Raw genomic sequence first — 57,051 nt, 5'->3', positions numbered from 1 at the left:
CGGCGTCCTGTTGAGCAACGTCGTCGGCGGCATCGGCTACGGCATCTTCGGTTCCGTCGACTCCGCCCTCATGACCGAGGTGCTGCCGACCAGGGCCGGTTACGGCAAGGACCTGGGTGTGATCAACCTGTCCTGGAGCCTGCCGCAGAGCGTCAGCCCCTTCGTCGCCGGCGCGCTGATCACCGCCACCGGCGGCTACACCGTGCTGTTCCCCCTCGGAGCCGTCCTCGCCGTGGCCGGCGGCGTGGCCGTGCTCTTCGTCAGGAAGGTCCGGTAGGAGACAGATGACTGCCGACGGCGACACCCTCGCACCCACGGCGCTGCCCCTCGCCGAGAAGGCCGCCCTCACCAGCGGCCGCAACGACTTCTCCACCAAGGAGGCCGCGGCCGCCGGTGTCCCCTCCCTCCTGATGGCCGACGGGCCCCACGGCCTGCGGCTGCCGGCGCCGGACGGCAGCCAGGCCGACCTGCGCAGCACCGGGCCCGCCACCTGCTTCCCGCCCGCCGTGGCGCTCGCCGCCGGCTGGGACCTGGACCTGGCGCGACGGGTCGGCGCGGCCATCGGCGCCGAGGCTGCCGCCCACGGCGTCCGGGTGGTGCTGGGACCCGGTGTCAACATCAAGCGTTCACCGCTGTGCGGCCGGAACTTCGAGTACTTCTCCGAGGACCCGCTGGTCTCCGCGGAGTTCGGCGGCGCCATGGTGCGCGGACTCCAGAGCGCGGGCGTCGGAGCCTGCCTGAAGCACTACGCCGTCAACAACCAGGAGACCGACCGGATGCGGGTCAGCGCCGACGTCGACGCACGCCCGCTGCGGGAGATCTACCTGCGCGCCTTCGAACGCATCGTGCGGCGGGAGCGGCCCTGGACCGTCATGGCCGCCTACAACGGGCTCAACGGCACCCCGGTGACCGAGCACAGGTGGCTGCTGACCGAGGTACTGCGCCGGGAGTGGGGTTTCGAGGGCGTCGTCCTCTCCGACTGGGGCGCCGTCGCCGACCGCGTCGCGGCCCTGCGCGCCGGCCTGGACCTGCAGATGCCCGGCGTGGGACCGCGTCCGGACGAGGAGGTCGCCGCGGCCGTGGCCGGCGGGCAGCTCGACGAGGCCACCCTGGACCGTGCGGTCGAGCGGCTCGCCCGGCTCGCCCGCAGGCCCGCCCCCTCGGCCACCACGGACCTGGCGAGCCTGCACCAGGCCCACCACCGCCTGGCCGGCGAGGCGGCGGAGCGGTGCGTCGTCCTGCTGAAGAACGAGGGCGACCTCCTCCCCCTGGACCGCACCACCGGCTCGGTGGCCGTCATCGGCGAACTCGCCCGCAACCCCCGTTACCAGGGCGGCGGCAGCTCCCAGGTCACCCCCACCCGGCTGGAGAGCGCCCTGGACGCCGTGCGGGAACTGGCCGCCGGCGTCCGGGTCGTCTTCGCCGCCGGCTACCCGCTGCCCGACGCCGCGGACACCTCGCCGGAGACGAGCGAGCAGCTGGCCGGGACGGCGGTGCGGGCGGCGGCGGAGGCGGACACGGCGGTCCTCTTCCTGGGGCTCCCGCTCCAGGAGGAGTCGGAGGGGTTCGACCGCGACCACCTGGACCTGCCCGACATCCAACTCCGCCTGCTGCGCCGGGTCCTGGAAGTCAACCGGCGCGTGGTGGTGGTGCTCTCCCACGGCGGGGTGGTCCGCACCAGCACCTGGGACGGCCCGGTGCCGGCCGTGCTCGACGGGTGGCTGCTGGGGCAGGCCGGCGGCGGGGCCCTCGCGCGTGTCCTGTTCGGCCAGGTCAACCCTTCCGGGAAGCTCACCGAGACGATCCCCCTGCGGCTGCAGGACTCCCCGAGCCACCTCTCCTTCCCCGGCGAGGAAGGCCACGTCCGCTACGGGGAGGGCGTCTTCGTGGGGTACCGCGGCTACGACGCCCGGGACACCGCCGTCGCCTACCCCTTCGGCCACGGCCTGTCGTACACCGTCTTCACCTACACCGACCTGCTCGTCGAACCGGGGGCCGGCACGGGCCTCACGGACACCGCGGCGACCGTCTCCCTCACCGTCACCAACACCGGCGCCCGCCCGGGGCGGGAGGTCGTGCAGATCTACACCGCCGGCCCCGCCGGCTCCCGGATCGCGCGCCCGGTCCGTGAACTGCGCGCCTTCGCAGGCTGCGCACTGGAACCCGGTGAGAGCACCAGGGTGGTCGTGCACCTGCGGCGCGAGGACCTCGCCCACCACAGCGTGGCAGCGGACCGGTGGTGCGTCGAGGGCGGCACCTACCACGTCGAGGCGGCGGCGTCCTCCCGCGACATCCGGCTCACAGCCCCGCTGGAGATCGTGGGCGACCTCCCCCACCCGCGACTCACCGGCCGTCACACCCTCGCCGAGTGGCTGGCCCACCCCACCGGCGGCCCCTTGCTCCTGGGGCGCCTGAAGGAGTCCGCAGGGGGCGGGGGAGAGGCCGGGAGGCTGCTGCGGGACCCCGCGGTCGGACGGTTCCTCGCCGGCATCCCGCTCGACGTCATAGCGGACTTCCCGGTGAGCCCCTTCAACCGCGAGGACGTGGCGGCCCTCGCCCGGCTCTCGCACGCGGGGAAGGACCCCGGCGAAGCGGAGTGAGGCGACGGCCGCGAAGGGCGTTGCTGCCCGGCCGCCGGCCGGGGGATTCGCGGTGCCCGCTCCGGGCCGACACCCCTGGGCCCGGTGGGCCGCGAGAACAGCCGGCAACTGGCCGAGTGCGCAGACCGTCCGGCCCCGAGCCGGCCCCCGGGCGGTCGCTCCGCGCCGATCCGGCCCTGCCCGGCCTTGTCGAGGGCTCCGGCCCCGGACATCTGCGGACGCTGCCGGACCAGGGCCGGTCCGCGGTGATCTGTATCACCGAGGTCCGCAACCGTCGGTCCTCTCCGCCACCCCGGCACCCCCACCGAAGACGCCCTCCACCTCCTCAGCACCTGGCCGCGCCCGGCACCGCACCGGCCCCTGCTGCGCCGCCAATGCGTGCGCGCGGGTTCAAGGTGCGCGGGCGGACTTGTAGGCTCTTCTGGGATGTCGGTGAATGTCGGAGAGGACACGGGTGCGTACCGGTCTGCGGATATGTGTGGTCGCTGGAGTCGTCGGGTTGGGCAGCCCGTCGGTCGCGTACGCCCGGGGTGGTGGCGGTAGCCACGGTTTCGGCGGCGGCAGCCACGGGTCCAGCGGCGGCGGTGGTTTCCACGGGTCGTTCGGCGGGGGTTTCGTCGGCGGCTCCGGTTCGAGCTCCGGCGGGGACGGCGGGATCTTCGGCGTGCTGCTGCTCGTGGCCGTGATCGTGCTGATCGTGTGGCTGGTCAAGCGGCGGCAGAAGTCCGGGCGGGGGAGCGGCCTGAACACCGGCTCGGACCGGGCGGCCCACCGCAGCGACGAGCAGGCACGCGATCGCGCCCGGCAGGTCGAGGCCCAGGTCGACCAACTCGCCCAGACGGACGCGACCTTCGACCTCGAACCGCTCAAGCAGCGGGCCGCCTGGCTGTACACCACCGCCCAGCGCGCCTGGACCGCGCACGACCACGTCACCTTGCAGCGGATCATGTCCCCGGCGCTCTACGGCAAATGGGTCGAGGAACTGAACGACTACGAGTCGCGCGGCGAGACCAACGTGGTGGAGATCGTCTCGGGCCCGGTGGTCGAACTGGTCGACCTCGCCAACCGCACCGGTGAGGTGAACGACACCGTCACCTTCCGCATCAGCGCGACGCTCAACGACTACGTGGTGCGCCACCGCGGCGCGAACTCCGAGCGCAAGGACGGCTCGACGCGACCCGTCGAGTACTGGACGCTGCGCAAGAGCCCGGCCGGCGAGTGGATCGTCTCCTCGGTGGAGCAGGCGGCCGAGGGTGCCCACCACCTGACCGGCGACATCGAGACGGACGGCTGGGACCAGAAGGCGGTCGCCCGGGAGGCCGTGCTGGAGGTGGCCGGGAAGACCTCGGTCCGGGGCGCGGGCGACATCCTCTCGCTCACCAACCTGTCGTGGAGCGGTGACGCCGACGCCGCGGCCGGCGACCTGAGCGTGCTCGACGGCCGGTTCGACAAGGCGGTCCTGGAGGTCGCCGTCGAGCAGTTCATCGAGGAGTGGGTGATGAACGACGGCAGCCTCGACTTCACGTCCGTCCGCACGGTCAACCGGACGGTGATGCGCGACGCCGACGTCACGTCGATCACGGTGGACTCGCTCGTGTCGCGGGAGCCGATCGTCTTCCGCGTCACGGTCCGCGCCGACGGCGTCTTCTACCAGGTCGACCGCCGCACCGAGCAGGTTCTCCAGGGCGACGCCCACCGCCGCCGCCCGCTCAGCTTCGCCTTCGACCTGCGCCTGGACGGCCCGGAGGCTGCTGGCTGGACCGTGGTCACCGCCGACGTCGACTAGCTTGGTCTTCAACCTGTGCGGCGCGGACGTGGGTTGACTTCTTCGTTCGTCGTTTCGCGGAGCCTGCCTTGCCGGCTGTGTGCACGTGTGGCGTGGGGTGGGCCGGGTGTTCCTGCTTCCCGGTGGCCGGCCGGGCCCGGGGCGGGAGGCCTTCGGTGCTCGTCGCAGGACGCGGTCCGAGCGTATGCGTCCCAGTACCTGCACCGGGAGATCGTTCAGAAGGAAGGCCAGGCGGGGAACGTCGTAGCCGGCATCCACCACGGTCAGGATCTCCGGATCGCTCTCCGTCCACTGCCCGGCTGCCTCCAGTCGCTGGGCGGGCTCACGCATCTGCCGAGCCGTGGCAGTGGCAGCGTCGTCACCCGGCGCCAGACGTAGTGCGTCCAGCGGCGCGGTCCAGGAACTGCGACCCGTCTCGGGTGCGCAGACCACCGAGTACGGCCGGCCGGGAACGGGAATGTGCTGCTCTTTGCCCTGTCCGTAGGCGTGGCACAGGATCCGCCGCGGCGAGGTGTGCGCGCTGGGCCGCAGCCAGCAGACGAGGTCGGCAGCGAGCACCAACCGGCCGTCCGCCACCCACGTCAGAGGCGTCGCGGCCACGGCCACGGCCCGCCGCAGGCCGGGCCACATCGACCCGGCCTGCGGCCAGGGCTTCGTAGAGCCCGCCGCGCCCCCGCCGGTGTCCACCGACCAGCGACAGCTCCACCAGCGACCGGACCGGGCCGTCCGTGCACAACACCGCGTCCGCGGGTTCGAACAGCGCGTCCACACGCCCGGCCGGACAGGAGCGAGGAAAGGGGACCTGTTGCGTGAGCCGCCCGGTGGGGTCGACACCGAGCCGGACGATCACGGGCTCGGACGTTCCCGTGGTGGCCTGACGACGAGGATCCACCTCGTGACCGGGCTGGGCAGAAGCCGCTGCCCCTGCTGGAACTGCGGGCCACCGTCACGACAGCCCGCAGTTCCAGCCCGTGCTCGCACGCATGCGATCCCGTGCGAACCGCTCCTACCTGCGCAGACGCAGGATCGGATGCGCCAGCCCGGAGAAGCCGGCCAAATACGCAACCGCAAGAAGCCCGGCTCCCGAGGCGGCCGGCCCTCGGCCTCCGACAAGGACGACTACAAGGAACGCCGCACCGTGGAGTGCGGGATCAACCGGCTGAAACAGAACCGCGCTGTGGCCACGGGACACGACAGACTCGCCGTCCGGACGAGGTGACCAGTGCCTTCGGGACCGACTCTAGCTGTGGAATGTGGTGGTTGCCGCCAGGTCCGCCCGGCCGGTCGCGATCCGGTTCACCGGCGCATTGTCGTCGGCGTAGCCGAAGGAGATACCCACAAGCAGTTTCCCCTCGTCCACTCCGAGTTGATCGCGGACGGTGTCGGCGTAGAAACTGAGCAAACCCTGCGGGCAACTGGCCACGCCGTAGCCGGTCATGGCCAGCAGCAGCGTCTGCAGGTAGGCGCCGGCGTCGGCGGCCAGCCGCGGCCCGCCGTCGCCGGTGACGAACAGGAACGCGGCATGGGGGGCCCCGTAGAAGCCCAGACTTTCCGCGTCGTAGGCCGCACGAGCCGGGTGGTCGTCGGGGCCTATGCCCAGCGCTCCGTACAGACCGGCACCGAACGCGGCCCGCCGTTGCTGGTGGACGGGGGCGTACATGTCCTCGGAGTACGGGTAGTCGGCCGTGACGCGTCCCTCGGCGTGGGCCGTTCGCAGGGCTTCGGCCAGACGGTCTCGCCGTGCGCCCCCGACCACCTCGACCCGCCACGGCTGCGCGTTGGAATTGGACGGCGCGGTGCCGGCCAGGGAGAAGACCTCGCGCAGAGTGTCCTCGGGTACCGGGTCGGGACGGAATGCGCGGGTCGCGCGGCGCCCGCGGATCAGCTGCTCGGCGTACTCCGACGTTCGCCGCCGGCCCGGCTGTGTCCCGTCTGTGGGCGCCTCGCTCGTACGTGTCGGGGTGAAGACCGGTCCGCTCATGGAACTCTCCTCAGGATCGCCAAGGTAAACGCGATCGTTTACCTGAAGTGGCACTATAACCAGCCGTCCCCTCCGAAGTAAACGAGAACGTATACTCAGGTCATGACCACGACGGCGACGGCGTCTCGGCGGCCGGGGCGCGGAGGGCGGGAGCGCATCCTGGCCGCCGCGGCCGGACTGTTCGCGGCCCAGGGGATCAACGCGACCGGCATGGAGCAGATCGCGGAGCGGGCGCCGGTGTCCAAGCGCACCCTCTACGCCCACTTCAGGACCAAGGACGAACTGGTCCTCGCTCACCTCAAGGACCTCTCCTCGAGGGGACACACCCTGGAGGGCGTGCTGGCACGCGAGGACATCCCTGCCAGGGAGCGCATCCTCGCACTGTTCGACCCGCCCCCGACCGGCACGGATCCCGTGCGCGGGTGCCCGTTCATCGACGCCGCCGCGGAGTTCCCCGACCCGCGGAACGCGGTCCACTCCTACGCCCGTGAACAGAAACTGCTGATGGTGCGGCTGGTGACCGACCTGGTAGCGGAACTGGGCTGCCGCGAGCCCGCCGTCCTTGCCGAGCAACTCGTGACCCTCGCGGACGGCGCCGCCAGCCGAGCCATGGTGCTGGGCGAGTCGGACTACGGCCGGTACGCACGGTCAGCTGCGGAGACCCTCCTGGAAAACGCGCTGCCGACCACGATCTGACAGGCCCCACTGGGTTGCTCGGTATGCCCAGTGCCCGATGCGAAGGACCCGCCGCTCGACCGAGAGGAAGGCGGGACTACTGCAACAGCTCCTGGACAGTGTCCTCGAAGTCCCGCCTGTCCGGCGGCGCCTGGCTTGCACGCTCGCCGCGCTGCCGGTCGTCGGCGCAGCCCGCCGGGCTCTCCTCCCTCCGCCCTGCGATCGCACGCACCAGACACCGCCGGGCCCGCCCTTCGGGCGAACGACGCCACGGTGAAGACACTGCCTGGTACTCCGCCGGAAGTTCTCCGTGTGTGCTGCTCAGCTGCCGTGGGCCGGGCCACCGGTAGCAGAGCCCGGGGCCCGGCGGCCGGAACCGGCTCGATGACCTGCGGCCCGCTCTACCCGTCGCCGGCGCGCAGCAGGGTGAGGAGGTCGTCGAAGGGCTGCTCCATGTCGACCGTACGGTCGATGAGCCACTGGAGCTGGATGCCGTCGATCACCGCGATCAGCAGGTTGGCGACCCGCTCCGGCGGAACGGCTCTCACGTAGCGGCCCTCGTCCATCGCCTGCTGCACCACCGCTGTGGCGCGTTCGCGCAGCAGCGGGTAGCGCTCGGCGAAGTGGGCGTGGGCGGGGTGGGCGGGGTCGCTCGCCGCGGCGGCCATGGAGACGAACAGCTCCACCAGGCCCGGTGTCTTCACGGCCTCCTGGATGACCTCGTGGACCTGCCCGGCGTCGCCCTCTCCGACCTGCCGCAGCCGGGCGGTCTCGTCTCTCATCCGCAGGACCTGGGTCAGCAGGTCCTCCTTGGAGGCGAAGTAGTGCATCAGCCCTGGCAGGCTCAGGTCGCAGGCGGCGGCCACCTTCCGCAGGGAGGTGCCCCGGTAGCCCTCTGCGGCGAAGATCTCCAATGCGACACGGAGGATCTCGGCGCGCTTGGCCTCGCCCTTCTCGTAGGGACCTCTCTTCGGCATGCCGATCACCCTACCGCCGCGTCAGGGGGCGGCCGGGGCCCCGGTCGCCCCCGCCAGGCCCTCGTGACGGCCGGGAATGCGGCCGGCCCGGGCCAGCCGTCCCAGCCACCGGGCGGACTCCCTGGGGGTGCGCGCGAAGGTGTCGAAGTCGACGCCGATCAGGCCGAACCGTGGACGGTAGGAGCCCCACTCGTAGTTGTCCAGGGCGCTCCAGTGCAGGTAGCCCCGGACGTCCACCCCGTCCCGCATGGCCGCCGCGAGTCCGGCCAGCGCGCTGCGCGTGTAGTCCACCCGCTGCCGGTCGTCGTCGGTGGCGATGCCGTTCTCGGTCACCAGGATCGGCACACAGCCCCCCACCACCTGCGCCGTGTGTCGCACGGCCTGCTCCAGCGCCTGCGGGTAGAACTCCCAGCCCGTCTGCGTCCGCACGGCGTCCTGCGGAACCGGCAGCGGGCCGTCGGCGCCGACGAGGTTGCGGGTGTAGGCCTGTACCCCGACCCAGTCGTCGTCGCGTGCCGCCGCCAGGAAGAGGTCCTCCCGCGGCCAGGCGTGCGCCGCGGCCCGGCTCTCGGCACCCGGCAGCGCCTGGTAGACCTGGTTGGCGACGGTCCACCCCACCTGACAGGCCGGATCAGCCGCCTTGAGGACCGCGGAGGCTGCCCGGTGGGCGCGGAGGAGGATGTCGGTCACCTGCGGATCAGGGGCGGCCAGGCGGACGTCGGCCACCGCGCCGGCCGCACTCTCGCCCGAGCCCGAGCCCGAGCCCGAGCCCGAGCCCGAGCCGGCCGCCTTGCCGTCCGCCCCGGTCCGCCCTCGCAGCAGGGTGTAGAGCAGGGCCAGCATGTTGGGCTCGTTGACGGTGGCGACATGGCGGACACCTTCGGCAAGCACCTCGCAGGCGGTACCGGTGTAGCCGGCGAACAGGTCCACCGCCTCGGCGGATGCCCAGCCGCCGAGCTCGCTGAACCAGCGGGGCGAGGTGAAGTGGTGGAGCGTCACCACCGGCGTCAGGCCACGGCTCAGCGCCCCGCGCACCATCTCCCGGTAGTGGGCCACGGCGGCCCGGGAGACCTGTCCGCGCTCCGGCTCGATCCGCGCCCACTCGATGCTGAACCGGTAGGCGTTGAACCCGAGTTCGGCCAACAGATCCATGTCCTGCGGCCACCGGTGGTAGCTGTCGGCCGCGTCGCCGCTGCGTTCGGCCACGGGGCTGTCCGGGCGGTTCTCCAGGGCCCACCAGTCGCTGGCGAGGTTGTTGCCCTCGACCTGGTGGGCCGAGGTCGAGGCTCCCAGCAGGAACCCCGGCGGAGTCGCGAAGTCGGGGCCGGTCGCGGTGGTCATGGAGACTCCTTCCCTGCGGTGCGCCACCGGGGAAGCGGTGCGCCAAGAAAAAGCGTTCATTGATCGGTTTTGGTGTAGCGTACAGGCTGCGCCACCCGGTGTGCCCCCGGAGCCGGCGACCCCCCCGGGCGAACCGGGCCGGTCCAGCCGCCGACGTGGCCGGGCCCACCGCCGATCCGGCCCACGCCGCGCGGGAGCCGCCGAGGAGACGCACCCGGACCGTGCCCCGCGACCGCCTGGTGGAGGAAACCGATGGACTCCGTCCTGCCCCGCCCCCGGTGTCACGCCGCCGCACCCGGCGGCGGACGCACCCGCACCGCCGGCCGTCGCTGGCGGCTGGTCGCCCTCACCCCGGCAGCCGAGCCCGTCGCCCGTACCCTGCTTGCCCTGCTGGCGCCGCACCTGGGTGAGCGCCTCCTCCCCGCGACCGCCACCGACGACGCCCTCCTTCTCACCCTCGGCCTCCACGCGTCCGGCGAGGGGGTGGACGCGCCTCGCGAGCCGATCGGCCTGGACCCGCACGGCGGCGAGAAGCCGGTGGACGAAACCCACCAGGTCGTGGTCGACGACAGCGGGGTGCACTGCCGGGCCGCCACCCCGGAAGGGCTGTTCCGCGCCGCCACCACCGCTGCCCAACTGCTGCTGACCCGGGGCGAAGCGCCCGAGGGCATCGGCCACCAGCGGCTGCGCGACGCGCCCCGTGTCGCCTGGCGCGGGCTCCTGGTCGATCCGGCACGCGGTTACCTGACACCGGACGAACTGCGCCGCCTCATCGACCTGATGGCCCTCTACAAGCTCAACGTGCTCCACCTGCACCTCACGGACAACGAGGGATGGCGCCTGCAACTGGAGGCCCTTCCCGCCACCGGCACCTCCGGCGACGGGCGGACCGGAGGGCGGGAGGCCCGCTACACCGCCACCGAGTACCGGGAACTCCAGGCGTACGCGGCCGACCGCTTCGTCACGCTCGTCCCCGAGATCAACCTGCCGGGACACTGCGCCGCACTCCGCTCGGCCCTGCCGCACCTGCCGCCGGCCCCCGCGCCCGGGGGCCTGGCCGACCGCTTCCCCTTCGTCCCGCCGCTGGACCTCGCCGACACCGCGACGCGGGAGACCGTCGCCGCCCTCCTCGCCGAGGTCTGCGCGTTGACCGAGGGGCCGTTCGTCCACATCGGAGGCGACGAGGCGGTGGGTATGACAGCCGACAGCTTCCACACCGCCGTGCGCGAACTCCGCGCTCTGGCGCGGGCCGCGGGCAAGCGGCCGATCGGCTGGCAGGAGACGTCACGGGCCGGAGTCGAGCCCGAGGACATCGCCCAGTTCTGGGTCGACGTCCCCATGATGGAGCTGCCGGAGACCGAGGAGGAGCTGCGGGCCCGCCCCGAACTGCTGGCCGCCGGGCACACCATGGCGGTGGTCGGAGCGCTGCGGAGCTTCTTCGGCCCCACCGACCACGACCTGCGGCGCATCCTCGACGGTGGTGGACGGGTCCTGCTCTCGCCGCAGTCGCATCTCTACCTGGACCGCCGCTACGACAGCGCGGTGGTGCCCGCCGAGCAGCGCGCGGACGCGGCCCGCCTCGGGTTCCCCGCCTACCGCCCGCGCGGTGTGCGGCACGTGGCCGACTGGGACCCCGCCGCACACGCGGTACCGGACGACCGTCTGGCCGGGATCGAGATGACGCTCTTCGGCGAGACGGTCACCGGCCTCGACGACGTCGCCACCCTCCTCCTGCCGCGACTCCCCGTCCTCGCCGACACCGCCTGGAACGCAACCCCCGCCCCCTGGCCCGACACCGCCGGCCGGCTGCCGCACCACGCACCGCTGTGGCGGAACCTGGGCCTGCCCCATCTGGCGTCCACCGAGGTCGCCTGGGGACCGGAGGCGGGGGAGGGACGGGTCACTGGTTGACGGGCGGCTCGGGCGGCCGGTTGCGGACGGGCGGGCCGGCGCGGCCCAGGGCCTTTCTGCCGGATCTTGCCGGGCTCGCAACTCCCCCAGCCTCCGGCCGGGGGCACCGGGGGCACCGGGGGCACCGGGGGCACCGGGGGCCCCACCTCCGCCCTGCGATGCAGGGCACCAGACGCCGTTCCCTGATCCGGCCTGGCCCAGAAGAAGAACCTCGTCGCTACGCGGTCCCCGGGCCGTCGAGGAAGCGCAGCAGCACCGCGGCCTCCGCCCGCAGCCGCTCGGCCCGGTCGGCGTGCGCGGGGGACGTCAACTGCGCTGCGGCAGCGCTGCGTTCGGCGGCCTCGGCCGCGCACGATGTCCGTCACGCCCTGCTCGGTCAGCTCGACGCGTGCCACCTCGGTGGCCCCTGCCCCGACCGGCGACTGCTCCAGGGCCGAGGCGTGCGGGGCTGCTTCCGCCCAGGGCGCCGCCTCCGCGTTGTCCAGCGCCGCCAGCGTCGCGCGCAGTGCGCTGACCGCGACCTTGTCGCGGGCGCGCATCGCTTCCGGCAGGGCCTGACGCATCCGAAGACGTAGGGACATGCTGGTGACCCTATGGCCGTCCCCGAGGCGCCACAACCCGATATCCCCAGGAACGCGCGCAGCCCTGACCGATCCCGCGGCGACCGTGACGCCAGGCGGCCTCCGCGCCGGACGACGCTTCCCGGAGGCGTTGTCCCGGGCCGACCGGGAACCGCTGCCGACCGGAGACCGCCGACCTCCTGTGCCTGCACCCGTTCGGTGCTCTCATGCCTGCCGGCCCGTTCCCGTGCCGGCCTCGTCACCTGACCCGCTCGGCCCGGCCGGCGGGGACATCAGACCGTTCGCGCACATGTGCCCATACAGGCGGAAAAGCGTTCTGTCCTATAGTTGCGCACTGTCTGCCCTCTTGTAAGGGCGGTTGCCCGGCAGTTCACAGTGCGGTTCGGTGTCGAGGAGGCCGCTCATGGCCAGCGCGTTCCAGGAGCGCAAGCTCGCAGGGGTGTTCGCCGCCTTCGATGCGGACGGTGACGGCTACCTCCGCGAGGAGGACTTCAGGGCGCTCGTCACCCGCTGGAGCCGGCTCCCTGCAGTGGGGCCCGGGACGGAACTGCGCGCGCGGGTGGAGACGCTGCTGATGGGCTGGTGGACGGCGCTGCGGGAAGTCGGCGACGCCAACGGGGACGGCACGGTCGACATGGCCGAACTCCTCACGCTCGTCGACCGGTTGCCCGCCATGGTCACGTACGTCACCGCGACCGCCGACACCGTCTTCGACGCCGTGGACACCGACGGCGACGGACGTATCTCCCCCGACGAACACCGCAGGCTCGTCGAGACCTGGAACGGGCAGCCCGCGGACCTCACGGGCGTCTTCGAGGAGCTGGACCTGAACGGGGACGGCTACCTCAGCCGTACGGAGTTCGCCGCACTGTGGCGCCAGTTCTGGATCAGCGACGACCCGGCGGAACCGGGCAACCTGCTCTGCGGCCGGTTCGCCGACTAGGAGCTGCCCGGCGATCGCTGCCGCCACCGCGAGGTGGCGGCAGGCGCCCCCCGTCGACCTCGGCCGCCGGGGCGCGGCGCCGCGACCCGGTCCGCTCACGCGCCCTGGCCCGCGCATGCGACCCGGTCCGGCGAACCGCCCGCCTCCCGGCTCCCGGCCGGCTCACCTTACCGGCCGACGCGAGATCCTGAGCGGGACCCGGCCGGGACCCTCAGCGCTCCCCGGCCGTCTGCTCCTCGACGCACGCCAGCAAGCCGGCGTGGGTCTCCTCGTCGGCCGCGGCGATCAGTCCGCCGACACCGGTGTGCGGCGGCCGGCCGCGGAGATCCGTCACCACGCAGCCCGCCGCCTGGCACAGAGCCGCCCGGCCCGCTCTCCTCACCCGTGACGGCGTCGCCGGGACGCGCGGTCCGCAGGAGGTCGAGGATCACCTTCTCCGCTGCGAGGTCCGCCGCCGTGGCGAAGTCCCCCGCGCCCTTGCCGAACCGTTCCAGCGGCCCCCCGTACAGCTCGCGAATCACCGCCGCCCCCGCCTGCGCCGCCGTCACGGCCAGTTCCGCGTCGCTCCCGTCCCGTCTGCTCGTCATGTCTGGAGGGTAGCGAGGCCACCGGGCCGCAGGCCGCGCGCAGCGGTCTGCGGCCCGGTGGCGGGCGGCCCGTGAGAGGTTCAGCCGAACAGGTCCCGCAGGAACCGCAGCGAGTGGTCGAACACCTTCGCCACCTGCTCCTCCGGTATCCCGTGCCAGACGTGGTCGGCGCCGCCCACGGTGAGCAGCTCCACCGGCACGTCCGCCTCCCGCAACCGCGCCGCCAGCTCCTCGCTGTGGGAGTGGGGGACCATGCTGTCCCGGTCGCCGTGCGCGAGCAGGAAGGCCGGTGCTCCGGGGCGCACCTGGAAGGCCGGGCTGGCCGCCCGGGCGAGGTCGGGCAGGGCGGAGGCCGCGGCGCCCAGCAGCATCGCCTCCGGCGTGGCCGGGTTCGCCGGATCGTAAGCGCCACGCGGCGTGGCCAGGTCGCTCGGCCCGTACCAGACGACGGCACCCACCGGCGCCGGGTCCTCGGCGGTCAGGGCGAGCAGCGAGGCCAGGTGACCGCCGGCGGACTCACCCCAGACCGCGGTCCTGCCGGTGTCGATCCCCAGCTCCGCCGAGCGCACGCCGAGCCAGCGCAGCGCGGCCCGCAGGTCCTCCAGCGGGGCGGGGAAGACGGCCTCCCCGCTGAGCCGGTAGTCGGCGGCGGCGACCGCGATGCCCGCCGCCGCGATCCGGGCGAACGGTCCGGGCTGCCAGGAACGCAGCCGGTAACCCATGTCGTCACGCCGTCCCCGGCGCCACGCCCCGCCGTGGACGAACAGCACCGCCGGCACGGGACCGCCGGTGGACTCGGGCAGCCACAGGTCGAGTTCGAGGGGGCGGCCCCCCTCCGGCACGCTGTAGGGCACACCGCGCAGCAGGCGCACGCCGGAGTCCAGCGGTGCGGCCGGCGGCAGCGGCGCGAGGTCGGGGTGCGGGGCGCCGATCAGGCGCAGCAGTGTCGGGTCGGGGCCGGTCACCGGGTCTCCCACCGGTGCTGGGGCAGGAAGCGGACGTCGAAGTCCCGTTGCGCCGCCGCGAAGTCCTCCCGCTGTGGGACGACCGGCTCCACGGGCATGCCCATGCGCTCCGAGGGGGCCCCGAGGTTCTCGAAGAAGCGCTCGAAGGTTCCTCCCGGTCCCGCGGCGACACCCACGATCTGCGTGTGGTGGCGCTCCATCCGGTAGGCGTGCGGGCAGTTCTTCGGCACGAAGCCGAAGTCCCCGGAGGTCAGCAGCTTCTCCTGCTGCACACCCTCGGTGTCCTCCACGAACAGCCGGACGGCGCCGCCCGTGACGTAGAAGACCTCGTAGGTGTCAGGGTGCACGTGCGCCGGGATGATGTCGCCCTTGGGCCCCTCGCAGGTGAAGAAGTTGAAGGTGTTCTCGGTCTGCTCGGCACCGGCGTAGACGGTGATGAGGTCACCGAAGAGATGCGCGCGGTCGCCCTCGCCCTTCTCGACGAAGTACGGCTTGCCCGGTTCCGCCGGTATGCGCGAGGCGCTCCGGTAGCGCGTGGCGTACTCGAACGTCATGGTTCCTCCTGACGATATCTATGTCAGGCTACCTGACATAGGAGGGCGGGAGGCCAGGCGCATCCCGATTAACGTGGTGCCGTACGCCACCTGAGAGGCAGGTATGACCGCTATCGGACGGGATCTCGCCCAGCTCCTGGGAGAGGCGCGGCGCTGGTTCGAGGCAGCGCTGCTGACGCGGCTGGAGGAACTCGGCGAGCCCTCCCTCACCTCGACGCACCTGCGCCTCTTCGCGGTCCTCGACGAGCAGGGGACCACGGTCTCCGAACTGGCGCGCCGCATGGGCGTCACCCGCCAGAGCGCGCACCAGGCAGTGCGCGGCCTGGTCGAGCAGGGCCTGCTGCAGCAGTGCCCCGACCCCTCCTCCGGCCGGCGGCAGCTGATCCGGCGTACCGAGAGCGGCGCACGCTCCCACCGGCTGGCCGGTGGCGTCCTGGCTGCGCTGGAGGAGGAACTCGCCACGCGCATCGGGCGGGGGCGGGTCGACGCGCTCCGCGCCGCGCTCGAGGAGCCCTGGGGACCGCCGCCCTCGGGACCGGGCCCCGGCAGGCGCGGGGGCGGCTGACCGCTGCGTGGGGGAGCCGGTGCGGCGCCCCGGGCGGTGCCGACATCGCCGCGGCCCACGGCGGGGGAGGGGCGCCCGGGAGCGGGAACGGGGCGGGGTGGGTGCGGAGCCGCGCCCGCCGGGGCGCCGTCTCAGAGCTCCGGCGCGAGCCCGGGCCCCATGTAGCGCTCCAGGAAGGCCCGCGCGTAGGCCGGGTCGTCGCGCAGCCGGAACAGCCGGGCCCGCCGCAGCCCCTCCAGGTACCCCGCGTCCGGGGTGCCCGGCCGCGGGCCGTGCTGGAGGTGGAGCATGAAGTGGCTGAACTCCTGCACCTGCCACACGTCGGCGAGACGGCGACGCGAGTAGGCCGCCAGCACCTCGCCGACGTCCTGGGCGGCACCCTCGGCGAAGTGCCGGCCCAGGGCGGTCGCGAGATCGGCCGCGTCGGCCATGGCCAGGTTCATCCCCTTGCCGCCGGAGGGCGGCACGATGTGCGCCGCATCCCCCAGCAGCGCCACCCGGCCGAGGTGCATGGGCTCCACCACCCGGGTCCGCATCTCCACCAGGGAACGTTCCAGCACCGGCCCTCGCCGCAGCGTGCCCGGCGGTAGCGCCAGCCGCTCGTCCAGCTCCCGCCACACGCGGTCCTCGGGCCAGTCCGCCGGGGTCTCGCCCTCGGCGGCCTCCAGATACAGGCGCGTGACCTCGGAAGAACGCAGCATCTGCCCCGCGAACCCGGCGCTGTGCTGGCCGTAGACGGTGTGCGGCGCGAAGGGCGGGGTCTGCGCCAGGACGCCGAGGAGCCGCACGCCGTGCTGGACGTCGTACTCGGTGAAGGCCCCGGCAGGCAGCGCGGCACGCACCGGACCGTACTGACCGGCCGCCTCCGCCACCACCTCGGCACGCACCACCGTGCCGTCGGCGCACCGCACCAACGGCAGTCCCCGCTCGGTGCCGAGGCCGACGACCGGGCGGCCCGCCAGCAGGGCGCCGCCCGCCGACTCGTACCCGTCCAGCAGGTCGGCCACCACCTCCTGCTGGGGGTAGACGAAGCTCGGGGTGTCGCCGCACAGCTCCGCGTAGTCCAGCCGCACGACCTCGCCCTCGCACCGGAACTCGCACGCGGTGTGCGGCAGGCCCTCGGTGCGCAGCCGCTTCGAGAGCCCGAGGCGGTCCATGAGCTGCACGGTGCGGCGCTCCAGGAAACCGGCGCGGGCCCTGGCCAGCAACTGGTCGCGGTCGAACTTGTCGATCACCACGCAGTCGACGCCCCGCTCCCGCAGCAGCGTCGCCAGTGTCAGCCCGGCGGGCCCGGCGCCGACGACCGCCACCTGGGTCTCCATGGTCCCCACCACAGTGCTCCTTCGCTCGTACTCGGCAAAAGGGTAGGGAACCGCCGCAGAGCGGATCACGGGCGGGGTGACCGGAGCACCGTCCGCGCTCGGCCCGGTGCCCACGGTGGCGGCGCACGGGTGCCGGCCCTGGCCCCCGGGTGCGCAGGGCGGGCCTCGGCCTGCCGTCCGCCCCGCACCCCGGCAGGGCCCCCGCCCTCACCGGTTGCGTCCCGGAGGCCGTGGCGCGCCTCGTCGAGGAGGGACTGCGGGCCCGCAGAGCCGGCTACCCCGCCTCGGTCGGCATCTTCAGCGAGGGCCACACCGCCTTCTTCCTCGACGGCGCGTGGGAGGCGAGCTCCTTCCCGGCCGTGTCCACCGCTGCGCGGACGGCGCGACCCGCAGCGCCCGGGGCCGGGGACTCAGCGGGCGAGGAGCCGCATCGGGAGGGAGCGGGGGGCGAGGACGGACCGGGCTGCGGGACCGGCCTGCGTACCGGGAACGGCGGTCGGCCGCCACCGGGCGAGGACCGAGGCGAGCGTGAGGACGGCCTCGGTGAGGGCGAAGGCCTCACCGACACAGCGGTGGGCGCCCAGCCCGAACGGCACGAACTCGCCCGCCACGGTCCTGGCCGCCACCTCCCGCTCGTGCGCTTCCCGGTCGGCGGCCCACCGGTCGGGGGCGAACGCCAGCGGCTCGGCGTAGAGATCGGCGCGCCGGTGCACCACGTACGGGCTGAAGACCAGCGTGCTGCCCGCCGGCAGATGGCGCCCGGCAAGCGTCGTCTCCCGGGTGGTGGTCCGGGGGATCACCCAGGCCGGGGGACAGAGCCGCAAGGTCTCGGTGACGACCTGCCGGGTGAACGGCAGCCGGGGCAGGTCCTCGGGGCCCGCGGTGCGCTCGCCCAGCACGGAACGGGCCTCCGCGTGCAACCGGGCGTCGATCCCGGGGTGGCCGGCGACGAGGTGGAACGCCCAGCCCAGGGCGGCGGCGGTGGTCTCCGCCCCGGCCAGGACCAGGGTGGTGGCCTGCTCGTGGATCTCCGCGTCCGCCAGGGGAGAGCCGTCCGCCGAGCGTGCCGTCAGCAGATGGTCCAACGCGTTGTGGGCGGCCCCCGGGGAACCGTCGCCGGCCAGCTGCTGGACCACGGCCCGGCGGTCGCGCAGCAGACGGTCGGCGTGCTCCCGCCACCGCGTGATCGCCGCGGCGTAACGGCGGTTGCCGCCGGTGGGAAGGCGGGCCGCCCACGGCAGCAGCGCACGCCAGTACACCCCCCGCAGGAAGACGTCGAGGCAGTGCTGCAGTTCCCGCTGGTCCGACGGGTCCAGCCCGGCTCCGAAGAGCGCGCGGACCGTCGTAGTGGCGGACAGTGCGAAGAGCGACGCCATGAGGTCCACCGTGCCGCCGGACTGCCAGCTGTGCGTCGCCTCGCCGATGGTCCGGCGCATCGCCGCCGCGTACCGCTCCATGTGGTCGGCGCGGAAGGCGGGTTGCAGCAGCCGGCGCTGCCGCCGGTGGTCGGCGTACGGGCAGGTCGCCAGCCCGTTCCCCAGTGCCGCCCGGGACCGTTCGTAGAGCGGACCGTCGCGGTCGAAGAGGCGGTCGTCGGTGAGGACCGCGCGCACCAGTCGCGGATGGCACACGAGGTGGACGGGGCGGCGGCCCAGCCGGATCTCGACCAGGTCCCCGTGCCGGGCCGCCTCGCCCAGCAGTTGCAGTGGACGCCGCGCCATCACCGGCAGATGACCGACCCCCGGCAGGCTTCCCGGCGCGCGACCAAAACGCAGGGGGACCGCAGCGCTGCCGCCTGCCTGACCGAGTGTCACCACTGCCTCCCGGAGCACGCCCTCGACGCGGGACTCCACTGTAGGGGCCGCCCCCTGGAGCGCGGGCGCGGTGCACGGAGACGGAGGGGCAGCTGCGGCTCGGACAGACCGCAGGCCGCCGCCGGTCCGGCAGGGCTGAGCTCCGGACGGGCGGCGGCCTGCGGGGCTGCCTGGTCGCGCCGGCCCGGGGCGGCACGGCGGATGAGTCGCCGTCCTGCCGTGCCGGGCCGGCCGCGGCCACGACGTGCTGCGTCAGTCGGCGCTGCAGTGGTTGCCGATCGCCGGGTTGAGCGCAGCGATGATGTCGATCGTGTTGCCGCACACGTTGATGGGCACGTGGATCGGAACCTGGATGACGTTGCCCGAGAGGACACCGGGTGACTTCGCGGCGACGCCCTGAGCGCCGGCGTCCGCGAAGACGGGGGCCGCTGCGGCAAGAAGTGCTGTCGCCGACAGGCATGCGGCGCTGACAAGGACGCGAGGACGCATGGTTGCTCCTGTTCGTAGGGGTCGATCTGCCGACGCCATCGAAACAGCGGGGCCCGGCGGCAGGCCGGATTCACCCGCTCGTGGGCGTCGCCGCACGCCGGCCCGCCCGTCGGCGCCGGGCCTCCGGTCAGGTGATCCGCCGCGGACGGGCTGCGCGGCCCCGGCCCGCCCTGCCCGACCGCCCGCGCCCTTGCACGAGGTTCCTCCGCCACGCGGGTGCTCTCTCGGGACGTGCTCCGCGCCACCGGTCCCGGGTTGCCGGCGGTGACCGACAATGCGGGCCGGGCGCGCGGCACCCGCAGCGCCGACACCTGGTCCGCCCTCGCCGCCCGGGCCCCAGCCGACCTGCGGACCGTCGAACCGCCGGCCGACGCGCGGCCGGCGCAGTCCCACCGGACCATCTCGCAACGCTCGGGAGACCACGTGCGCATCCTGTTGATCGCCGACAGCTTCAACAGCCTCACCCAACGGGTCCAGGCCGAACTGCGGCAGGGCTCTCACACCACCGCCTTCGCCCGCGTCACCGACGAGGAGTCGGTCCGGGCGGCCGTGCGCCACCACCGACCGGAGTTGGTGGTGGCGCCCATGCTCACCCGCCGGGTGCCGCAGGACGTCTGGTCCGCCCACACCGTGCTCATCGTCCACCCAGGACCGCCCGGCGACCGCGGGCCCTCCTCACTGGACCGTGCCGTCCAGGCCGGCCGCACCGAGTGGGGGGTGACGGTGCTCCAGGCCGACGCGGAGATGGACGCCGGACCGGTCTGGGCCGACGTCCGCTTCCCCGTCCCACCGGTGGGCAAGAGCGACCTGTACCGCGGCGAGGTCGCCGACGCTGCGGTGGAGGCGGTGCTGCTCGCCGTGGCACGGTTCGCCTCCGCCACCTGGACCCCCCGCTCCCAGCAGGACCTGGAACCCGTCGTGGCCCCCCTGCTGCGGCAGTCCGAACGCCGCATCGACTGGCACCGCGATCCCACCGCGACCGTCCTGCGCAAGCTCCGCGCCGCCGACTCCCAACCCGGCGTCCTGGACACCTGGCTGGGGGCGGAGTGGCACCTGCACGGCGGTCACCCCGAGGACCGCCTCCGGGGCGAACCGGGGGCCCTTGTGGCGACCCGGTGCCAGGCGGTCTGCCGGGCCACGGCCGACGGCGCCGTCTGGATCCCGCAACTCCGCCCCCGGCGCCGTCCGGGCGGCCCCACGACCTACACCCTCCCCGCCACCCTCGCCCTGGCGGACCGGCTGCCCACCGTCCCCGAGGTACCGGCACCGCCCGCCACCGAGGACGGCGCGCACACCTACCGCGATGTCCACTACCGCGAGAGCGGCGGGGCGGGCTTCCTGCACTTCACCTTCCCCGGCGGTGCGATGAGCACCGAGCAGTGCGAGCGGCTGCTGGCCGCCTACCGGTACGCGTGCACCCGCCCCACCCGCGTCCTGGTCCTGGGCGGCCCGCGCGACTTCTTCTCCAACGGCATCCATCTCAACGTCATCGAGGCTGCCGCCCACCCGGCGCGCGAGGCCTGGCGCAACATCCAGGCCATCGACGACCTGGTGGAGGCCGTACTCACCACCACCGACCGGCTGGTGGTCGCCGCACTCGCCGGGAACGCGGCGGCCGGCGGAGTGATGCTCGCCGCAGCCGCCGACGAGGTGTGGTGCCGCGACGGCGCCGTCCTCAACCCCCACTACCGCCTCATGGGCCTGCCGGGCTCCGAGTACTGGACGTACTCCCTGCCTCGCCGGGTCGGTGCCGAGACCGCGCACACGCTGCTCGGCGCCGCGGAGCCCGTCACCGCCGGTGCGGCCCGGGACCTCGGACTCGTCGACCGCGTCGTGGCCTCCCCCGTCGGCGACTTCGCCGAAGAGGTCCGGGCCATGGCGGTGGAGCTGGCCGAGGACGCCTCGCTCGGCCGGCGTCTCACCGAGAAGAAGGTGCGCCGCGCGGCAGAGGAGTCCCGGCGCCCGCTGCGCGCCTACCGGGACGAGGAACTCGCCGCGATGCGGGCCGTCTTCGACGACCCGTCGGCCGCGTTCCACACCCTGCGCTCGGCGTTCGTGCACAAGACGCCGGCAACGTGACGGGGTGGCGGCCCCACGGCGGCCGTGCCCGCGTACCGTTGACCGGTGCAGGCCCCGGCGCCTCCGCGGCAGGCGAGGGCGCCGCTTCGCCCGGCCTGCGCCCGACACCCGGCCGGCGCCCCGGCGCTGTCCGCCGACCCGGCAAGGGGGCACCGTGCCGTACGTCCGCGTCGAGAGTCCGCTGCTGCGCCTCGCGTCCCCGCCGGGCACCCGCGTGCTGGTCGACCGCAGCCTCCCCCTGCCCCTTCGCGCCCGGGGGGCCGCGCCGCCGCTGTGGTTGCCCTCGCTGGCACCTCCTGCGGCGCTGGCCCGGTGGTACCTGGAGACCTCCGCCCCGTTCGCCTCCTTCCGCGAACGCTATGCAGCGGGCCTGCAACAGGAGCCCGGACTCGGCGCGCTGCGGCGGCTGCGGGTCCTGGCGATGTCCTCGCCACTCGTCCTGCTGACCTCCGCGGTCCCGACGCACCTCAGCCACGCCGCCGTCCTGGCCGACCTGCTCCGGCCCCGGTCCTCCGAGCAGGACCGGCAGGAGGGCGGCGACCCCTCCTGCTGGCTGCACCGGGTCTGCCCCGAGTGCGGACGGGTGGCCGAGGGCGCCGGCCCCGGCTCGTGCGCCCACCACCGAAGTGGAGGAGGCGGTGGCGGCCTGGGGCGAGCGCCGGACGGGGCGGGCACCGCACCTTCGGGCGAGGCCGCTGCCGGGTTCTGAGCAGGCCCCCGGGCAGCAGGCGACGCACGACGCAGAGCGCGCTGCGCCCCGCTCTCCTCAGCTACCGGACAGGCGCGTCAACCAGTCGTCGAGCAGGGCCGTCTGGCGCTCGGGCGGGAACTCCTCCGGCGCCAGCAGCGCCTGCACCACCAGCCCCAGCACGAACGCCTGGGTCTCGGCCGCGATCTCCTCGACCGGGCCGGACCTGGACAGTTCGCCGCGTTCCCGGGCGGCTGCGAGGTGCCCGGCCAGCCTCTCGCTCGAGGCGCGGTACCGCGCGGCGTGGTCGGCCGTGAGGCGGGGGTCGGCCAGGGCCACGCCCCAGGAGGCGACCCAGACGCGGTTGTCCGCGGTGCTCCGCCGGTCCAGGGGCAGCATGTCCAGCAGTGCCGCCCGCAGGGACGGCAGCCCCTCGGCTGCGCCCTGCCGCCGCGGGCGGTCGCGGCTGTGCGCGTCCAGCAGCCGCAGGGCGTGGTCCAGAAGGTCGCGCTTGGCGGGGAAGTAGTGCGTGAGCAACCCCGTGGTGGCCCCCATCTCCGCCGCCACGGCCCGCAACGTCAGCCCCTCGAAGCCCCGTTCGGCCAGCACGCGCCACACGGCCCGGGACACGTCGCGCCTTCGGGCCTCGTGGTCTCCTCGCGCCGGTGTCATTCGGTTAAGGTACCAAACACTTGTTATGTACCCGTCGGAGGGCCCATGTTCGCCATACCGCTCACGACCACCGAGCCCGCCGCCGAGCTCCGGCCGCTGGAACCCTGGCAGGCCCCGGAGTTCCTCGCCCACATGGACCGCGCCAGGGAACACCTGGGCCCCTGGATCCCGTGGGCCACCCGCTCCACCGATCTCGCCTCCGCCCACGCCACCCTCCAGCTCTACGCTGACAAACAGGCGGCCGACACCGGCCGGATCTACGGCATCTGGCGGGAGGGAACGCTCGTCGGCGGTGCCATGTTCGTCGACTTCGACGCCGGGCTCGGCAACTGCGAGGTGGGGGTGTGGACCGAGCCGGCGGGGGAGGGGCACGGCCTCGTCACCGGTGCGGTGCGTTACCTGATCGAGTACGCCCTGGTGGAGCGCGGCATGCAGCGCGTGGCGTGGCACACCAGCCCGCTCAACGTCCGCAGCCGCCGGGTCGCGGAACGCCTCGGCATGCAGTGCGAGGGCGTCCTGCGCTCCTGCTTCCCCCACGACGGGGTGCGGCTGGACAAGGAGGTCTGGTCGCTGCTGGCCGCGGAGTGGGCGGGCTCACCGCTGCGGCCCTGAGGAGCGGTCCCCCGCTGTGGGCCGGTCAACTGCTCACGCGCGCCGGGGCGTACGGGGTGCGCGAGAGCGCTCGCGCACCCTCACACCGCGGCAGCAGCACTGGTCGTGGCAGCCTCGGCCAGGCGGTGCAGGGCGCGGGCCGCAGCGCCGCCCGGCGCCGGGGCGAAGACGTGCACCACGAGCCCGGTCTCGCCCGGGGCCGCGGGGACGTGCAAGGTCTCGTAGTCCAGGGAGAGGACGCCGACTGCCGGATGGCGCAGCCGCTTCCGGCCCGCGGTGCACATCACCACCCCGGCAGCGTCCCAGAACTCCCGGAAACGGGCGCTGCGCTCCGCGAGTTCGGTGACCAGCCCGGTCAGCCGAAGGTCCTGCGGGTAGCGTCCGGCCGCCACCCGCAGCTGCCCGACGGCCTCCGCCGCCCGCTCCTCCCACTCCGGGAAGACCTCGTGGGAGGCCGGGTCGAGGAAGAGGAACCGGGCGTTGTTCCGGTCGCGGCGGCGGGGGTCGGCCAGGCCGCCGAGAAGTTCGGAGCCCAGAGCGTTCCAGGCCACCACGTCCAGACGGTGGTTGCCGGCGTAGGCGGGCATCCCCGCCAGGCCGTCCAGGATGCGCTGGAGTACCGGGCCCACCCGGGAAGTGGGCCCCGGGCCGCGCCGTGCCTCGGCGAGCGTGGCCAGGTGCCGGCGCTCGGCCGCGTCCAGACCGAGCGCTGTGGCCAGCGCGTCGAGCACCTCGGGCGAGGGCTGCGTCGACCGCCCCTGTTCCAGGCGCACGTAGTAGTCCACGCTGATGCCCGCGAGCTGGGCGAGCTCCTCCCGGCGCAACCCGTGCACCCGCCTGCGCCGCCCACCGGACAGCCCGACGTCCGCCGGGGAGACACGTCCCCGGCGGGCGCGCAGGAACGCGCCGAGAGCCCGCCGGGCGTCCCCCACCCCGTCCACCGCGACCGCTGCCGTGCCGCCGAAGTCGGCAGCGCGGCGGGCGCCTGCCGCAGGCCCGGCCGTCCTCACCTCGTCCATGCGTCCCAGTATGCGTGGTCCTCCCGTTACCAGGAACGCCGTACCACCGGTGAGACGGGGCGCTGGCTACCGTCCGGGGGCAGGACCACAGTGGCGGCATGAGCCACACCACCTCTCCGCAGCAGAAGAAGATCCTCCTCGTCACCGCCCATCCGGAACCCCGCTCGCTCAATGGCGCCCTCAGCTCCTTCGCTCTCGCGCACCTGCGCGCGGCGGGCCACGCCGTCCAGGTCTCCGACCTCTACGCGATGAAGTGGAAGGCCGCCGTGGACGCCGACGACTACCCCGGACGGCCGGAAGGCCGGTTGTGGGTGATGGCCGACTCCGAGCACGCCACCCTCGCCGGCAGCCTGTCCCCGGACGTCGCCGCCGAGCAGGAGAAGGTGCGCTGGGCGGACGCGGTGGTCCTCCAGTTCCCGCTGTGGTGGTTCTCGGTGCCCGCCGTCCTCAAGGGCTGGATCGACCGCGTGTTCACCAGCGGCTTCGCCTACGGTCCTGCGGTGCCCCCGCCCTATGGCGAGGGCGCTCTGGGTGGACGGCGCGCCCTGCTCGCGGTGACCGCCGGCGCACGGGAGACGGCCTTCTCCGACCGGGGCATCCACGGCCGGCTCGCCGACGTCCTCCACCCCGTGCAGCACGGGCTGTTCTGGTTCACCGGCATGGCCCCGCTCGAACCGTTCGCCGTGTACGGCTCGAACGAGGTGTCGCCGGAGCAGTTCGCGGCGGCGAAGGAGAGGTACGGCAGGCGCCTGGACGGCCTGTTCACCGACGCCCCGGTGCCCTTCCGGCCGCTGGCCGGCGGCGACTACGACCACGACATGCGGCTGCTGCCCGGAGTGGAGCGACCGGGCACGGACGGCCTGGATCTGCACGTCCGGCGGCGGGACTGAACCAGGACGGCACCGCCCGCACGGGTGGTCATGCAAGGGGGGTATCACAGGCTACAAAATTCGACATGGACGGGAATGAGGAGCGGCCCTACGGTCGACAACCAGCCACCGGCGCCTGTGGCTTGGACCACATGCGGCAACGCAGCCGCCACCCTCACGGCCCAGGGAGACTGACCTCATGCCCGCTCTCGACAGGCAGGGCGAGACGGCGACCGCCGCCCCCGCCAGGACCACGGCAGGACGACTCAGGTACCTGATCCTGGCCATGTTGTTCGTCGTCACCACGATCAACTACGCCGACCGGGCCACCCTGTCCATCGCCGGTGACCCCATGCAGAAGGACCTGCACATCAGCTCGGGCGAGCTGGGCCTGCTCTTCTCGGCCTTCTCGTGGTCCTACCTCGTCGCCCAGCTTCCCGGCGGGTGGCTGCTGGACCGCTACGGGTCGAAGAAGGTCTACGGGACGGCCGTCCTCCTGTGGTCCCTGCTCACCATGGCGCAGGGAGCCATCGGTTTCTTCGCCGGTGCGGCAGCCGTCCTGCTGTTCGTCCTGCGCTTCCTCGTCGGCTTCGCCGAGGCCCCGTCCTTCCCCGGCAACTCCCGTATCGTCGCGGCCTGGTTCCCGGGCCGGGAGCGCGGATTCGCCTCGGCGCTGTTCAACTCCGCCCAGTACTTCGCCACGGTCGCCTTCGCGCCCCTGATGGGGTGGCTGGTGGTCTCGGTCGGCTGGGAGCACGTCTTCACCGTCATCGGCGGCCTCGGGGTGATCCTCGCGCTGATCTGGACCAGGGTCATCCATGCCCCGCGCAGCCACCCCCGGATGACACCGGGCGAACTCGACCACATCGCCGCCGGCGGCGCCCTGGTCGACATGGACGCACCCACCGCCGAGGAGGACGCCCGGGCCAAGGCGGCCACCAGCGGCAGGCAGAACCTGCGGCACATCAAGGCCATGCTGAAGAACCGCACCATGCTCGGCGTCTTCGTCGGCCAGTACTTCATCAACACCATCACGTGGTTCTTCCTGACCTGGTTCCCCGTCTACCTGGTGCAGGAGCGCGGCATGACGATCCTGGAGGCGGGCGTCGTCGCCTCCCTGCCGGCGCTGTGCGGTTTCGTCGGCGGAGTCCTCGGCGGTTTCCTGTCCGACCTGCTGGCCCGCCGCGGGCTGAGCCTGACGGCCGCCCGCAAGATCCCCATCGTCGTCGGCCTGCTGCTGTCGACCAGCATCATGGTCTGCAACTACGTCTCGGCGTCCTGGCTCGTGGTCCTCATCATGTCGCTGGCCTTCTTCGGCAAGGGGCTGGGCGCCCTGGGCTGGGCGGTCATGGCGGACGTGTCCCCCCGGCAGATCGCCGGCCTGGCGGGCGGCCTCTTCAACGCCTTCGGAGCGGTCGCCGGCATCGTCACCCCGCTCGTCGTCGGCTACCTGATCGACGCCACCGGCGGCTTCGCCCTGGCCCTCGTCTTCGTCGGCGTCTGTGCGGCCCTCGCGGTCGTCGGCTACCTCGTCATCGTCCGCGACATCCGGCGGCTGGACCTCTCCGAGCTCGAAGGCCCCGCGGCCACCCCGGCCCGCTGAACGCCGTTCCCGCGCGGGGACAGGGCGGCTCCTGGGCGGGCCGGGCAGCGCACTCGGGGGCGCGGCCCGGCCCGCCCGCCGTGGCGAGGGGCGCTCAGGGCCGGCCGGGCAGCGAGGAGCAGGTGGAGCCGGCGGTCTTGCCGCGGAGGCGGTCGGTCAGCCAGGAGATGGCGTCGCCCTGGTCGGTGAGGAGCGGGACGATGTGGTTGGTGAGGAGCTTGTCACCCAGGTCGGGCAGCCTGACGGGCACATAGGTGACGTCACCGCCGAGGCTGCACCAGTCGGAGGCGAGCCGGCGGGCCTGGGCGTGCGGCACGATGTCGTCCTCGACCCCGGTCGCCAGCCGGATCGCCCCGGACGGCTTCGACCGGCCGATGCGCTGGGCGTCGAGGAAGTTGCGGATCTCCGGCTCAGCGTCGACCAGGGAACTCAACGACCGGCCGTCCTTGGTCCACTTCGTGCTCCTGGTGAAGCCGTAGGAGAAGATCGCGTCCCCCACGCACATCGTCGAGGCGTCGGCCAGGGCGGCCTTGCCGGCGGCGTTGAGGTGGGCGTCGACGATCTTCTGCAACGCGGGGTCGCTCTGCACCGCGCCGTTGACCGACCAGGCCAGCGCGCCGGCCAGCGCACTTCCGTCTATCCCCTTGATCACCTCGGTGAGGTCCGCCGGCGGGGCGCCCACGTAGGTCCCGGCGAGGGTGAGTTCGGGCGCGTAGGAGGACTGGAGTTCGGCCGCGGCGGCACTGGCCCCACCACCCTGGCTGTACCCGTACAGGCCCAGCGGCGAGGACTTGGTCAGTGAGGTCCCGGGGAGGGCGTGCGCGGCGCGGACCGCGTCCAGCAGGGCGTGACCCTCGTCGACCCGGTTGACGTAGGTGTGGAGACGGTCGGTGGCGCCGAGCCCGGCGTAGTCGGTGACGACCACGGCGACCCCGGCTGCCAGGAGCCGGTAGACGGAGACGTCCTCGTACCCGACCGTGACCGTCTCGGAGTTGATCGTGAGCGGGTGCTCCAGGGCGAGGGACGCCGCACACTGGTCCCCCTGACCGAGGGTTCCCGGCGCGAGGGCCACCAGCGGGCGGGGGCCGGCACCCTTCCAGGCGGCGCTCGGCTCGATGTAGGCGCCGGTCACCGCGACCGGCCGGCCGCCGGAGTCCGTGGACTTGTACATCAGGCGTGTGGCCCTGCCCGGCAGGGGGCCGTGGAGGCCGGGCAGGCTCAGCGCCAGTGGGAGTGGTTCGGTGCTGACCAGGGCGCCGTTCGCGGCGGGCAGTCTGGCCGGCGGGGTGTAGAAGTCCGGGATGGTGACGCCCCGGGAGACGACACCGCCCGAGGCCTGGGCGGGGGAGGCGGGCAACACGGCCACCCCCAGGCCCAGGGCCGCCGCGAACGCCGAGGCCAGAACCCGCCGGGCGGGACGGAAGGGGGATGCGGGGAGGGGCCACCGCCCCGGTTGCCGGCCGGGTGGACCGGACGGGGCTGCGGGGGGCCGGGGGACGGGTGCCGTACGGGACCGCAAGGTGGGACGGAGAGGTTTCACGGCTCACTCCTCGCTCTGCTCCGCTGCAAAGTGAGGAAAGTGAAGCACCGCCCCCTTACCCGAGGTAACCCGTCAGTAAGTTACGGACCGGTAACCATTGGTCGGGCCCTCCCGGCGGTGGGACGGACCGTCCGCCCGGCCCGCTCCGCCCTGCAGACCGATGCGCGCGGCCCTCCACCGGACGTTCCCGGTGCCGGCGGTGGGCTCCTCGTGCACTCGGCCCGCAACCGCGGGCCCGGCTCGGACGGCGCCCTCCGGCCGGGGCGACGAGGGCGTGCTCAGCGGCCGAGGGCCCTGCGGAGCTGGTCCTTGGACATGGTCGAGCGGCCCTCGACGTTCTTCTTCCTCGCCTCGGCGTAGAGCTGGTCCTTCGTCGGCCCCTGGGGCCCGCCGCCCGAACGCTCGCCACCGCGCTGGGAGGCGGACTTGCTGTCCCGCAGGGAGGTCGTCCCGGCGCTGCGGGACTCGCCCGAGCGGGCCCGTTCCTTGTTGACGGTGCGCGCGGCGATCTCCTCGGCGCGCCCTTCGGAGGTACCACGGCTGCGGGCGCCCTCCTTGATGTGCTCGTACTGCCGTTCCCTCTTGGCGTTGGATCCAGCGGGCATGTGGTGCTCCTGTAGGTTGTCGCCACTTCCTTCTTCGGCCGGCAGCCGGGTGCTGAGAGGTACCACCGGCTGCTCGGCGGGCCGGGCCCGGCAGGGCGAAGGCCGAGCGGCGGTCCGTAGCCGCCCGGCCCGCACCGCCGCTCGCGGGTCCCTGCCGTGTGAGGCGCTACCGCCCTCCTAACCGCCCACCGCCGCCCCACACGTCCCACCCGGAGGACCGCCCTCACCGCCCCCGCCCGGGCGACGCCTGCCGGGGCGGTGCCACCCCCGGCTCCACCGCGCTACGGGCCGTCCGAAGCGCCGGCCACGGTGAGGTGGCTCGTCCCCGACGACGTCACGACGACCCGGTCGCCGGCAGCCCAGCGCACCACGCGCTCGCCGAGGCCGCGCCCGTCCACGTGGTGCAGGAAGTCCGCCAGGGGAGAGTGGAAGGCGGCGTAGTCGTCGTAGTGGACCGGCAGCACGGCTCGGGGCCCGGTCCGCGAGACCAGCTCGGCCCCCTGCGCGCCGTCCATGGTCACCACCAGGCCGCCGGGCAGGGTCGTACCGCCCAGGTGTACCACGGCGCAGTCGGTGTCCGGGAAGCGCCGGGCGATCTCGCGCAGACCCTCGAAGACGAGGGTGTCCCCGGTGATGTACAGCCGAAGCCGCGCGGGGCCGCCCACCTCGCCGAACTCCAGGACGCTGCCCATCACCGGGGGCAGCAGACGGGCGGCCGGCCCGAGTGCGTGCCGACCGGGCACCGCGTGGACGCGCACCAGCCGGCCCTCGCGGCTGAGCGCGTGCTGCTGCCAGGGGTGCAGGCCGATGGTGTCGCGGCAGCCGTGGAAGCGGCTCAGGCGGCGGGCGGCCTGCGGTGTGGTGATGATCGGCAGGGTCCGGTCCAGGTGTCTGCGGGTCACCCGGTCCCAGTGGTCGCCGTGCAGGTGGGAGAGGACGACCCCGTCCAGGTCCGGCGGGATCCGGGAGGCGTCCAGCGCCGGTTCGGTCAGTCGCCGGGTCGCCAGCCCGTGCCCGAGGTACGCGTACTGGCCCTGATGCAGGAAATTGGGGTCCGTCAGGAGCGTCAGCGGACCGTAGCGGATCAGCAACGTGGCGTTGCCCACGAAGAGGATCTCCAGCGCCTCGTCGGTTCCGTGCTCCATGGGCTCCGCACCTCCGCGTCCTTGGGGGCTGGAGGGCCCGGGTATCCGCTCGTCGACGGGCTGATGCGCGCGAGGCCGCGAGGCTTCCGGCGACCGGGTCCGCCGCGGTTGCGGAGGTGGGGGTCCGGACCTTCGGAACGGGTGCTGCGGGGCTCAGGACGGCCGGCCCGCACCAGGCTCCGCCCGCGTGCCGTCACCGCTCGGCCTCCGGGGCGCCGGTCGCCGCCAGTATGCGCCGGGCACGCTCCTGCACCCGCCTGTCGACCATCCGGCCCTCGACCACCGACACCGAGTCCCCGGCGGCCAGGACGGTGCGCGCCCACCGAAGTTCGTCCTCGGTGGGAGCGAACCCGGCGGCGACCTCCTGGAGTTGGCGGGGATGGACGCAGAGCTTGCCGGTGAAGCCGAGGCGCCCGGCGTGCGCGACGTCGGCGGCGAGCGCGGTCGCGTCACGGGAGGCCCGCGTCACGGGAGGCCCGGTCACGGGAGGCCCGCGTCACGGGAGGCCGAGGCGGGCCGGCGGGTGGACATGGAGGCGGGGAGGGCCAAACTGTTCGCCTCCGAGACCGCCATGCATACCGTGCTGAACACACTGCGCATCCACGGCGGTCACAGGTACTCCACCGAGTTCGACGTGGAACGCTACTTCCGCAACGCCCCCTTGATGATCGTCGGCGAGGGCACCAACGAGATCCAGCGGAACGTGATCGCGAGCCAACTGGTCCAACGCGGCGGACTGGACTGAACCACGCCTCCCGGTGCCGTACCGGACAACGCGTTGCGGTGACGGCGCAGAAGGTACGTTCCGGGACGGCCCCGCGGACAGGGACGGGAAGGGGCCGCAACACCACCGGGGAGCCGCCGGGTCGTTCCGGGCCCCCGGAGGACCGCCGGGGCGGTCCGGGGTTAACCTGACGGCGGATCACCGAGTCGCCTGGAGGGCCCATGAAAGAAACCGAGTGGATGGTCTCCGCGCCGAGCCGCCCCGTGGACCTCCGGCAGGACCAGCCGCACGCCGCACGGGTCTACGACGTCCTGCTGGGCGGCAAGACGAACTACGCCGCGGACCGGGCCCAGGCCGAGAAGATCATGGCCAACATCCCGCAGGCGGTGGCCAGTGCCCGCTCCAACCGGGCCTTCGTCCTGCGCGCGGCCCGTTTCCTCGCCGACTCCGGAATCCGGCAGTTCCTCGACATCGGCACCGGCATACCGACCTCGCCCAACCTCCACGAGGTCGCCCAGAGCATCACACCCTCCTCCCGCGTGGTCTACGCCGACAACGACCCGATCGTCCTGGCGCACTCGCGCGCCCTGCACGACAGCCACCCCGAGGGGCGGACCGCGTACCTCGAGGCGGACGCCTGCGACGTGGACGCCATCCTCACCTCGCCGGAGGTGCGGGAGACCCTGGACCTCGACGAGCCGGTGGCGCTCACCCTGTGCCTGCTCCTGCACTGGCTGCCCAAGAACGTCGACCCCTACCCCCTGGTCCGGCGTTTCCTCGCGGCCCTGCCCGCCGGCAGCTACCTCGTACTGAGCCACCTGGGGAGCGACTTCACCGAGGCCACGAACCAGGTCGAGAAGGACTTCGAGGAGGCCGGTTCGAACGTGCGGGGACGCACCAGGGAAGAGGTGCTGCGGTTCTTCGACGGGCTGGAGCTGGTCTCGCCCGGCGTGGTCGTGCCGCAGATGTGGCGACCCGACCCGATCGACGTCGGCAGCGCCGCGGGGGAGCGGGACGTGCCCATCTGGGCCGGGGTGGCCCGCAAGGACAGCTGACCGGGCGGGGCCGGCCGGCTCTCCCGGTCGTGTGCCGACACCCACCGGACGGCCTGCCGCAGCCCGAGCGGGCCGCGGCCCGCCCGCCGCGGTGTGACGACCGGCCGGGGCACACATGGGCCGTCGGCCCGCTGGGTAGAACCGGGGTGGCGCGTGGCCGCCGGCCCGCCCGACCACCGAGCCCCTTCACCGTCCGGCGTGACGCGCTGCCCCGGCCTCCGCCACCTCGCGAGGACCGGCTCCGCCCGCAACCGGGGCCGGCCGTGCCTTCCGGCATCCGCGGTCGCCGCCACGCCAGGGAGGACGCCATGCCCGACATCGGCATCGTCGGCGCCGGAGTCGCCGGCCTCCACCTCGGCCTGCTGCTGCGCCGGCACGACCTCCCCGTCACCCTCTACAGCGACCGAAGCCCCCGGCAACTGGCCGCGGGCCGGCTGACGGCCACGATCGCCCACCACGCGCCGACCCTGCGGCGCGAGGAGTCCCTCGGTGTCGACTTCTGGCCGGCGGACGAGTTCGGCTACACCTGTCACCACCACTACGTCGGCGGACCGCAACCCCTGCGCTTCCGGGGCGACTTCACCCGCCCTTCGTCCGCGGTCGACTACCGCCTGTACCTGCCGGCCCTCGCCGACGCCTACCAGGAGCGGGGCGGTGAGCTGCGCGTGGGGCGCCTTGCGGCGGACGACCTCACCGTCCTCGCGGACCGGCACGACCTGCTGGTGGTGGCCGCCGGCCGGGGAGCCTTCACCTCGCTCTTCCCGCGCCGCGAGGCCGACAGCCCCTACCGTGAACCGCAACGGAGGCTCTGCGCCGGTCTGTACCACGGCGTCGCCCCGGCCGAACCGAAGGGCGTCACCCTCAGCATCTCGCCGGGCCACGGCGAACTCGTCGAAATTCCGATCCTCTCCCACGCGGGACACGTCACCGCCCTGCTCTTCGAGAGCGTGCCCGGCGGTGACCTGGACGTCCTCAGCGATCTGTCCCACGACGCCGACCCCGCGCTCTTCCTGCGGACGGTGCTGGACAGGCTCGCCACCCACCATCCGGACGTCTTCGCCCGCATCGATCCCGCCGGGTTCCGGCTCACGGGCCCCCTGGACCTGCTGCAGGGCTCCGTCGTACCCACGGTGCGCGCCGACCACGCACGCCTGCCGAACGGCCGGTACGCCCTGGCTGTCGGGGACGCCCACACGGTGGTCGATCCGATCGTCGGTCAGGGCGCCAACTCGGCCTCCCACTCCGCCTGGGTGGTAGGTGAGGCGATCCGTGACGGGCTGGCGCTGGACGAACTGTTCTGCCGGGAGGTCGCACAGCGCCGCGCCGACGTCGTCCTGGGGGCCGCCCGCTGGTCCAACCTGATGGTGCAGCCGCCCCCCGAGCACCTGCTGCAGCTGCTGGCGGCGATGGCCGGCAACCAGGCGGCGGCCGACGAGTTCACCGACAACTTCGGCCACCCCGACCGGCAGTGGCGCATCCTGGCAACCCCTGAGCGGACCCACGCCTTCCTGGCCCGCCACGACGCGGGACCTGCGCCGCGCGACCCCGACGCCGCGGCTCGGGAACCCCGGTAGGCGCTGGACCCGGGTCGCCCCCCACCTCCGGCGGCTGAGCGCTGCCGGTGCCGCCGACTGTTCCCCCCGGGCGCCGGTCGGACGGGGCCCGAAGCGGCGCGTGCCCGCCTCACCCCCTCCTGGCACCCCGAGGGCCCGGCCCGTGTGCCTGCGAAGTCCCGGGTGGACGGGAGTGCGGTGGCGGCAGGCAACCCCCCGAGCCCGGGTTGCGTCTCCAAGATCGGTGAAGGGCGCCGGGGACGGTGCCCACGCCGCCGCCCCGATGGGTGGAGACGGAGAACGCGGGAGACGCCGAACCGGCTATACGCCTCGTGTATACACTGAGGGTATAGTGAGCGTCCGCTCGTGATGCTGCGGAGCCGACGGGCGCAGGTCCGCCATGGTGCCCGCGCGTCCTGAGGCACCGCCGTTCGCCGAGTCCACCGGAGGGCGGGTGCGGCCGTGGCGGGTGCCGCAGCCGCACCCGGGCGCACAGTCCGCGGCATCCGACCCGTGACGGAGAAAGGCAACGCATGTACGGCAAGGCATTCGCCCCCGAGTACCAGGGCGCTCTCGGCTCGCTCTCGGTCAACTCCCCCCTCCCCGAGGTGCTGGCCGAAGGGGTCCGGCAGTTGGAGGCCGCACGGCGTAGGGGAGCCGCGGATGAGGTCGCCCGGTGCGGACTGGCCGTCGCCGAGGCGCACCGGCGCCTGGGCAACGTCGACGAGGCGGAGCAGGCGTGGCGGGACAGCTATCGCACGGCCCGTTCCGCAGGGGATGTGGGGGCGATGGCGTGGGCGGTGTGGAGCGGTGGCACCCTCGCCCGTCAACGCGGCAGACTCGCGCTCTCCCGACGACTGCTGGCGATCGCCGCCGAGTTGGGTGAGCGCGGACAGGACGTCGTCGCCCGCGGCTACTCCCTCGCCGGCCTGGCGGAGACCGGCCGCATCCAGGGTGACTACGAGGGCGTCCGCGTCCTGCACGAGAAGCTGCTGGCCGAGGCGCGAGCCCGCGGTGAGGCCCGGCACACGGTCTGGGCGCTGGAGGGCATAGCCCAGATCCACCGCCAGACCGGTGACTGGGACACCGCGCTGGAGATGTTCGAGGAGGCGGCGCTCATCTCCCGCGAGGCGGACGACCGGCGCGGCCACGCCTGGGCGCTGCGCGGCATAGCCGACATCCTCTCCGCCCGCGGCGACGCCCCGGAACGCGCCCTGGAACTGCTCTCCGAGGCCGAGGTCACCTGCCGCACGATGGGGCTTACCAGCGCGCTCGCCTACAACCACAAGATGCGCGCCAACGTGTTCTACCGTGCGGGCCGGTACGAGGAGGCGCGCGTCTTCTACGCGGGCGCCCTCGAACAGTTCCGCGACATGCGGGAGCTGCGCGGTGAGGCCCTCGCGCGCCTGGGGCTGGTCAAGACGCTCGCCCGGCTGGGCCGGGACCGCGCGGCCACCGGAGCCGAACTGGACGCACTGGCCGGACAACTGGACCGCGTCGGGCTGCAACACGCCCGCCGGATGGTCGACGAGGCGCGCCGTGAACTCGGGCTCACCGCGGACACGCAGGTGAGAGGGGACGAGGCTGAGCACAGGGAGGCCGCCGGGCGCCTCACCGCCGGTGTGGGGGGCCGTCGATGAGCGTCTCCTCCCCGGCCCAGCCCGTCACGGCCCGGCAGGGCGCCGACACCGCCGAGACCTTGCAGCGCTGTCGCGCGCTGGTGCGGCCGGGGCTGGTCGCCGCGGTCGAACGGCTGCACCCGTGGACCGGGGAGATGGCCGCGTACTCGCTGGGCTCCGGCACCGCCTCGGGCCCCGGTGTGCAGTTCGGCGGCAAGGGGGTGCGGCAGGCGCTCGCCGTGCTCGGCGCCGAGGCGGCGGGGGCGCCCGGCGCGGTGGCGGTTCCCGGTGCGGTGGCGGTCGAACTCGTCCACACCTTCTCGCTGCTGCACGACGACATCATGGACGGGGACGAGACCAGGCGGCAGCGTGCCGCGGCCTGGCGGGCCTACGGCACCGGCCCCGCCGTCCTGGCGGGTGACGCGCTCTTCGCGCTCGCCGTGGAGGTTCTCGCCGACGCCCGTACCCCGCACTGCGCCGCAGCGGTGCGCCACCTCTCCCGGACGCTGGCCGACCTGGTGCACGGCCAGGCCGACGACCTCCTCTTCGAGTCGCGTCCGTGGGTCGGCCCCGGGGCGGTGGAAGTGGCGGAGTACCGCGGCATGGCGGGCAACAAGACCGGTGCCCTGCTGGGCTGTTCCCTCGCCCTCGGCGCGGTCCTCGCCGGCGCCCGCGAGGACACCGCCGAGGCGATGGCCAGGGCAGGCCGGCACGCGGGAATCGCCTTCCAGGCGGCGGACGACCTGCTCGGCATCTGGGGCGCACCGGAGCGTACCGGCAAGCCGGCCTACAGCGACCTGCGCCGGGGCAAGAAGACCCTTCCCGTGCTCACGGCGCTCGCCGGGGCCGGCCCGGCGGAGCGTGCTCACCTCGGCGCGTCGCTGGCCGCCGTCGGGGCGGCGGACGGGGCGGTCGGGGAGAGCGGGCTGCGCGACCTGGCCCTGCTGATCGAGGAGGCGGGCGGCCGTGCGGCGACCCTGGCGGAGGCCCGCACCCACCTGGCCCTGGCCCGCACCGCCCTGCTCTCCGTGCCGCTGGCCACCGCGGCGAGGGAGGACCTCCTCCTGCTCCTGGACACCCTCGTCGACCGAGACGGCTGAGGGGTCCTTGCCATATGCCCGCCCGGGCCGCGCGGTCTGGCACCGCACCTCGCGGCGTTGCCGAAAAGCCCTGGTAGCTCCGCTACGAGGACTCTCCGGCGCCTTGCGATGCACGGCACCAGCCCACGCGACCTCATCGGACGGCTCATATTGCAAGGACCCCTGAGGAGGGCGGCCCACCGCCGGCCCGCAGCTGAGCACTTGGGCAGCGCGTGGCGGAGCGGCACGGCAGGTGTGGGCGCGGGGCGCTGGAGGGGCGGTCCGCGTGGGCGTCCGTCCCGGCTGGGAGCCGGCGTGGCGGGAGACCGGTGGAGCAGTCACCACACTGGCGAGTGGAGGTGTACGGATGGGGGTGGTGAGGGAGGGGTGCCGGCCCCGTGGCCCTCGTCGAAGCGGGGATGTAACAGAATGGAACACCGAGAAACACTGTCGCGACGAGGAAACCGCCGGTGGCGGCAAGTGTCAAGCGGGGGCGCGCAGTTGTTTCCCCGGCCTGGGCGGCCTCGGTACGGTGGCATGGTGGAACATGACGGCGCGACGCGCGTGGCCAGGGCAGCGGGCGGTCCCGTGACGGTACGGGCGATAGCCGCAGAGGCGGGGGTGTCCATCGCCACCGTCTCGCGGGCCATGAACGGGGCCGCCGGCGTGACGCCCCGCACCCGCGAGCTGGTGCGTCAGGCGGTGGAACGCCTCGGCGGCGAGGTCACCCCCTCCGCGCCGCGACGCGACTCGCCCCTCACGGTCCACGTGCGCTGCCCCTACGTACTCACCGACTACTTCGGGCTCGTGGTCTCCTCCGTGGCCGAGACGCTCGAACTGCACGGGGTGAGGATGCTGCTCGACGCAGGGGAGGCCGCCCAGCAGACGCGGGCCCTGGCCGCCCTGCCGCGGACGCCGGGCGTCGACGGGGCCCTGCTGATCCTGCCGCCCGAGCCGGCGTCGGAGCTGACGGCGCTGCGTGCGGCCGGCCCCCCGTTCGTCGTGGTGGACCCGCGGCTCCCGCCACCCCGCGACCTCGCCTCCGTCTCCGCGGCCCACTTCGCGGGGGCGCGTGCGGTGACGGCGCATCTGGTCTCGCTCGGACACCGCCGGATAGGCGTGATCAGCGGTCCGCCGGACTGGCTCGCCTCCGACGCGCGGCTCGCCGGCCACACCGCTGCCCTCGCCGAAGCCGGGGTCCTGCCCTCACCCCGGCTGACCGAGGACGGGCACGAACCCACTATCGGGTGGGGGGAGAGCGCCGGTGGCCGCCTGCTGGACCTGGCCGAACGCCCGACCGCACTGGTCGCCTTCAACGACAAGGTGGCTGCCGGCGCCCTGCTGGCCGCCCGCCGCAGGGGGCTGCGCGTCCCCGAGGACCTCTCGATCACCGGCTTCGACGACATCGACGTCAGCCGCGTGACCCACCCGCAGCTCACCACCGTCCGCCAGCCCCTCCAGGAGATGGGCCGCATGGCAGTCTCCCTGCTCATGCGCCTCGTCCGGAGGCACACGGTGGAGGCCCTGCACGTCGAACTCGCCACGGAGCTGACGATCCGGGGATCGACAGGCCCGGCACCGCAAAGCTGAGCGACCCCTCCCGCCTCCGGGCAGGGGCGGACGGGATTCTTCGGCACGAGACAGCGGTTACCGGGTTCGGTCCGCCACTTCGTTGATCCTCTGTAACCACTATTGACGTGTACGCGTCCCTGGCTTACGGTCACGTCTGGTCTGCGCGGGACGCAGGGCGGTTCCCCGCCCTCCCGTCACGTGCACCGCGATGCAGCTCAGCGCCCTGCCGGGGGAGTGTGAGCCGCAAGGCCGGCCCTCTTCACCTCGGACGGTGACACCTGTCGCCCCGTCGAAGCCAGGTACGGCCCCGAGAATGCGCTGTCCTCCATCGTTCACACAGTGAAGAGGCCGGCCGGAACCCACCGCGCCGCCTCCTCCCGCCAGGAGGACCCGGCGCGATGCTGCCAGCCGACCGCGACGACCCGCGCGAGCGCACAGGCTCACCCCTTCCCGACCGTGACCGCACGACCGCGCCCCCCACGCCCCCCGCCGCGCCGCCCTCTTCCGCCCCGGCCCCGCCCCGCGCCGGGGCACCCTCGGCGCTCCCGTTCCTCGCCGCCGCGGCACGGGCCTGCCGGGGGCCGCCCCGAGCCGGCGGCCCCGGCCGCGCGTCCCGCCCCCGTCGCGACGTCGAGAGGAAGACCGTGTTCCCCCACCGCCCCCACCGCCGCGGGTCCGCCCGCGGTGTGCCGCGCCGCCCCCTGTCCGCGGTCCGCACCGGCATCGCCGTTGCGGCCACCACCTGTCTCGCGCTGGCGGGCCTCGTCGGGGCCGGCCCGACACCGGCCCAGGCCGCCGCCGAACCCGTCGCCGTGTGGCTGACCACCACCAGCGACGCGGGCGGCCGCAACGTCACCCGCGGCCTGGAGCAGCAGGCGCCCACCGCGTTCAGCGCCGGGTCCGGCAACACCGGCCAGGTCGTCAGCGTCGACGAGAAGACCCGCTACCAGCAGTTCACCGGCGGCGGCGCCTCGTTCACCGACACCGCCGCCTGGCTGATGAACAGCAGCGGCGCCCTCACCCCCACCACCCGTGACGCCGTGATGAAGAAGCTCTTCGACCCCGGCAGCGGTATCGGGCTGAGCTTCCTGCGCAACCCGATGGGCGCCTCCGACCTGGCCCGCAACAGCTACACCTTCGACGACGTGCCGGCCGGCCAGACCGACACCGGCCTGGCGAAGTTCTCCATCGCCCACGACCTGGCCGACGTCCTGCCCCTGACCAAGCAGGCCCGGCAGCTCAACCCGTCGCTGAAGGTGCTCGCCTCCCCGTGGACGGCGCCGCCCTGGATGAAGGACAACGACTCCTACGACCAGGGGTGGCTGGAGGCGCAGTACTACGGCACCTACGCCCAGTACTTCGTGAAGTACCTCCAGGCGTACAAGGACCAGGGCGTGCCCGTCGACTACGTCACGGCGCAGAACGAGCCGACCTGCTGCTCCGGTTACCCCTCGATGCAGTGGAACGGCTCCGGCCTGCACTACTTCATCGGTACCGACCTGCTGCCGGCCCTGCACGCGGCAGGGTTGTCCACCAAGGTGCTCGCGCTGGACTGGAACTGGGACTCCTACGACTCCTACGCCGCGCCCACGCTCGACGACGCCGCCATCCGCAACGACCCGCTCTTCGGCGGCATGGCCTGGCACGGGTACGGCGGCAACGTCTCGGAGCAGAGCACCGTCCACGACAAGTACCCGGGCGTGGACGCCTTCGACACCGAGCACTCCGGCGGCACCTGGGTCACCGACCAGCAGTCCGAGGACATGAACAACATCATCGACTACACCCGCAACTGGGGCAGGTCGGTGACCAAGTGGTCCCTGGCGGTCGACCAGAACATGGGCCCGCACAACGGAGGCTGCGGCACCTGCACGGGCCTGGTCACCGTCCACAACGGCGACAGCCGCAGCGGGCAGGTCGACTACACCGTCGAGTACTACGACATGGGTCACCTCACCAAGTTCGTCCACCCGGGCGCCTACCGGATCGCCTCCACCGCCAACTCCGCGATCCCCAACGTGGCCTGGACGAACCCGGACGGCTCCAAGGCGCTCATCGCCTACAACGGCTCAGCCTCCGCCCAGAACCTCACCGTGAACTGGGGAGGCGAGCACTTCACCTACTCCCTGCCCGGACGGACCTCGGCCACCTTCACCTGGAGCGGCACGCAGAGTGCGCGCGGCGCCGAGTGCGCCGCGACGAAGGGCGCGGGCTCGTCCCAGGGCAGCCCGCTCGGTGCCGCGCAGTGCACCGGCATCACCCACCAGAAGCGGACGGCTCTCACCGGCTGAGTTCCTGGGGAACGCCGACCTCGGCGGCGGCCCACCACATCCGCTCGCCGTCCGGCTCCCCCCACCGCCCTTCCCGCCCCGGCCCGGCAGCCACCGGGCCGGGGCGGAAGGCGGCCCCGCCACCACGCCCGGCGACCCGGTACCCGGGCGGTACCCTCCCCCCGCGTCCGGCACGCCGCAACCGATCGGCAGGTGTCCGCCGGCCCGGTCGCCGACCGGGCCCGAAGCCCCCCGCCCAGGTGGCCGCCCCGGTGCCCCCGCCGAGGCCGCTGACGCGTTTGGGGCCGCCGCCCGCGGACACTCTCCGGCCACAGGGGTGAGCGCCCGCACCCGCGGCCCGCCCGCAACAGCGAGCCAGGAGGTGAGGACGGTGGAGTTCGCGTCGGCCGGCGCCACGGCGAGCAGCTTTCCGCCACGTCCGCTACGGGAGTACGCACTGCTCGCGGACGGTGAGCGCGGTGCCCTCGTGGGCCCCGACGGCGAGCTCGCCTGGATGTGTGCCCCCCGATGGGACTCCGACGCGTTCCTCTCCACCCTCGTCGGCGGCGACGGGGTCTACGCCGTGACGCCGCGTGACCGTTCCGTGTGGGCCGGCCACCACGAGCCGGGCACCCTCATCTGGCGCAGCGACTGGACCACCGACCGGGGCGGGTCCGTGGAGTCCAGGGAAGCCCTCGCCTGTCCCGCCGAACCGCACCGGGCGGTCGTCCTGCGCCGGGTCCGCAGCAGGCAGGTCCCCGCCGTCGTCCGCGTGCTCCTCACCCCCAGGGCCGGGTTCGGAGCCGGAACGCTCACCGACGTCCACCGCGACGCGGCAGGCATCTGGACCGCCCGTGCCGGTGAGCTCCGGCTGCGCTGGACGGGTGCGGAAGGCGGCCGGTACCTGCCGGACCTCGCGGGGTGGGAGCTGGACCTCCACCTCGATCCGGAGACCTCGCACCACCTGGTGCTGGAGGTCTCCGACACCCCGTTGCCCACCGAGCCGCCCGACGCCGGGGACCTGTGGCGCTCCACGGAGCGGGCCTGGGCCGAGGCCGTGCCCCCGCTGACCGACACCATCGCGCCCCGCGACGCGCGCCAGGCCTACGCGGTGCTGCGCGGTCTGACCTCCGCCACCGGCGGCATGGTCGCCGCCGCCACCACGAGCCTGCCCGAGCGCGCCGAGGAGGGCCGCAACTACGACTACCGCTACGTGTGGATCCGGGACCAGTGCTACGCCGGGCAGGCCCTGGCCGCAGTAGGGCCGAGCCGGCTGCTGGCGGACCAGACGCGCTTCGTGGTCGAGCGGGTGCTGGAGCACGGGCCACGGCTGAGCCCCGCCTACACCGTCACTGGCGGACCGGTGCCCCGCCAGCGACGACTCGCGCTGCGCGGCTACCCCGGGGCCGACGACCGGGTCGGCAACCACGTGCGGCAGCAGTTCCAACTCGACGCCTTCGGGGAGGTCCTCCTCCTGCTCGGGGCCGTCGCGCGCCACCGGCCGCTCGGCGAGGCCGAACGCCGCGCCGCGGACATCGCCGCCGACGCGGTCGCGGAGCGCTGGCGGGACCCGGACGCCGGCGTGTGGGAACTGGCACCCCGCTTCTGGACCCACAGCCGGCTGGCGTGCGTGGCCGGACTGCGGGCCGTGGCCGGGGCGGACACAGCCCACCCCCACTCCGCGCGCTGGTCGCAGCTCGCCGACCGCCTCGTCACCGAGACCAGCCGGCGCTGCCTGCACCCCGACGGCCACTGGCAGCGCGCCCCGGACGACCCGCGGCTGGACGGCGCCCTGCTCCTCCCGGCGGTACGCGGCGCCCTTCCCCCCACCGACCCCCGGGTGGTGCGGACCCTGCGTGCCTACACCCGCGAGCTGACGGACGACTTCTACGCCTACCGGTTCCGGCACGACCGGCGTCCGCCGGGCGAGGCGGAGGGCGCCTTCCTGCTCTGCGGGTTCTTCACGGCGTTGGCGGAGCACCAGCAGGGCGACCTGGTCACCGCCCTGCGGTGGTTCGAGCGCAACCGGGCCGCCTGCGGCCCCGGCGCGCTGTACTCCGAGGAGTACGACGTGGCCTGCCGCCAACTCAGGGGAAACCTGCCGCAGGCCTTCGTCCACGCACTGATGCTGGAGTGCGCGGTACGCCTGAACACCCCGCCACCCACCGCCCCGCACGGATGAGCCCACCGCCACCGGAGCGGACCGCCGGCCGCCGCCCGTGCCGAGGCGGCGGCCGGCCCGCCCGCGGCCGTACCGACGGCCGGCCGCGGACGCCCTGTCCCCCTGACCTCGGGTGTGTGGTGTCGGTGACTCCGGGTACTCGCTCGTCCGTCGAGTGGCCGGGATACGGACGGAGTGCGGAGCCTCCCGGAAGTACGGGCAGCCGCGGCGCGCCCCGGTCGCCGGGAGCGGCCCGAAAGGGAGGGAGCAGATGACCGACAGCCCAGAGCGACAGGCCCCGCCGGACGGTGCCACCGCCACCGCACAGGCGCCGGGACGGTCCACCGGGCACCCCGAGGGGATCGACCCGGTGGCCTTGGCGAGTGCCTTGCGGGAACGCGTCCGCGGAGAGGTGCGCTTCGACAAAGGAAGCCGGGCGGCCTACTCCACCGACGGGTCGAACTACCGGCAGGTACCGATCGGCGTCGTCGTCCCCCGCGACGTCGCGGACGGCGCGGCGGCCGTCGCGGTCTGCGCCGAACACGGCGCGCCGGTGCTCTCCCGCGGTGGCGGCACCAGCCTGGGCGGCCAGTGCACCAACACCGCCGTCGTCATCGACTGGACCAAGTACTGCAACCACCTGGTCTCGGTGGACGTCGAGGCCCGCACCTGCGTAGTGGAACCCGGCATCGTCCTGGACGAACTGAACCGCCGACTCGCCGAGCACGGCCTGAAGTTCGGACCGAAACCCTCGACGCACAGCCACTGCTCGCTGGGCGGCATGATCGGCAACAACTCCTGCGGCGCCTCGGCGCAGGCCTACGGCAAGACCGTGGACAACGTGCGCCGCCTGGAAATCCTCACCTACGACGGGCTGCGCTGCTGGGTGGGCCCCACCTCCCCGCAGGAGTACGAGGCGATCCTCGCCGAGGGCGGACGCCGGGCGGAGGTCTACCGCGGGCTGCGCGACATCGTCGACACCCACCTGGCCGACATCCGCACCGGCTACCCCGACATCCCCCGGCGCGTCTCGGGCTACAACCTCGACTCCCTGCTGCCCGAACAAGGCTTCGACGTGGCCGGGGCGCTGGTGGGCAGTGAAGGCACCCTGGTGACCGTGCTGCACGCGGAACTGGAGCTGGTACCGGTACCCGCCCAGGAGTCGCTGCTGGTCATCGGCTACCCCGACATCGCCGCCGCCGCGGACGACGTGCCCCGCCTGCTGGAACACTGCTCCCCGACCCAGCTGGAGGCCCTCGACGGCCGAATGGCGCAGCTGATGCGGGAGGAAGGCGCCTACCTGTCCTCCCTCGAACAGCTCCCCGAGGGGGACAGCTGGCTGCTGCTCCAGTTCGCAGGCGACAGCCGGACCGACGTCGACCAGCAGGGCCGCGACCTCCTGGCCGCCGTAGGGCGCTCCGAGGACGACCCCGACGTGGCCTTCTCCGACGACCCGCAGCGCGAGCAGCGCATGCTCAAGGCCCGCGAGGCCGGCCTCGGCGTCACGGCCCGCCCCCCGGACGGCCGCGAGACCTGGGAAGGCTGGGAGGACTCCGCGGTCCCACCCGACCGGCTCGGCGACTACCTGCGCGACCTCACCAGCCTCCTCCGTGAGTACGGCTACGAACACGCCGCGCTCTACGGCCACTTCGGCCAGGGGTGCGTCCACACCCGCATCCCCTTCGAACTGAAGCGGGCCGACGGGATCGCCGACTTCCGCGACTTCCTGCACCGCGCAGCCGACCTGGTGGCCTCCTACGGCGGCTCGCTCTCCGGGGAGCACGGCGACGGGCAGGCCCGCGGCGAACTGCTCGTCCGGATGTTCGGCAAGCCCCTCGTCGAGGCGTTCGGACAGCTCAAGTCGGTCTTCGACCCACAGGACCGGATGAACCCGGGAAAGGTCGTCCACCCCCACCCCGTCGACGCCGACCTGCGGCTCGGACCGCACTGGCGGCCGGCGTCACCCCGGACGCAGTTCGGCTACCCCGAGGACGAGCACAGCTTCCGGCGCGCGGTGATGCGCTGCGTCGGCATCGGCAACTGCCGCTCCCACTCCGGCGGCGTCATGTGCCCCTCCTACCGGGCCACCGGTGAGGAGGAGCACTCCACCCGCGGTCGCTCCCGGCTGCTGTTCGAGATGCTGGGCGGCCACCCCGACTCGGTCCTCACCGACGGCTGGCGCTCCACCGAGGTCCGGGACGCCCTCGACCTCTGCCTCGCCTGCAAGGGCTGCAAGTCCGACTGCCCCACCGGCGTTGACATGGCCACCTACAAGGCCGAGTTCCTCTCCCACCACTACCAGGGACGACTGCGGCCCGCAGCCCACTACGCGCTCGGCTGGCTGCCGCTGTGGGCCCGGCTCTCCCGGGCCGCACCCCGCCTGGTCAACGCGGCCCTGCACGCGCCGAGCCTGGCCGCCGCCGGGAAGCGGCTGGCCGGTGTGGCCCCCGAACGCCCCGCGCCCGTCTTCGCGCCACGCTCCTTCGTCCAGTGGTGGCAGCAGCGCGGCACACCCGAACCCGACCCCGCCGATCCCGCCACCGTCGTGCTCTGGCCGGACACGTTCACCAGCTCCTTCCACCCGGAGATCGCGATCTCCGCGGTGCGCGTACTGGAGGACGCCGGCTTCCGCGTCGCCGTGCCCACCCAGGCGGTGTGCTGCAGCCTGACGTGGATCTCCACCGGCCAGCTCGACGTCGCCAAGCGCGTGCTGCGCCGCACCACCGAGGTCCTGCGCCCCTGGCTGGCGGCCGGCACACCGATCGTCGGCCTCGAACCGTCCTGCACCGCCGTCTTCCGCTCCGACGCCCCCGAACTGCTCCCCGAGGACGAGGACGTCCGGCGCCTCGCCGGCACTTTCCACACCTTCGCCGAACTGCTGCTGAACCGCGCACCCGACTGGCGTCCGCCCCACCTGGCGCGGACCGCCACCGTGCAGACCCACTGCCACCAGCACGCCATCACCAAGGACGACGCCGACCGGGAGCTGATGCGCCGGGCCGGCATCGACGCCGACGTCCTGGACGAGGGCTGCTGCGGCCTGGCCGGCAACTTCGGCTTCGAGAAGGACCACTACGAGGTGTCGATGGCCGTGGGCGAGCTGGGCGTCCTGCCCGCCGTCCGCCGCGCCTCGCCCGAGGCCCTGGTGCTGGCCGACGGCTTCAGCTGCCGCACCCAGATCGAACAGGGCGGTACCGGTCGCCGGGCGATGCACCTGGCCGAAGCGCTCGCCCAGGGCCTGACCGGGCCCGCGCCGGCCGACCACCCCGAGCGGACGCTGCACCGCGCCGCCGCCCCCGACCGGGACGCCCGAGGGCTGACCGCGGCCCTGGCCGCGACGGCGGGCCTGGCCCTGGCGGCAGGCGCACGCTCGGCCGTCCGACGGCTCACCTCGGGCCGGCCCACCGGCCGTGCCCGGTGGGGAGGCAGGCCGTGACGGTGCCACGCAAGGGCGGGGCCGGAGGCACGCGCGGGGGCACCGGCCGGGCCCGTCCCTCGAACACCCCCACGGTGGAGGAGATCTCGGCCGAGGCGTACACCGTGCCCACCGACGCGCCCGAGGGAGACGCCACGCTGGCCTGGCAGTCGACCACCCTGGTGCTGGTCCGCGCCCGCTCCGGGCCGGCCACCGGCATCGGCTGGACCTACGGAGCGGGGGCGGCCGTCACCGTGGTCCGCGACCTCCTCGCCCCCCTCGTCACCGGACACCCGGCCGACGACGTCCCGGGCGCCAACGCCGCGATGGCCCGCGCGGTGCGCAACGCCGGCCGCCCCGGTCTGGTGGCCGGCGCACTCTCCGCAGTCGACATCGCCCTGTGGGACCTCAAGGCGCGCCTGCACGACCTGCCACTGGTCACCCTGCTCGGCGCGGCACGCCCCGACGTCCCCGTCTACGGCAGCGGCGGCTTCACCCCCTACGACGACACCCGGCTGACGGAGCAGTTGCGCCACTGGGCGGAGAAGCAGGCCATCGGCCGGGTGAAGATCAAGATCGGTGAGGAGTGGGGCCGCCGGGTCGCCCGCGACCTGCACCGGGTACGCCTCGCCCGGTCCGTGGTCGGCGACGACTGCGAACTGTACGTCGACGCCAACGGCGGCTACGACGTCAAAGGGGCAATCCGCGTCGGCCGCGCCCTCGCCGACGAAGGGGTGACCTGGTTCGAGGAACCGGTGACCTCCGACGACCTGGCCGGACTGCGCCTGGTGCGGGAACAGGTCCCGGTGGCGGTGACCGCCGGCGAGTACGGCTACGACCTGGGCTACTTCCAGCGGATGGCCGCGTCCGGCGCCGTGGACTGCCTCCAGGCCGACGTGACCCGGTGCGGCGGCATCACGGTGTGGCTGAAGGCAGCCGCCGTCGCGGAGTCCCTGCACCTGGACGTCTCCGCACACTGCGCCCCGCACGTCCACGCCCACGCCTGCGCCGCCGCCCCCAACCTGCGCCACCTGGAGTGGTTCCACGACCACGTGGCCATCGAGGAGCTCCTCTTCGAGGGGACGCTGGATCCGGCCGGCGGGTCGGTCGTCCCCGGCGCCTCCGGGCTGCCGGGCCTCGGCCTGCGGTTCCGCGAGGAGGTGGCGGAGCGGTACCGCAGCGGGTGAGGACCGCAAACCCCGGCGGGGAGAGGCGGGCAGGCCACCTCGACCGGCGGGCACGGAACCCGGGAGCGAAGACCGTCACCCGGGCCTGCGCGGTCTGCCCCGCCCGCCCGCAGACCGGCCCCGGGCCCACCCGGCCCGGACCGGCGACGGGGAGGCTCAGTAGGCGCGCGCCACCACCGCCACGTTGCCCGGCTGGTCGTCGCTGCCGGGGACCGAGCCGTCCGCCGCCACCAGGCAGCGCACGGTGACACCCTGCCCGGCCAGGGCGGCCTCACCCTCCGGGCCCAGCTCGGCCCAGGGAATGCGTGCCCAGCCGGTGCGCGCGGCCTCAGCCGCCTCCGCGACCGTGGAGACCTCGACGGTGCGGTCCTCACGCCGCGCGCGGGACTGCGCCAACAGCAGCGCCTGTTCCTCCTCCAGCACCTGGGGCAGGAGCGCGGGCAGCGCATCGAGGGCCGTCTCCTCCTTGCGGCCCGCAACGCGACGGACCAGCACCGCGCTGCCGCCGGCGAGGTCCCGCGGGCCCACCTCGACCCGTACCGGTACGCCCTTGAGCTCCCAGTCGACCGCGCGGCGGCCGAACGGCACGTCCGTGCGCTCGTCGACCTGGACCCGCACGCCCGCCTCCCGCAGGCGGCGGCCGGTCTCCCGCGCCCCGGCCACGACCCCCTCGTCGTCCTTGACGGCGACGACGACCACTTGGACCGGCGCCAGACGGGGCGGGACGCGCAGACCGTCGTCGTCCCCGTGCATCATCACCAGGGCGCCGACCATGCGCGTCGTCGCGCCCCAGGAGGTCTGCCAGACGTACTCCTGCCCGCCCTCGCGGGAGAGGTACCGGGTCTGGAAGGCCCTGGCGAAGTTCTGCCCCAGCTCGTGGCTGGTGCCGAGTTGCAGAGCCTTGCCGTCGCCCATCATGCCCTCCAGGGTCAGGGTGTTGACCGCGCCGGCGAACCGCTCCCTCGCCGTCTTGCGGCCCGCCACGACGTCCATGGCGAGGACGTTCTCCATGAAGTCGGCGTACACCTCCCGGTGGATGTGCGCGGCGTAGTCCCGGGCCTCCTCGTAGGTGGCGTGAGCGGTGTGACCCTCCTGCCAGAGGAACTCCGTGGTCCGCAGGAAGACCCGCGGGCGCATCTCCCACCGCACCACGTTGGCCCACTGGTTGACGCGCAGCGGCAGGTCCCGGTAGCTCTGCACCCACCTGGAGAAACAGTCGTTGACGATCGTCTCGGAGGTGGGCCGCACGACGACCGGCTCCTCCAGCTCCTTCCCCCCGCCGTGCGTGACGACCGCGAGCTCCGGCGCGAACCCCTCGACGTGCTCGGCCTCGCGGGCCAGGTACGACTGGGGGATGAGCAGGGGGAAGTAGGCGTTGGAGGCACCCGCGTCCTTGATCCGGGCGTCCAGCTCCTGCTGCATCCGCTCCCACAGCCCGTACCCGTACGGTCGGATGACCATGGTGCCGCGCACCGGGCCGTTGTCGGCCAGCTCGGCCTTGCTCACCAGATCCTGGTACCAGCGGGGGAAGTCGTCCGCCCGGGGCGTGAGTACGGGTGCCTTTGCCATGGCGCGCAGAGTAGGCCGGGGGCTCGCCGTGCGCGAACCCATTTCCGCTGGTTCGGACGCCGGCGTGCCGCGCTCGGAGGGCTCACGGCGGCGGCCACCGGAGCTCCTCGTCGGCCGGGGGCAGAAACGAGGACCGGCCGGTGGCCGCGCGGGCCCGGTCGGCGCGGCCCACGACGCCTCCGTCACGCGCCGACGTAGGCCGCCAGGTGCTCGCCGGTCAGGGTGGAGCGGGCGGCGACCAGCTCGGCGGGCGTGCCCTCGAAGACGACCCGGCCGCCGTCGTGCCCGGCGCCCGGACCCAGGTCGATGATCCAGTCGGCGTGCGCCATGACCGCCTGGTGGTGCTCGACGACGACGACCGACTTCCCGGCGTCGACGAGCCGGTCCAGCAGGCCCAGCAGATGCTCCACGTCCGCGAGGTGGAGCCCCGCGGTCGGCTCGTCGAGGACGTACACCCCGCCCTTCTCGGCCAGCACGGTGGCCAGCTTCAGCCGCTGCCGCTCGCCGCCGGACAGGGTGGTCAGCGGCTGGCCGAGGGTGAGGTACCCCAGGCCCACGTCGGCCAGCCGCCCCAGGATCCGGTGGGCCGCCGGGCTACGGGCCTCGCCGGCGCCGAAGAACTCCTCGGCCTCGGCCACCGACATCGCCAGCACCTCGGTGATGTCCCGCCCGCCGAAGGTGTACTCCAGCACCGAGGCGTCGAACCGCTTGCCCTCGCACTCCTCGCAGGTGGTGGCGACACCGGCCATCATCGCCAGGTCGGTGTAGACCACACCGGCGCCGTTGCAGGTGGGGCAGGCGCCCTCGGAGTTGGCGCTGAAGAGCGCCGGCTTCACGCCGTTGGCCTTGGCGAACGCCTTGCGGATCGGTTCGAGCAGCCCGGTGTACGTCGCCGGGTTGCTGCGGCGGGAGCCGCGGATCGGGCTCTGGTCGACCGAGACCACGCCCGCGCCGGCCGGGATCGACCCGTGCACGAGCGAACTCTTCCCGGAACCGGCGACACCGGTGACGACGACGAGCACCCCGAGCGGGATGTCGACGTCGACGTCGCGCAGGTTGTGTGCCGACGCACCCCGGATCTCCAACCGGCCGGCCGGGGTCCGCACCGTCTCCTTGAGCACGGCCCGGTCACCGAGATGGCGTCCGGTGAGGGTGCCGCCCTCCCGCAGCCCTTCGACGGTGCCCTCGAAGCAGACCGTGCCGCCCGCCGCACCCGCGCCGGGCCCGAGGTCGACCACGTGGTCGGCGATGGCGATCGTCTCCGGCTTGTGCTCCACGACGAGCACGGTGTTGCCCTTGTCCCGCAGCCTCAGCAGCAGGTCGTTCATCCGCTGGATGTCGTGGGGGTGCAGACCGATGGTGGGCTCGTCGAAGACGTAGGTGACGTCGGTCAGCGAGGAGCCGAGGTGACGGATCATCTTGACGCGCTGCGCCTCGCCACCCGACAGCGTGCCCGCCGGACGGTCCAGCGAGAGGTAGCCCAGGCCGATCTCCACGAACGAGTCGAGGGTGTGTCCCAGCGAGGTGAGCAGCGGCGTCACCGACGGCTCGGCCAGGCCGCGGACCCACGTCGCCAGGTCGCTGATCTGCATCGCGCAGGCGTCGGCGATGCTGACGCCCTCGATCCGCGAGGACCGGGCCGCCTCCGTCAGCCGGGTCCCCGCGCACTCGGGACAGGTGGTGAAGGTGACCGCCCGGTCAACGAAGGCCCGAATGTGCGGCTGCATGGCCTCGGGGTCCTTGGCCAGCATCGACTTCCGCAGCCGGGGGACGAGCCCCTCGTACGTCATGTTGATGCCCGCGATCTTCATCCTGGTCGGCTCGCGGTAGAGGAAGTCCTCCAGCTCCCTGCGGGTGTACTCGCGGATCGGCTTGTCCGCGTCGACGAGGCCCGACTCGGCGTACAGGCGGTGGTTCCAGCCGCCGGAGCCGTACCCGGGCACGGCGAGCGCGCCCTCGTTGAGCGACAGGCTGTCGTCGTAGAGCTGGGCGAGGTCGATGTCGGAGACCGAGCCCCGACCCTCGCAGCGCGGACACATCCCGCCGGTGACGCTGAAGCTGCGCCGCTCCTTCACGGTCCGCCCGCCGCGCTCCGTGGTGACCGCGCCCGCACCGCTGATCGAGGCCACGTTGAAGGAGAACGCCTTCGGGGAGCCGATGTGCGGACGGCCGAGCCGGCTGAAGAGGATGCGCAGCATGGCGTTGGCGTCGGTGGCGGTGCCGACGGTGGAGCGGGGGTCGGCGCCGAGCCGCTGCTGGTCCACGATGATCGCGGTCGTCAGCCCGTCCAGGACGTCGACCTCGGGCCGTGCCAGGGTCGGCATGAACCCCTGCAGGAAGGCGCTGTAGGTCTCGTTGATCATCCGCTGCGACTCCGCGGCGATGGTGTCGAACACCAGGGAGCTCTTGCCCGAGCCGGAGACGCCGGTGAACACCGTCAGGCGGCGCTTGGGTATCTCGACGCTGACGTCCTTGAGGTTGTTCTCACGTGCTCCGTGCACGCGGATCAGCTCGTGGCTGTCGGCAGCGCGCGGTGCGGACGACTGCGCGCCCGTCCTCGTGGCCATGCTCTGGGTGTCTCCCTCTGTGAGGCGGAGCCGCCCACACGGTCTCCGCCGGTCTCGTCCGTCCCTCCCGGCAGTCCGCTGCGGACCGCAGGGCGTCGTCCTTCGCCCGGGGCGGTGCGTCGTCCTCACGTCCGCCCCGCCCCGGGCCGCACCCGGGCGCCCCCGGGGCGCCCGTTCAGCCGTTCCGGGGCTGGGTGAAGCGCAGCATGTTGCCGGCGGGGTCGCGGAAGGCGCAGTCGCGGACGCCGTAGGGCTGGTCGATCGGTTCCTGGAGCACTTCGGCACCGGCGGCGCGGATGCGCTCGAAGGTGGCGTCGCAGTCGTCGGTCCGGAAGATGACGCCGCGCAGCAGGCCCTTGGCGAGCAGCTCCGCCATGGCCTCCCGGTCGGCGGGGGCGGCGTTGGGGTCCGCGAGTGGCGGTTCGAGGACGATCTCCACATCGGGCTGTGACGGTGAGCCGACGGTCACCCAGCGCATTCCCTCGAACCCGACGTCGTTGCGGACCTCCAGGCCCAGGGCGTCCCGGTAGAAGGCGAGCGCCTTGTCGTGGTCGTCGACGGCGATGAAGCACTGCGAAAGCTTGATGTCCATGCGGTTCACGCTACGGGCGGGGGCCCGGTTTCGCTTCTCCGTTCCTGACCGGTCGCGTGAGGATCTTGGCGACGCAGGCCGGAATGGCGGCACCGGCCTCGTGGCGACGGTCCCGGTAGGCGCTCGGGCTCTCCCCGACCAGCTCGGTGAAGCGCGAGCTGAACGACCCCAGCGAGGTACAGCCGACCGCGAAGCAGACCTCCGTCACCGTGAGATCGCCGCGTCGCAGCAGCGCCTTGGCCCGCTCGATGCGCCGCGTCATCAGGTAGCTGTACGGGGTCTCCCCGTAGGCGGCGCGGAAGCTGCGGGAGAAGTGGCCCGGCGACATCAGGGCGGTACGCGCCAGCGCCGGAACGTCGAGCGGTTTCGCGTACTCGCGGTCCACCAGGTCACGGGCCCGGCGCAGCCGGACGAGGTCGTCCAGGTTCACGTCCACCAGCCTCCCACAACCGAGGGCGGTGAGGTGGCCGGTCCCGGGGGCACCGGACCGGAAGGACAGCGGGCCGGGGCCCGCTCGGGGGACGGCTGCCGCGACGCCGCCTGCGGCCGGGGGCACGGGCTGCCGGGGGCACGGGCTGCCGGGCGCGGGGCTGCGCCCTCGCCGTGCACCCTGTGACACTTCCCGGCCGCGGTGGGGCGGCCGTGCACCGCCCCACCGCGTGCCGCACGGGTCACTCCTCCCGCGTCGCCGGAGCCAACCGCACCACGCGCAGGAAGCCCTTCGCGGTGTGGGGGTGGGCGCTGGTCATGCGCAGCCTCACCCGGTCGGTGCGGACCGGCTCGAAGGTGATGCGGGTGGGCTCTTCGGAGGCGTCCGCCCAGCTGACCCGGGCGCCGTCCACCGGCAGGTACTCCCCGCCCTTGCGGTACTCGACGACGAGGGCGGCGGGGCGGGCGTGGGTGTCGTCGTCGGTGAAGGCCGCCGTGAGGGCCGTCAGCTCGCACTCCGCCGGCCAGGTCAGCGAGACCCACTCCTCGGCGTGCGCCCGGCTGACCGCGGGGAGCAGCCCGGTCGCCGCCTTGACGTAGTGGTTCGACCAGGCGGTGGCCGGGTCCGCGTCGAGCATGCGGTCCGGGACCGTGTCGGCCGCCCCCGAGTAGGAGGCGTCGGCGCGCACGTCGCCCGAAGGAGCCGGGGCGCCGTCGGCTCGCCCGGCCGGCGCGGTGAGCGGGGCGGGGGCCGGAGTGGCGGTGCGCGACCGGACGACGCCGACGCGGGTGGCCCCGGACGCCAGCCCGTGCGCGGTGGCGGTGACGGTGAGGGAGTGGGCGTCGACGTCCGCGCGGACGATGGCCAGCGCCTTGCCGTGGAAGGCCGAGCGGGTGGGGGAGCGGTAGTTCTCCGCGCTCTCCTGAGCGCCGTTGTCGGCGCCCAGGAGGGCACCGCCGGTGACGTGGAAGGTGAGGGCGTGGCCGGCGTCGGGCACCACCACACCGCGGGCGTCCGTCACCTCGGCCGTGACGAAGACCAGCGACCGGCCGTCGGCGGTCACCTCCCGGCGGTCCGCGGCGAGCCGGACCGCCGCGGGCGGGCCGGCCGTGCGCAGGACGTCGCGGGCCACCTCGACCCCGTCCCGCCGGGCCACGGCCACGAGCCTGCCGGGTGAGAACGGCACCTTCCAGGTCAGGTGGAGGTGGCCCGCGCTGCCGTTGGGACTGGTGTAACTGCCGGGGTAGGGGCCGGAGGTCACGGTCTTGTCGTCACCGGTGGCCTCGGTGGTCTCCAGGTACGACCGGCCGTCGACCGTCTTCTTCCGGTCGAACCGGCGGACGCCGAGGGACTTGCCGTTGAGCAGCAGCTCGACCTCCTCGACGTTGCTGTAGGCCCAGACCGTCACCTCCTCCTTGGCGCGGTGGGTGGTCCAGTCCATGGGCACCAGGTGCACCATCGGCTCGGCGGACCACTGGCTGCGGTAGAGGGAGTACTGGTCCTTGGGGAAGCCGGCGGTGTCCGTCGCGCCGAAGAACGACGCCTTGACCGGGTAGACGTCGAACGGCGTCGGCTCCCCGATGTAGTCGATGCCGGTCCACACGAACTGGCCGGCGAAGAACCGGCGGTCACGGTCCTTCTTCAGCCCGTACTCGCCGCTGGTGGTCCACGACGCCAGGTTGTTGTCGTAGCTGGATGCCCCGCGCCGCCCTGGGGTGTGGTTCTCACCGGTGTTGAGCTGCTCGGGGGAGTCGTAGACGTTCCGCGTGGAGGTGGACGAGGCGGACTCGGACTCGAAGAAGAACTTGTCGGGGTACTTCGCGTGCAGGCCGTCGACGGAGGCCGCGTCGTTGTAGTTGACGCCCACCCCGTCCAGCATCCGCAGGATGCGGTCCTGGGGGGAGCCGTCGGCGGGGACGGTCCGGTACTTGTCCGACCCCATGACCACCGGCCGGGTCGGGTCGATCTCCTTCACCGTCCGCACGAGCCGTTCGGCGATGGGGACACCGACCTCGGAGGTGGAGTCGGGGATCTCGTTGCCGACCGACCACATCACCACGGCCGGGGAGTTCTTCGCGCCGTGCACCATCTCCCGCAGGTCGGCGTCGCTGTGCTCGTCGAAGAAGCGGCCGTAGTCGTAGGGGGTCTTGGAGGTGCGCCAGCAGTCGAACGCCTCCACCATCATCACCACGCCGAGCTCCTCGCAGAGCCCGATCGTCTGCGGGGCGGGCGGGTTGTGCGAGGTCCGCAGGGCGTTGACGCCCATCTTCTTCATGAGGGTGAGCTGCCGGCGGGCCGCGTCGGCGTGGTACGCGGAGCCGAGCGCCCCGAGGTCGTGGTGGAGGTTGACGCCCTGCAGCTTCAGGGATTCGCCGTTGAGGGAGAAGCCGTGGTCGGGGTCGAAGGCGAACCAGCGGAAGCCGAAGCGGGTGGTCGTCTCGTCGAGCACCCGGCCGCCCCGGGAGATGCGGGTGAGCACCGTGTAGAGCCGGGGCCGGTCCACGGACCACAGCTGCGGGTCGGTCACGGACAGGTCGAGGGTCGTGTCGGTGGGGTCGCCGCCGAGGCCGGCCCTGACGGTGCGGTGCGCCACCACCCGCCCGTCGGGGTCCCTGACGTAGGCGCTGATCTCGGCCGCGGTGGACCGCTCCTCGCTGACTGCGGTGACCACCACCCGGCAGTCGCCGCGTCCGGCCCGGAAGGCTTCGGCGAGCCCCGGCGTGGTGACGGTGACGCCGTGCCGGGTGAGGTGCACCGGGTCGGTCACCACCAGGCGCACGTCCCGGTAGATGCCGCTGCCGGAGTACCACCGGCTGCTGGGTATCTGGTTGCGCGCCTTCACCGCAAGGGTGTTGACCGTGCGGCCGTCGGTGTGGGCCTGCTCCGTCAGGTCGAGGCGGAAACCGGTGTAGCCGTACGGGTGCCGGCCCACCAGCTCTCCGTTGAAGTGCACCTCGCTGTCCATGTAGACGCCGTCGAACTCGACCGAGAGGCGCTTGCCCGCCACGCTCGACGGGAGGACGAAGGACTTCGTGTACCAGCCCAGGCCACCGGGGAGGAAGCCGGTGCCCGAGGTGGTGTGCTCGTCCTGCCGCGGGTCCTGGGAGATGCTCCAGTCGTGGGGTACGTCCACGGTGTGCCACGAGGCGTCGCCGGGGTCGGGCAACGGTGCGTCCTCCCCGGTGGTGTTGACGAGGATGTGGCGCCAGCCCGACCGGAGGTCGACCTCGCGCCCGAGGGTGGCACCGCCGCCCACGGTCGGGGTCTCGGCAGCCGAGGCCGGCGCGGCCCCCCAGGCGTCGAGGCCGACCAGCGCCCCGAGCGTGGCGCCCGTCCCACCCAGAACCGCCCGCCTTGATACGGACATCGTCGTCCTCCCTGTTCGCGGCCGGAGGCCGTGAGCGAATCAGAGCGATGCTGTCCGAACCTGTCCGATTAAGTCAACAGGCATAACAAAAACCGTCAGGAGTCGCCGGGGTGGGGCGGTAGTACCCGGGTCGAACCGTCGTTGAAGTCGGTCCGGGATGGGGGAAGTGGTCGGGGACTCGTCCGATCCCGGCGTCTGCGGGAACGCTCTCGGGGCGCGCCGCCCCCGTCAGTACCTGGCCGATCCGGCCGCGGACGCACAGTCTTCCCCGTCTGCGAGTTCCTTGCGCAGGAGCACATCAGTCGCCCAGGACCCGTTCCCACAGCAGACTGTCCCGCCAGCTCCCGTCGATGAGGATCGAGGAGTGCGCGACGCCGTACGGACTGAAACCGTTGCGGCGCAACACCCGCTGCGACGGCAGGTTCTCCAGGCCGGTCGACGCCTCGGCGCGGTGCAACCCCAGTTCGTCCGTCATCACCCGTAGTGCGAGCCCCACGGCCTGCCCGGCGTGCCCTCGGTTCTGTGCGACGCCGGCGATCCAGTATCCGACGGAGCCGCGGCGCAGGTGCGGCTGCGGCAGGATGCCTCCGACGGTGACCTGCCCGACCACCTGGTCACCGGCGAGCACCACGCCCGGCCAGACCGAGCCGGCCCGGTACCCGGCCAACAGCCGTTCGATCCGCTCCGCTTGGCCCTCCGGGGTGAAGAACCCGGCCGGCTGGTCCGGCTCCCACGGCCGGAATGCCTCGACGTCGCGCGCCCTGTGCGCGGCGATCGGGGCTGCGTCGGCGGGCTCTATCAGGCGAATCCTGGTGCTGCTGAGCATGGGGTGGTCCTCGTTGGGGTGGGGGGAGCGGCCAGCCTAAGAGGTTGTCTCACGTGGACAGACCGCGAGCCCCTGGCAGCAGGTCGGGGTGGTGACCAAAGCTGACCACGGATCCGCCGGTCGTTGCGTGTCACGCTCGGGATCTTGAGGCCATGAGCAGCCCATGGCAGGCTCGTTCCGCATGATCGATGAATTCGCGAAAGACAACCTGCACAAGAGACTACGGCGGGACCGTGAGGCGCTGCTCTGGAAACTCGACGGCCTGTCCGAATACGACGCGCGCCGGCCTCTGACAGCGACCGGGACCAACCTTCTCGGCCTGGTGAAACACGTGGCCACGGTCGAGGCCAGGTACTTCGGTGAAGTCTTCGACCGCCCTTCTCCGGAGCCGCTGTGCCGGTGGCAGGACTCCGACGGCAGCGATCAATGGGCGGCCGAGAACGAGACGCGTGATCAGATCGTCGGGTTCTACCGGCGCACGTGGGAACACTCGGACGCGACGATCAACAAGCTTGCCCTTGATGCCCCCGGCTACGTGCCCTGGTGGGCGGAGCCTTACCAGAACACGAACCTGTTCGCCGTCATGGTCCATGTCCTCGGCGAGACCACCCGGCACGCCGGGCACGCCGACATCCTGCGTGAGGGCGTCGACGGCCGGACCGGAATGCGTGCCGAAAACGAGCAACCGATCGACGAGGAAGCCCGTGCAGCCCACTTCGCGAAGATCGAGCAGGCCGCCAGGACGGCCGCACCAACCAATGCTTAGGGCCCTTTCCACGAGGTGAGGTGACTTTCGAGCAGCATGATGCAGGTCGTGAGTGCTGATCTGTCGAAGCGTCTGGAGCAGGATGCAGCCCCCCATCAGCTCGCGGTACTCGATGAAGAGACCCGGCATGTTGACTTCGATGCACAGGGTGCTGCCAAAGGGGAAGTCGTCGATGTCGTATGTCAGTGGTGCGAACCGGGCGGGTACCAGTCGGTGAGCTCCATGTGGGAGCACCGACGTCAGTCGTAGCGGCCGGCCGGCTGTCCCTCGTCGGAGATCACGTACTGGGTGGGCTGCGCGGCGAGGTCCCGATGTTCCGGGTCTTTTCCGCGCAGCCTCCCGCCGAACCCAGCGGGCATCTATTCGATGCACTGGG

The 57,051-nt window shown here is 73.3% G+C and carries 45 protein-coding genes and 4 pseudogenes (1 of these 49 only partly in view); 25 read left to right on the top strand and 24 right to left on the bottom strand.

Annotation, left to right across the window (positions count from 1 at the left end; translation table 11 throughout):
• The 3 genes from ACFV3R_RS25920 to ACFV3R_RS25910 form a co-directional block, all read left to right on the top strand.
• Positions 1 to 277 carry the 3' end of an MFS transporter gene (locus tag ACFV3R_RS25920; RefSeq protein WP_385587831.1) on the top strand. 1,031 nt of this gene lie to the left of the window's left edge, so 277 of the gene's 1,308 nt are visible here — the last part of the coding sequence; the start codon falls outside the window, past its left edge; it ends in the stop codon at positions 275 to 277.
• A 7-nt stretch (positions 278 to 284) separates the two neighbouring features.
• Positions 285 to 2,600, top strand: a complete 2,316-nt coding sequence (locus tag ACFV3R_RS25915; RefSeq protein ID WP_385587828.1) for a glycoside hydrolase family 3 C-terminal domain-containing protein — start codon at positions 285 to 287, stop codon at positions 2,598 to 2,600.
• A 499-nt stretch (positions 2,601 to 3,099) separates the two neighbouring features.
• The gene (locus ACFV3R_RS25910; RefSeq protein ID WP_385587826.1) at positions 3,100 to 4,386 is read left to right on the top strand and encodes a Tim44-like domain-containing protein; all 1,287 of its coding nucleotides are present in this window, start codon (positions 3,100 to 3,102) and stop codon (positions 4,384 to 4,386) included.
• Between the two features lie 87 nt (positions 4,387 to 4,473).
• On the opposite strand, the pseudogene ACFV3R_RS25905 reads toward ACFV3R_RS25910, so the two are convergent.
• A pseudogene (locus ACFV3R_RS25905) lies at positions 4,474 to 5,155 on the bottom strand (transposase); the annotation flags it as partial.
• 261 nt (positions 5,156 to 5,416) lie between these two features.
• Between ACFV3R_RS25905 and ACFV3R_RS25900 the strand changes: the two are divergent.
• Complete coding sequence (locus ACFV3R_RS25900; protein ID WP_385587823.1) at positions 5,417 to 5,605, top strand: hypothetical protein; 189 nt, start codon at positions 5,417 to 5,419, stop codon at positions 5,603 to 5,605.
• 21 nt (positions 5,606 to 5,626) lie between these two features.
• Here the strand turns inward: ACFV3R_RS25900 and ACFV3R_RS25895 are convergent, their stop codons facing one another.
• Positions 5,627 to 6,367 carry a nitroreductase family protein gene (locus ACFV3R_RS25895; protein WP_385587820.1) on the bottom strand — a complete coding sequence of 247 codons (741 nt, stop codon included), beginning with the start codon at positions 6,365 to 6,367 and terminating at the stop codon, positions 5,627 to 5,629.
• Between the two features lie 102 nt (positions 6,368 to 6,469).
• Between ACFV3R_RS25895 and ACFV3R_RS25890 the strand changes: the two genes are divergently transcribed.
• Complete coding sequence (locus ACFV3R_RS25890) at positions 6,470 to 7,063, top strand: TetR/AcrR family transcriptional regulator (protein WP_385587817.1); 594 nt, start codon at positions 6,470 to 6,472, stop codon at positions 7,061 to 7,063.
• Positions 7,064 to 7,443: 380 nt separating this feature from the next.
• Here ACFV3R_RS25890 and ACFV3R_RS25885 read toward each other — a convergent pair whose 3' ends face one another.
• The gene (locus ACFV3R_RS25885) at positions 7,444 to 8,019 is read right to left on the bottom strand and encodes a TetR/AcrR family transcriptional regulator (protein WP_385587814.1); all 576 of its coding nucleotides are present in this window, start codon (positions 8,017 to 8,019) and stop codon (positions 7,444 to 7,446) included.
• Positions 8,020 to 8,040: 21 nt separating this feature from the next.
• Entirely contained in the window at positions 8,041 to 9,360 is a 1,320-nt protein-coding gene (locus tag ACFV3R_RS25880) for a glycoside hydrolase family 1 protein (RefSeq protein WP_385587811.1), read from the bottom strand.
• 252 nt (positions 9,361 to 9,612) lie between these two features.
• Between ACFV3R_RS25880 and ACFV3R_RS25875 the strand changes: the two genes are divergently transcribed.
• Entirely contained in the window at positions 9,613 to 11,271 is a 1,659-nt protein-coding gene (locus tag ACFV3R_RS25875; protein ID WP_385587808.1) for a family 20 glycosylhydrolase, read from the top strand.
• 217 nt (positions 11,272 to 11,488) lie between these two features.
• Here the strand turns inward: ACFV3R_RS25875 and ACFV3R_RS25870 are convergent.
• Positions 11,489 to 11,810: pseudogene (locus tag ACFV3R_RS25870) on the bottom strand (hypothetical protein).
• Between the two features lie 445 nt (positions 11,811 to 12,255).
• On the opposite strand from ACFV3R_RS25870, the gene ACFV3R_RS25865 reads away from it, so the two are divergent.
• Complete coding sequence (locus ACFV3R_RS25865; protein ID WP_385587805.1) at positions 12,256 to 12,795, top strand: EF-hand domain-containing protein; 540 nt, start codon at positions 12,256 to 12,258, stop codon at positions 12,793 to 12,795.
• 211 nt (positions 12,796 to 13,006) lie between these two features.
• On the opposite strand, the gene ACFV3R_RS25860 is transcribed toward ACFV3R_RS25865, so the two are convergent.
• The 4 genes and pseudogenes from ACFV3R_RS25860 to ACFV3R_RS25845 form a co-directional block, all read right to left on the bottom strand.
• Positions 13,007 to 13,132 (bottom strand): hypothetical protein, encoded by a 126-nt coding sequence (locus ACFV3R_RS25860; RefSeq protein ID WP_385587923.1) that lies wholly within the window; start codon positions 13,130 to 13,132, stop codon positions 13,007 to 13,009.
• 19 nt (positions 13,133 to 13,151) lie between these two features.
• Positions 13,152 to 13,382: pseudogene (locus ACFV3R_RS25855) on the bottom strand (inositol monophosphatase family protein); the annotation flags it as partial.
• An 80-nt stretch (positions 13,383 to 13,462) separates the two neighbouring features.
• Entirely contained in the window at positions 13,463 to 14,347 is an 885-nt protein-coding gene (locus ACFV3R_RS25850) for an alpha/beta hydrolase fold domain-containing protein (RefSeq protein WP_385587802.1), read from the bottom strand.
• Complete coding sequence (locus tag ACFV3R_RS25845) at positions 14,344 to 14,901, bottom strand: quercetin 2,3-dioxygenase (RefSeq protein WP_385587799.1); 558 nt, start codon at positions 14,899 to 14,901, stop codon at positions 14,344 to 14,346. The genes ACFV3R_RS25850 and ACFV3R_RS25845 overlap by 4 nt, the downstream gene beginning before the upstream one ends.
• A gap of 103 nt (positions 14,902 to 15,004) precedes the next feature.
• Between ACFV3R_RS25845 and ACFV3R_RS25840 the strand changes: the two genes are divergently transcribed.
• Complete coding sequence (locus tag ACFV3R_RS25840) at positions 15,005 to 15,466, top strand: MarR family winged helix-turn-helix transcriptional regulator (protein ID WP_385587796.1); 462 nt, start codon at positions 15,005 to 15,007, stop codon at positions 15,464 to 15,466.
• A gap of 131 nt (positions 15,467 to 15,597) precedes the next feature.
• Here the strand turns inward: ACFV3R_RS25840 and ACFV3R_RS25835 are convergent, their stop codons facing one another.
• The 3 genes from ACFV3R_RS25835 to ACFV3R_RS25825 all read right to left on the bottom strand — a co-directional run bounded on the left by ACFV3R_RS25835 (position 15,598) and on the right by ACFV3R_RS25825 (position 19,091).
• A complete protein-coding gene (locus ACFV3R_RS25835; protein WP_385587920.1) occupies positions 15,598 to 16,788 on the bottom strand; it encodes an FAD-dependent monooxygenase in 1,191 nt (396 codons plus the stop codon).
• Between the two features lie 410 nt (positions 16,789 to 17,198).
• Positions 17,199 to 18,602: a cytochrome P450 gene (locus ACFV3R_RS25830; protein WP_385587793.1), complete on the bottom strand. Its 1,404-nt coding sequence runs from the start codon at positions 18,600 to 18,602 to the stop codon at positions 17,199 to 17,201.
• Positions 18,603 to 18,854: 252 nt separating this feature from the next.
• Positions 18,855 to 19,091, bottom strand: a complete 237-nt coding sequence (locus ACFV3R_RS25825; protein ID WP_385587790.1) for a chaplin — start codon at positions 19,089 to 19,091, stop codon at positions 18,855 to 18,857.
• Between the two features lie 423 nt (positions 19,092 to 19,514).
• On the opposite strand from ACFV3R_RS25825, the gene ACFV3R_RS25820 reads away from it, so the two are divergent.
• Both ACFV3R_RS25820 and ACFV3R_RS25815 read left to right on the top strand, forming a co-directional pair.
• Complete coding sequence (locus ACFV3R_RS25820; protein WP_385587917.1) at positions 19,515 to 21,170, top strand: enoyl-CoA hydratase-related protein; 1,656 nt, start codon at positions 19,515 to 19,517, stop codon at positions 21,168 to 21,170.
• 154 nt (positions 21,171 to 21,324) lie between these two features.
• Positions 21,325 to 21,879 carry a DUF488 domain-containing protein gene (locus ACFV3R_RS25815; RefSeq protein ID WP_385587787.1) on the top strand — a complete coding sequence of 185 codons (555 nt, stop codon included), beginning with the start codon at positions 21,325 to 21,327 and terminating at the stop codon, positions 21,877 to 21,879.
• 57 nt (positions 21,880 to 21,936) lie between these two features.
• Here ACFV3R_RS25815 and ACFV3R_RS25810 read toward each other — a convergent pair whose 3' ends face one another.
• A complete protein-coding gene (locus ACFV3R_RS25810; RefSeq protein ID WP_385587784.1) occupies positions 21,937 to 22,530 on the bottom strand; it encodes a TetR/AcrR family transcriptional regulator in 594 nt (197 codons plus the stop codon).
• A gap of 45 nt (positions 22,531 to 22,575) precedes the next feature.
• On the opposite strand from ACFV3R_RS25810, the gene ACFV3R_RS25805 reads away from it, so the two are divergent.
• Entirely contained in the window at positions 22,576 to 23,142 is a 567-nt protein-coding gene (locus tag ACFV3R_RS25805) for a GNAT family N-acetyltransferase (RefSeq protein WP_385587781.1), read from the top strand.
• 80 nt (positions 23,143 to 23,222) lie between these two features.
• Here the strand turns inward: ACFV3R_RS25805 and ACFV3R_RS25800 are convergent, their stop codons facing one another.
• Positions 23,223 to 24,161: a helix-turn-helix transcriptional regulator gene (locus tag ACFV3R_RS25800; protein ID WP_385587778.1), complete on the bottom strand. Its 939-nt coding sequence runs from the start codon at positions 24,159 to 24,161 to the stop codon at positions 23,223 to 23,225.
• A 98-nt stretch (positions 24,162 to 24,259) separates the two neighbouring features.
• Here ACFV3R_RS25800 and ACFV3R_RS25795 point away from each other — a divergent pair, with 98 nt between their 5' ends.
• Positions 24,260 to 25,051 (top strand): NAD(P)H-dependent oxidoreductase, encoded by a 792-nt coding sequence (locus ACFV3R_RS25795; protein WP_385587775.1) that lies wholly within the window; start codon positions 24,260 to 24,262, stop codon positions 25,049 to 25,051.
• 178 nt (positions 25,052 to 25,229) lie between these two features.
• Entirely contained in the window at positions 25,230 to 26,633 is a 1,404-nt protein-coding gene (locus ACFV3R_RS25790; protein ID WP_385587772.1) for an MFS transporter, read from the top strand.
• Positions 26,634 to 26,727: 94 nt separating this feature from the next.
• Here ACFV3R_RS25790 and ACFV3R_RS25785 read toward each other — a convergent pair whose 3' ends face one another.
• The 4 genes from ACFV3R_RS25785 to ACFV3R_RS25770 form a co-directional block, all read right to left on the bottom strand.
• Positions 26,728 to 28,035 (bottom strand): lipase family protein, encoded by a 1,308-nt coding sequence (locus ACFV3R_RS25785; RefSeq protein WP_385587914.1) that lies wholly within the window; start codon positions 28,033 to 28,035, stop codon positions 26,728 to 26,730.
• A 416-nt stretch (positions 28,036 to 28,451) separates the two neighbouring features.
• Positions 28,452 to 28,778, bottom strand: a complete 327-nt coding sequence (locus tag ACFV3R_RS25780; protein ID WP_385587769.1) for a plasmid stabilization protein — start codon at positions 28,776 to 28,778, stop codon at positions 28,452 to 28,454.
• A gap of 281 nt (positions 28,779 to 29,059) precedes the next feature.
• Positions 29,060 to 29,923: an MBL fold metallo-hydrolase gene (locus ACFV3R_RS25775; protein WP_385587766.1), complete on the bottom strand. Its 864-nt coding sequence runs from the start codon at positions 29,921 to 29,923 to the stop codon at positions 29,060 to 29,062.
• A 193-nt stretch (positions 29,924 to 30,116) separates the two neighbouring features.
• On the bottom strand, positions 30,117 to 30,392 hold the full coding sequence (locus tag ACFV3R_RS25770) for a hypothetical protein (protein WP_385587763.1): 276 nt from the start codon (positions 30,390 to 30,392) through the stop codon (positions 30,117 to 30,119).
• A gap of 24 nt (positions 30,393 to 30,416) precedes the next feature.
• Between ACFV3R_RS25770 and ACFV3R_RS25765 the strand changes: the two are divergent.
• From ACFV3R_RS25765 to ACFV3R_RS25720, 10 genes and pseudogenes are all read left to right on the top strand, one after another.
• A pseudogene (locus ACFV3R_RS25765) lies at positions 30,417 to 30,668 on the top strand (acyl-CoA dehydrogenase family protein); the annotation flags it as partial.
• A 200-nt stretch (positions 30,669 to 30,868) separates the two neighbouring features.
• A complete protein-coding gene (locus tag ACFV3R_RS25760; RefSeq protein WP_385587760.1) occupies positions 30,869 to 31,702 on the top strand; it encodes an SAM-dependent methyltransferase in 834 nt (277 codons plus the stop codon).
• 308 nt (positions 31,703 to 32,010) lie between these two features.
• Positions 32,011 to 33,276 carry a styrene monooxygenase/indole monooxygenase family protein gene (locus ACFV3R_RS25755; RefSeq protein WP_385587756.1) on the top strand — a complete coding sequence of 422 codons (1,266 nt, stop codon included), beginning with the start codon at positions 32,011 to 32,013 and terminating at the stop codon, positions 33,274 to 33,276.
• 512 nt (positions 33,277 to 33,788) lie between these two features.
• Positions 33,789 to 34,895 (top strand): tetratricopeptide repeat protein, encoded by a 1,107-nt coding sequence (locus tag ACFV3R_RS25750; protein WP_385587753.1) that lies wholly within the window; start codon positions 33,789 to 33,791, stop codon positions 34,893 to 34,895.
• Complete coding sequence (locus tag ACFV3R_RS25745) at positions 34,892 to 35,974, top strand: polyprenyl synthetase family protein (protein ID WP_385587750.1); 1,083 nt, start codon at positions 34,892 to 34,894, stop codon at positions 35,972 to 35,974. The genes ACFV3R_RS25750 and ACFV3R_RS25745 overlap by 4 nt, the downstream gene beginning before the upstream one ends.
• 516 nt (positions 35,975 to 36,490) lie before the next feature.
• Positions 36,491 to 37,543: a LacI family DNA-binding transcriptional regulator gene (locus tag ACFV3R_RS25740; protein WP_385587747.1), complete on the top strand. Its 1,053-nt coding sequence runs from the start codon at positions 36,491 to 36,493 to the stop codon at positions 37,541 to 37,543.
• A 668-nt stretch (positions 37,544 to 38,211) separates the two neighbouring features.
• Positions 38,212 to 39,816, top strand: a complete 1,605-nt coding sequence (locus ACFV3R_RS25735; RefSeq protein ID WP_385587911.1) for a glycoside hydrolase family 30 beta sandwich domain-containing protein — start codon at positions 38,212 to 38,214, stop codon at positions 39,814 to 39,816.
• Positions 39,817 to 40,186: 370 nt separating this feature from the next.
• Entirely contained in the window at positions 40,187 to 41,977 is a 1,791-nt protein-coding gene (locus ACFV3R_RS25730) for a glycoside hydrolase family 15 protein (protein ID WP_385587744.1), read from the top strand.
• Between the two features lie 250 nt (positions 41,978 to 42,227).
• The gene (locus ACFV3R_RS25725; RefSeq protein WP_385587742.1) at positions 42,228 to 45,392 is read left to right on the top strand and encodes an FAD-binding and (Fe-S)-binding domain-containing protein; all 3,165 of its coding nucleotides are present in this window, start codon (positions 42,228 to 42,230) and stop codon (positions 45,390 to 45,392) included.
• Positions 45,393 to 45,466: 74 nt separating this feature from the next.
• The gene (locus tag ACFV3R_RS25720) at positions 45,467 to 46,558 is read left to right on the top strand and encodes an enolase C-terminal domain-like protein (protein ID WP_385587908.1); all 1,092 of its coding nucleotides are present in this window, start codon (positions 45,467 to 45,469) and stop codon (positions 46,556 to 46,558) included.
• A 156-nt stretch (positions 46,559 to 46,714) separates the two neighbouring features.
• On the opposite strand, the gene proS is transcribed toward ACFV3R_RS25720, so the two are convergent.
• The 6 genes from proS to ACFV3R_RS25690 form a co-directional block, all read right to left on the bottom strand.
• On the bottom strand, positions 46,715 to 48,127 hold the full coding sequence (gene proS / locus ACFV3R_RS25715; RefSeq protein WP_385587739.1) for a proline--tRNA ligase: 1,413 nt from the start codon (positions 48,125 to 48,127) through the stop codon (positions 46,715 to 46,717).
• 182 nt (positions 48,128 to 48,309) lie between these two features.
• Entirely contained in the window at positions 48,310 to 50,694 is a 2,385-nt protein-coding gene (locus tag ACFV3R_RS25710; protein ID WP_385587736.1) for an ATP-binding cassette domain-containing protein, read from the bottom strand.
• Positions 50,695 to 50,869: 175 nt separating this feature from the next.
• Positions 50,870 to 51,286, bottom strand: coding sequence for a VOC family protein (locus ACFV3R_RS25705; protein ID WP_385587733.1), 417 nt, complete (start codon positions 51,284 to 51,286; stop codon positions 50,870 to 50,872).
• Positions 51,287 to 51,296: 10 nt separating this feature from the next.
• Positions 51,297 to 51,716: a helix-turn-helix transcriptional regulator gene (locus tag ACFV3R_RS25700; RefSeq protein ID WP_385587730.1), complete on the bottom strand. Its 420-nt coding sequence runs from the start codon at positions 51,714 to 51,716 to the stop codon at positions 51,297 to 51,299.
• A gap of 241 nt (positions 51,717 to 51,957) precedes the next feature.
• Positions 51,958 to 55,083, bottom strand: coding sequence for a glycoside hydrolase family 2 TIM barrel-domain containing protein (locus tag ACFV3R_RS25695; RefSeq protein ID WP_385587727.1), 3,126 nt, complete (start codon positions 55,081 to 55,083; stop codon positions 51,958 to 51,960).
• A 298-nt stretch (positions 55,084 to 55,381) separates the two neighbouring features.
• A complete protein-coding gene (locus ACFV3R_RS25690) occupies positions 55,382 to 55,909 on the bottom strand; it encodes a GNAT family N-acetyltransferase (RefSeq protein WP_385587723.1) in 528 nt (175 codons plus the stop codon).
• 181 nt (positions 55,910 to 56,090) lie between these two features.
• Here ACFV3R_RS25690 and ACFV3R_RS25685 point away from each other — a divergent pair, with 181 nt between their 5' ends.
• Together ACFV3R_RS25685 and ACFV3R_RS25680 are read left to right on the top strand one after the other, a co-directional pair.
• The gene (locus ACFV3R_RS25685; RefSeq protein ID WP_385587905.1) at positions 56,091 to 56,675 is read left to right on the top strand and encodes a DinB family protein; all 585 of its coding nucleotides are present in this window, start codon (positions 56,091 to 56,093) and stop codon (positions 56,673 to 56,675) included.
• Positions 56,676 to 56,723: 48 nt separating this feature from the next.
• Positions 56,724 to 56,924, top strand: a complete 201-nt coding sequence (locus ACFV3R_RS25680; protein WP_385587719.1) for a hypothetical protein — start codon at positions 56,724 to 56,726, stop codon at positions 56,922 to 56,924.
• Positions 56,925 to 57,051 lie beyond the last annotated feature (127 nt).

The organism is Streptomyces sp. NPDC059740 (assembly GCF_042733155.1).
Classification (GTDB): Bacteria; Actinomycetota; Actinomycetes; order Streptomycetales; family Streptomycetaceae; genus Streptomyces.
Note: the sequence above shows the minus strand (reverse complement) of the source record. Positions and strands in the feature narration are given on the sequence as shown.

What these genes read in the sequence shown, in the direction of transcription:
- ACFV3R_RS25750 (WP_385587753.1), top strand. Translation starts at nt 33,789, where the DNA reads ATGTACGGCAAGGCATTCGCCCCCGAGTACCAGGGCGCTCTCGGCTCG.
- ACFV3R_RS25875 (WP_385587808.1), top strand. Translation starts at nt 9,613, where the DNA reads ATGGACTCCGTCCTGCCCCGCCCCCGGTGTCACGCCGCCGCACCCGGC.
- ACFV3R_RS25690 (WP_385587723.1), bottom strand. Translation starts at nt 55,909, where the DNA reads ATGCTCAGCAGCACCAGGATTCGCCTGATAGAGCCCGCCGACGCAGCC.
- ACFV3R_RS25865 (WP_385587805.1), top strand. Translation starts at nt 12,256, where the DNA reads ATGGCCAGCGCGTTCCAGGAGCGCAAGCTCGCAGGGGTGTTCGCCGCC.
- ACFV3R_RS25825 (WP_385587790.1), bottom strand. Translation starts at nt 19,091, where the DNA reads ATGCGTCCTCGCGTCCTTGTCAGCGCCGCATGCCTGTCGGCGACAGCA.
- ACFV3R_RS25790 (WP_385587772.1), top strand. Translation starts at nt 25,230, where the DNA reads ATGCCCGCTCTCGACAGGCAGGGCGAGACGGCGACCGCCGCCCCCGCC.
- ACFV3R_RS25795 (WP_385587775.1), top strand. Translation starts at nt 24,260, where the DNA reads ATGAGCCACACCACCTCTCCGCAGCAGAAGAAGATCCTCCTCGTCACC.
- ACFV3R_RS25705 (WP_385587733.1), bottom strand. Translation starts at nt 51,286, where the DNA reads ATGGACATCAAGCTTTCGCAGTGCTTCATCGCCGTCGACGACCACGAC.
- ACFV3R_RS25780 (WP_385587769.1), bottom strand. Translation starts at nt 28,778, where the DNA reads ATGCCCGCTGGATCCAACGCCAAGAGGGAACGGCAGTACGAGCACATC.
- ACFV3R_RS25800 (WP_385587778.1), bottom strand. Translation starts at nt 24,161, where the DNA reads ATGGACGAGGTGAGGACGGCCGGGCCTGCGGCAGGCGCCCGCCGCGCT.
- ACFV3R_RS25740 (WP_385587747.1), top strand. Translation starts at nt 36,491, where the DNA reads ATGGTGGAACATGACGGCGCGACGCGCGTGGCCAGGGCAGCGGGCGGT.
- ACFV3R_RS25885 (WP_385587814.1), bottom strand. Translation starts at nt 8,019, where the DNA reads ATGCCGAAGAGAGGTCCCTACGAGAAGGGCGAGGCCAAGCGCGCCGAG.
- ACFV3R_RS25835 (WP_385587920.1), bottom strand. Translation starts at nt 16,788, where the DNA reads ATGGAGACCCAGGTGGCGGTCGTCGGCGCCGGGCCCGCCGGGCTGACA.
- ACFV3R_RS25760 (WP_385587760.1), top strand. Translation starts at nt 30,869, where the DNA reads ATGAAAGAAACCGAGTGGATGGTCTCCGCGCCGAGCCGCCCCGTGGAC.
- ACFV3R_RS25725 (WP_385587742.1), top strand. Translation starts at nt 42,228, where the DNA reads ATGACCGACAGCCCAGAGCGACAGGCCCCGCCGGACGGTGCCACCGCC.
- ACFV3R_RS25845 (WP_385587799.1), bottom strand. Translation starts at nt 14,901, where the DNA reads ATGACGTTCGAGTACGCCACGCGCTACCGGAGCGCCTCGCGCATACCG.
- ACFV3R_RS25810 (WP_385587784.1), bottom strand. Translation starts at nt 22,530, where the DNA reads ATGACACCGGCGCGAGGAGACCACGAGGCCCGAAGGCGCGACGTGTCC.
- ACFV3R_RS25880 (WP_385587811.1), bottom strand. Translation starts at nt 9,360, where the DNA reads ATGACCACCGCGACCGGCCCCGACTTCGCGACTCCGCCGGGGTTCCTG.
- ACFV3R_RS25900 (WP_385587823.1), top strand. Translation starts at nt 5,417, where the DNA reads ATGCGCCAGCCCGGAGAAGCCGGCCAAATACGCAACCGCAAGAAGCCC.
- ACFV3R_RS25710 (WP_385587736.1), bottom strand. Translation starts at nt 50,694, where the DNA reads ATGGCCACGAGGACGGGCGCGCAGTCGTCCGCACCGCGCGCTGCCGAC.
- ACFV3R_RS25890 (WP_385587817.1), top strand. Translation starts at nt 6,470, where the DNA reads ATGACCACGACGGCGACGGCGTCTCGGCGGCCGGGGCGCGGAGGGCGG.
- ACFV3R_RS25840 (WP_385587796.1), top strand. Translation starts at nt 15,005, where the DNA reads ATGACCGCTATCGGACGGGATCTCGCCCAGCTCCTGGGAGAGGCGCGG.
- ACFV3R_RS25895 (WP_385587820.1), bottom strand. Translation starts at nt 6,367, where the DNA reads ATGAGCGGACCGGTCTTCACCCCGACACGTACGAGCGAGGCGCCCACA.
- ACFV3R_RS25695 (WP_385587727.1), bottom strand. Translation starts at nt 55,083, where the DNA reads ATGTCCGTATCAAGGCGGGCGGTTCTGGGTGGGACGGGCGCCACGCTC.
- ACFV3R_RS25805 (WP_385587781.1), top strand. Translation starts at nt 22,576, where the DNA reads ATGTTCGCCATACCGCTCACGACCACCGAGCCCGCCGCCGAGCTCCGG.
- ACFV3R_RS25775 (WP_385587766.1), bottom strand. Translation starts at nt 29,923, where the DNA reads ATGGAGCACGGAACCGACGAGGCGCTGGAGATCCTCTTCGTGGGCAAC.
- ACFV3R_RS25915 (WP_385587828.1), top strand. Translation starts at nt 285, where the DNA reads ATGACTGCCGACGGCGACACCCTCGCACCCACGGCGCTGCCCCTCGCC.
- proS (WP_385587739.1), bottom strand. Translation starts at nt 48,127, where the DNA reads ATGGCAAAGGCACCCGTACTCACGCCCCGGGCGGACGACTTCCCCCGC.
- ACFV3R_RS25685 (WP_385587905.1), top strand. Translation starts at nt 56,091, where the DNA reads ATGATCGATGAATTCGCGAAAGACAACCTGCACAAGAGACTACGGCGG.
- ACFV3R_RS25745 (WP_385587750.1), top strand. Translation starts at nt 34,892, where the DNA reads ATGAGCGTCTCCTCCCCGGCCCAGCCCGTCACGGCCCGGCAGGGCGCC.
- ACFV3R_RS25755 (WP_385587756.1), top strand. Translation starts at nt 32,011, where the DNA reads ATGCCCGACATCGGCATCGTCGGCGCCGGAGTCGCCGGCCTCCACCTC.